The organism is Ancylobacter amanitiformis (assembly GCF_030814815.1).
GTDB classification, from domain to species: Bacteria; Pseudomonadota; Alphaproteobacteria; order Rhizobiales; family Xanthobacteraceae; genus Ancylobacter; species Ancylobacter amanitiformis.
Window position 1 is genome coordinate 1 of the sequence record NZ_JAUSVR010000018.1, and the last position, 57,383, is coordinate 57,383.

Annotated in this window: 50 protein-coding genes and 3 pseudogenes (1 of these 53 running past the window's edge); 16 read left to right on the forward strand and 37 right to left on the reverse strand. The window is 65.9% G+C overall.

What is annotated here, in order from left to right:
• Window positions 1–232: 232 nt before the first annotated feature.
• Window positions 233–409: a hypothetical protein gene (locus QOZ99_RS18840; protein WP_306891540.1), complete on the reverse strand. Its 177-nt coding sequence runs from the start codon at window positions 407–409 to the stop codon at window positions 233–235.
• Window positions 410–1,001: 592 nt separating this feature from the next.
• Between QOZ99_RS18840 and QOZ99_RS18845 the strand changes: the two are divergent.
• Window positions 1,002–2,088: pseudogene (locus tag QOZ99_RS18845) on the forward strand (DDE-type integrase/transposase/recombinase).
• On the opposite strand, the gene QOZ99_RS18850 reads toward QOZ99_RS18845, so the two are convergent.
• From QOZ99_RS18850 to QOZ99_RS18860, 3 genes are all read right to left on the reverse strand, one after another.
• Window positions 2,085–3,149: a threonine aldolase family protein gene (locus tag QOZ99_RS18850; RefSeq protein WP_306891541.1), complete on the reverse strand. Its 1,065-nt coding sequence runs from the start codon at window positions 3,147–3,149 to the stop codon at window positions 2,085–2,087. The pseudogene QOZ99_RS18845 and the gene QOZ99_RS18850 sit on opposite strands and share 4 nt — an antisense overlap.
• Window positions 3,150–3,204: 55 nt before the next feature.
• Entirely contained in the window at window positions 3,205–3,726 is a 522-nt protein-coding gene (locus QOZ99_RS18855; protein WP_183191728.1) for a GNAT family N-acetyltransferase, read from the reverse strand.
• Between the two features lie 143 nt (window positions 3,727–3,869).
• Window positions 3,870–5,471, reverse strand: a complete 1,602-nt coding sequence (locus tag QOZ99_RS18860; protein ID WP_306891542.1) for an ABC transporter substrate-binding protein — start codon at window positions 5,469–5,471, stop codon at window positions 3,870–3,872.
• A gap of 166 nt (window positions 5,472–5,637) precedes the next feature.
• On the opposite strand from QOZ99_RS18860, the gene QOZ99_RS18865 reads away from it, so the two are divergent.
• The 4 genes from QOZ99_RS18865 to QOZ99_RS18880 are packed head-to-tail and all read left to right on the forward strand — an operon-like array spanning window position 5,638 to window position 9,206.
• Entirely contained in the window at window positions 5,638–6,720 is a 1,083-nt protein-coding gene (locus QOZ99_RS18865; protein ID WP_370876892.1) for an ABC transporter permease, read from the forward strand.
• A gap of 10 nt (window positions 6,721–6,730) precedes the next feature.
• Window positions 6,731–7,636 (forward strand): ABC transporter permease, encoded by a 906-nt coding sequence (locus QOZ99_RS18870; RefSeq protein ID WP_306891543.1) that lies wholly within the window; start codon window positions 6,731–6,733, stop codon window positions 7,634–7,636.
• Window positions 7,633–8,469, forward strand: coding sequence for an ABC transporter ATP-binding protein (locus QOZ99_RS18875; RefSeq protein WP_306891544.1), 837 nt, complete (start codon window positions 7,633–7,635; stop codon window positions 8,467–8,469). Before QOZ99_RS18870 ends, QOZ99_RS18875 begins: the two co-directional genes overlap by 4 nt.
• A complete protein-coding gene (locus QOZ99_RS18880) occupies window positions 8,466–9,206 on the forward strand; it encodes an ABC transporter ATP-binding protein (RefSeq protein ID WP_306891545.1) in 741 nt (246 codons plus the stop codon). The genes QOZ99_RS18875 and QOZ99_RS18880 overlap by 4 nt, the downstream gene beginning before the upstream one ends.
• A 23-nt stretch (window positions 9,207–9,229) precedes the next feature.
• Here QOZ99_RS18880 and QOZ99_RS18885 read toward each other — a convergent pair whose 3' ends face one another.
• The 3 genes from QOZ99_RS18885 to QOZ99_RS18895 all read right to left on the reverse strand — a co-directional run bounded on the left by QOZ99_RS18885 (window position 9,230) and on the right by QOZ99_RS18895 (window position 11,587).
• Window positions 9,230–9,799 carry a helix-turn-helix domain-containing protein gene (locus QOZ99_RS18885; protein WP_306891546.1) on the reverse strand — a complete coding sequence of 190 codons (570 nt, stop codon included), beginning with the start codon at window positions 9,797–9,799 and terminating at the stop codon, window positions 9,230–9,232.
• A 161-nt stretch (window positions 9,800–9,960) separates the two neighbouring features.
• Window positions 9,961–11,367, reverse strand: coding sequence for an amidase (locus QOZ99_RS18890; protein ID WP_306891547.1), 1,407 nt, complete (start codon window positions 11,365–11,367; stop codon window positions 9,961–9,963).
• Window positions 11,357–11,587, reverse strand: coding sequence for a hypothetical protein (locus QOZ99_RS18895; protein ID WP_183191715.1), 231 nt, complete (start codon window positions 11,585–11,587; stop codon window positions 11,357–11,359). Before QOZ99_RS18895 ends, QOZ99_RS18890 begins: the two co-directional genes overlap by 11 nt.
• Window positions 11,588–11,859: 272 nt before the next feature.
• Here QOZ99_RS18895 and QOZ99_RS18900 point away from each other — a divergent pair, with 272 nt between their 5' ends.
• From QOZ99_RS18900 to QOZ99_RS18915, 4 genes are all read left to right on the forward strand, one after another.
• Entirely contained in the window at window positions 11,860–13,383 is a 1,524-nt protein-coding gene (locus tag QOZ99_RS18900) for a M81 family metallopeptidase (protein ID WP_306891548.1), read from the forward strand.
• Entirely contained in the window at window positions 13,380–14,729 is a 1,350-nt protein-coding gene (locus QOZ99_RS18905; protein ID WP_306891549.1) for an aspartate aminotransferase family protein, read from the forward strand. The genes QOZ99_RS18900 and QOZ99_RS18905 overlap by 4 nt, the downstream gene beginning before the upstream one ends.
• 16 nt (window positions 14,730–14,745) lie before the next feature.
• On the forward strand, window positions 14,746–15,546 hold the full coding sequence (locus QOZ99_RS18910; protein ID WP_306891550.1) for an SDR family NAD(P)-dependent oxidoreductase: 801 nt from the start codon (window positions 14,746–14,748) through the stop codon (window positions 15,544–15,546).
• Window positions 15,547–15,670: 124 nt separating this feature from the next.
• Window positions 15,671–17,029 (forward strand): hypothetical protein, encoded by a 1,359-nt coding sequence (locus QOZ99_RS18915; protein ID WP_306891551.1) that lies wholly within the window; start codon window positions 15,671–15,673, stop codon window positions 17,027–17,029.
• A 311-nt stretch (window positions 17,030–17,340) separates the two neighbouring features.
• Here QOZ99_RS18915 and QOZ99_RS18920 read toward each other — a convergent pair whose 3' ends face one another.
• From QOZ99_RS18920 to QOZ99_RS18990, 15 genes are all read right to left on the reverse strand, one after another.
• Window positions 17,341–18,708: an amidase gene (locus tag QOZ99_RS18920; RefSeq protein WP_306891552.1), complete on the reverse strand. Its 1,368-nt coding sequence runs from the start codon at window positions 18,706–18,708 to the stop codon at window positions 17,341–17,343.
• A gap of 33 nt (window positions 18,709–18,741) precedes the next feature.
• Window positions 18,742–19,239, reverse strand: a complete 498-nt coding sequence (locus QOZ99_RS18925; RefSeq protein WP_306891553.1) for a RidA family protein — start codon at window positions 19,237–19,239, stop codon at window positions 18,742–18,744.
• A gap of 46 nt (window positions 19,240–19,285) precedes the next feature.
• Window positions 19,286–20,896, reverse strand: a complete 1,611-nt coding sequence (locus QOZ99_RS18930; RefSeq protein ID WP_503128560.1) for a gamma-glutamyltransferase family protein — start codon at window positions 20,894–20,896, stop codon at window positions 19,286–19,288.
• Between the two features lie 121 nt (window positions 20,897–21,017).
• Window positions 21,018–21,749 carry an ABC transporter ATP-binding protein gene (locus tag QOZ99_RS18935; RefSeq protein WP_183191816.1) on the reverse strand — a complete coding sequence of 244 codons (732 nt, stop codon included), beginning with the start codon at window positions 21,747–21,749 and terminating at the stop codon, window positions 21,018–21,020.
• A gap of 31 nt (window positions 21,750–21,780) precedes the next feature.
• Entirely contained in the window at window positions 21,781–22,608 is an 828-nt protein-coding gene (locus tag QOZ99_RS18940; protein WP_183191704.1) for an ABC transporter ATP-binding protein, read from the reverse strand.
• 11 nt (window positions 22,609–22,619) lie between these two features.
• Window positions 22,620–23,525, reverse strand: coding sequence for a nickel transporter permease (gene nikC / locus QOZ99_RS18945; protein ID WP_183191703.1), 906 nt, complete (start codon window positions 23,523–23,525; stop codon window positions 22,620–22,622).
• Entirely contained in the window at window positions 23,522–24,547 is a 1,026-nt protein-coding gene (locus tag QOZ99_RS18950) for an ABC transporter permease (protein ID WP_183191701.1), read from the reverse strand. The genes nikC and QOZ99_RS18950 overlap by 4 nt, the downstream gene beginning before the upstream one ends.
• Window positions 24,548–24,558: 11 nt before the next feature.
• Window positions 24,559–26,166, reverse strand: coding sequence for an ABC transporter substrate-binding protein (locus QOZ99_RS18955; protein WP_306891554.1), 1,608 nt, complete (start codon window positions 26,164–26,166; stop codon window positions 24,559–24,561).
• Window positions 26,167–26,449: 283 nt separating this feature from the next.
• Entirely contained in the window at window positions 26,450–27,811 is a 1,362-nt protein-coding gene (locus QOZ99_RS18960) for an aminotransferase family protein (protein ID WP_306891555.1), read from the reverse strand.
• Between the two features lie 42 nt (window positions 27,812–27,853).
• Entirely contained in the window at window positions 27,854–28,393 is a 540-nt protein-coding gene (locus QOZ99_RS18965; RefSeq protein ID WP_306891556.1) for an aminomethyltransferase family protein, read from the reverse strand.
• Window positions 28,386–31,310, reverse strand: coding sequence for a sarcosine oxidase subunit alpha family protein (locus QOZ99_RS18970; protein ID WP_306891557.1), 2,925 nt, complete (start codon window positions 31,308–31,310; stop codon window positions 28,386–28,388). The genes QOZ99_RS18965 and QOZ99_RS18970 overlap by 8 nt, the downstream gene beginning before the upstream one ends.
• Complete coding sequence (locus QOZ99_RS18975; protein ID WP_306891558.1) at window positions 31,307–31,570, reverse strand: sarcosine oxidase subunit delta; 264 nt, start codon at window positions 31,568–31,570, stop codon at window positions 31,307–31,309. Before QOZ99_RS18975 ends, QOZ99_RS18970 begins: the two co-directional genes overlap by 4 nt.
• Before the next feature lie 3 nt (window positions 31,571–31,573).
• The gene (locus tag QOZ99_RS18980) at window positions 31,574–32,830 is read right to left on the reverse strand and encodes a sarcosine oxidase subunit beta family protein (protein WP_306891559.1); all 1,257 of its coding nucleotides are present in this window, start codon (window positions 32,828–32,830) and stop codon (window positions 31,574–31,576) included.
• Window positions 32,827–33,861: a D-cysteine desulfhydrase family protein gene (locus QOZ99_RS18985; RefSeq protein ID WP_306891560.1), complete on the reverse strand. Its 1,035-nt coding sequence runs from the start codon at window positions 33,859–33,861 to the stop codon at window positions 32,827–32,829. The genes QOZ99_RS18980 and QOZ99_RS18985 overlap by 4 nt, the downstream gene beginning before the upstream one ends.
• A 2-nt stretch (window positions 33,862–33,863) precedes the next feature.
• Window positions 33,864–35,267 (reverse strand): aldehyde dehydrogenase family protein, encoded by a 1,404-nt coding sequence (locus QOZ99_RS18990; RefSeq protein WP_306891561.1) that lies wholly within the window; start codon window positions 35,265–35,267, stop codon window positions 33,864–33,866.
• Between the two features lie 508 nt (window positions 35,268–35,775).
• Here QOZ99_RS18990 and QOZ99_RS18995 point away from each other — a divergent pair.
• The 3 genes from QOZ99_RS18995 to QOZ99_RS19005 all read left to right on the forward strand — a co-directional run bounded on the left by QOZ99_RS18995 (window position 35,776) and on the right by QOZ99_RS19005 (window position 39,622).
• Window positions 35,776–37,137 carry an aromatic ring-hydroxylating dioxygenase subunit alpha gene (locus QOZ99_RS18995; protein WP_306891562.1) on the forward strand — a complete coding sequence of 454 codons (1,362 nt, stop codon included), beginning with the start codon at window positions 35,776–35,778 and terminating at the stop codon, window positions 37,135–37,137.
• A 31-nt stretch (window positions 37,138–37,168) separates the two neighbouring features.
• Window positions 37,169–38,605, forward strand: coding sequence for a glutamine synthetase family protein (locus QOZ99_RS19000; RefSeq protein ID WP_306891563.1), 1,437 nt, complete (start codon window positions 37,169–37,171; stop codon window positions 38,603–38,605).
• Window positions 38,606–38,815: 210 nt separating this feature from the next.
• On the forward strand, window positions 38,816–39,622 hold the full coding sequence (locus QOZ99_RS19005) for an IclR family transcriptional regulator domain-containing protein (protein WP_183191691.1): 807 nt from the start codon (window positions 38,816–38,818) through the stop codon (window positions 39,620–39,622).
• A 222-nt stretch (window positions 39,623–39,844) separates the two neighbouring features.
• Here the strand turns inward: QOZ99_RS19005 and QOZ99_RS19010 are convergent.
• A protein-coding gene (locus QOZ99_RS19010) for an IS3-like element ISMex37 family transposase (RefSeq protein WP_306891564.1) occupies window positions 39,845–41,195 on the reverse strand; the annotation gives its coding sequence in 2 pieces (ribosomal slippage) (window positions 39,845–40,859 and window positions 40,858–41,195; 1,353 coding nt in all).
• Window positions 41,196–41,430: 235 nt separating this feature from the next.
• On the opposite strand from QOZ99_RS19010, the gene QOZ99_RS19015 reads away from it, so the two are divergent.
• Window positions 41,431–41,784 (forward strand): cupin domain-containing protein, encoded by a 354-nt coding sequence (locus tag QOZ99_RS19015; protein WP_306891566.1) that lies wholly within the window; start codon window positions 41,431–41,433, stop codon window positions 41,782–41,784.
• A gap of 456 nt (window positions 41,785–42,240) precedes the next feature.
• Here QOZ99_RS19015 and QOZ99_RS19020 read toward each other — a convergent pair.
• Together QOZ99_RS19020 and QOZ99_RS19025 are read right to left on the reverse strand one after the other, a co-directional pair.
• A pseudogene (locus tag QOZ99_RS19020) lies at window positions 42,241–42,821 on the reverse strand (IS5 family transposase); the annotation flags it as partial.
• A 62-nt stretch (window positions 42,822–42,883) separates the two neighbouring features.
• A pseudogene (locus QOZ99_RS19025) lies at window positions 42,884–44,021 on the reverse strand (IS3 family transposase).
• Between the two features lie 185 nt (window positions 44,022–44,206).
• Here QOZ99_RS19025 and QOZ99_RS19030 point away from each other — a divergent pair.
• A protein-coding gene (locus QOZ99_RS19030; RefSeq protein ID WP_306891567.1) for an IS5 family transposase occupies window positions 44,207–44,964 on the forward strand; the annotation gives its coding sequence in 2 pieces (ribosomal slippage) (window positions 44,207–44,540 and window positions 44,540–44,964; 759 coding nt in all).
• 297 nt (window positions 44,965–45,261) lie between these two features.
• Here the strand turns inward: QOZ99_RS19030 and QOZ99_RS19035 are convergent.
• The 6 genes from QOZ99_RS19035 to QOZ99_RS19060 all read right to left on the reverse strand — a co-directional run bounded on the left by QOZ99_RS19035 (window position 45,262) and on the right by QOZ99_RS19060 (window position 50,474).
• The gene (locus tag QOZ99_RS19035) at window positions 45,262–45,687 is read right to left on the reverse strand and encodes a DUF930 domain-containing protein (protein ID WP_306891568.1); all 426 of its coding nucleotides are present in this window, start codon (window positions 45,685–45,687) and stop codon (window positions 45,262–45,264) included.
• 88 nt (window positions 45,688–45,775) lie between these two features.
• Window positions 45,776–46,207, reverse strand: coding sequence for a cupin domain-containing protein (locus QOZ99_RS19040; RefSeq protein ID WP_306891569.1), 432 nt, complete (start codon window positions 46,205–46,207; stop codon window positions 45,776–45,778).
• A 16-nt stretch (window positions 46,208–46,223) separates the two neighbouring features.
• A complete protein-coding gene (locus QOZ99_RS19045; protein WP_306891570.1) occupies window positions 46,224–47,621 on the reverse strand; it encodes an NAD-dependent succinate-semialdehyde dehydrogenase in 1,398 nt (465 codons plus the stop codon).
• A 107-nt stretch (window positions 47,622–47,728) separates the two neighbouring features.
• Entirely contained in the window at window positions 47,729–48,505 is a 777-nt protein-coding gene (locus QOZ99_RS19050; protein ID WP_306891572.1) for an MBL fold metallo-hydrolase, read from the reverse strand.
• Complete coding sequence (locus QOZ99_RS19055; RefSeq protein WP_306891573.1) at window positions 48,498–49,394, reverse strand: amidohydrolase family protein; 897 nt, start codon at window positions 49,392–49,394, stop codon at window positions 48,498–48,500. Before QOZ99_RS19055 ends, QOZ99_RS19050 begins: the two co-directional genes overlap by 8 nt.
• Before the next feature lie 87 nt (window positions 49,395–49,481).
• A complete protein-coding gene (locus QOZ99_RS19060) occupies window positions 49,482–50,474 on the reverse strand; it encodes a Bug family tripartite tricarboxylate transporter substrate binding protein (RefSeq protein ID WP_306891575.1) in 993 nt (330 codons plus the stop codon).
• A 535-nt stretch (window positions 50,475–51,009) separates the two neighbouring features.
• On the opposite strand from QOZ99_RS19060, the gene QOZ99_RS19065 reads away from it, so the two are divergent.
• Both QOZ99_RS19065 and QOZ99_RS19070 read left to right on the forward strand, forming a co-directional pair.
• On the forward strand, window positions 51,010–51,495 hold the full coding sequence (locus QOZ99_RS19065) for a tripartite tricarboxylate transporter TctB family protein (RefSeq protein WP_306891576.1): 486 nt from the start codon (window positions 51,010–51,012) through the stop codon (window positions 51,493–51,495).
• A 9-nt stretch (window positions 51,496–51,504) separates the two neighbouring features.
• A complete protein-coding gene (locus QOZ99_RS19070) occupies window positions 51,505–53,004 on the forward strand; it encodes a tripartite tricarboxylate transporter permease (RefSeq protein WP_306891577.1) in 1,500 nt (499 codons plus the stop codon).
• A 24-nt stretch (window positions 53,005–53,028) separates the two neighbouring features.
• Here the strand turns inward: QOZ99_RS19070 and QOZ99_RS19075 are convergent, their stop codons facing one another.
• The 6 genes from QOZ99_RS19075 to QOZ99_RS19100 form a co-directional block, all read right to left on the reverse strand.
• Complete coding sequence (locus QOZ99_RS19075; protein ID WP_306891578.1) at window positions 53,029–53,763, reverse strand: transporter substrate-binding domain-containing protein; 735 nt, start codon at window positions 53,761–53,763, stop codon at window positions 53,029–53,031.
• A gap of 45 nt (window positions 53,764–53,808) precedes the next feature.
• A complete protein-coding gene (locus QOZ99_RS19080; protein ID WP_306891579.1) occupies window positions 53,809–54,114 on the reverse strand; it encodes an antibiotic biosynthesis monooxygenase family protein in 306 nt (101 codons plus the stop codon).
• 139 nt (window positions 54,115–54,253) lie between these two features.
• Entirely contained in the window at window positions 54,254–55,030 is a 777-nt protein-coding gene (tam, locus tag QOZ99_RS19085) for a trans-aconitate 2-methyltransferase (RefSeq protein WP_306891592.1), read from the reverse strand.
• 62 nt (window positions 55,031–55,092) lie between these two features.
• Window positions 55,093–55,728, reverse strand: a complete 636-nt coding sequence (gene otnC, locus QOZ99_RS19090) for a 3-oxo-tetronate 4-phosphate decarboxylase (RefSeq protein WP_306891580.1) — start codon at window positions 55,726–55,728, stop codon at window positions 55,093–55,095.
• Window positions 55,725–56,999 carry a 3-oxo-tetronate kinase gene (gene otnK / locus QOZ99_RS19095; RefSeq protein WP_306891581.1) on the reverse strand — a complete coding sequence of 425 codons (1,275 nt, stop codon included), beginning with the start codon at window positions 56,997–56,999 and terminating at the stop codon, window positions 55,725–55,727. Before otnK ends, otnC begins: the two co-directional genes overlap by 4 nt.
• 11 nt (window positions 57,000–57,010) lie before the next feature.
• Window positions 57,011–57,383: the 3' portion of an aspartate/glutamate racemase family protein gene (locus QOZ99_RS19100; protein WP_306891582.1), read on the reverse strand. The gene runs 290 nt beyond the window's last position; only the last 373 of its 663 coding nucleotides appear in the window; the start codon falls outside the window, past its right edge — the gene reads right to left on this strand; its stop codon occupies window positions 57,011–57,013.

The window sequence follows — 57,383 nt, forward strand, 5'->3', positions numbered from 1 at the left end:
AAGCGCCAGATGTACGGTCGCGGCAAACTCGACCTGCTGGAGGCTCGCCTCGTCGCGCCGGCATAGCACCACACCACCAAATCTGCGTCAGAGCCAAACTTGCACGCCGAAACACACACCGGCCGCATACGAGCCTTGGCGGCCTCACCCCAAACGAGTTTGCAACCCGGTCCAAAACGGACCACAGCGAGAACAGAGTCCAGTTATGAACGAGGGCAAATAGGGGGCAACGTCACCGCCCACCCGAGAACGGATCGTACTCAAAAAGCACGGTTACATCGTCGCCGTCGAGCTCGTCGGCCGGCAGGACGCCGTAGGCGCCGTCGACCTCGAACAGGGAGACCGGGACCATCAGGGTGCGGGAGAGCTGCAAGGCGGCGTTCTGGGCGAGGGAAAGGTCGTTCGACATGATGAAGGCTCCATCGGGGAGCGGGGCAATTCCCGCTCGATGGCTCCCCCAAATGGGCCGGGGCCGGTCGCGATCACCGCGTAGGCGAAGCCGCAGCGGCGGCACGCTTTGCGTAGCCGACCCCGCCAGCGGGTTGATCGACGGAGATCCGGAACCGGACCAGGAGACATCGCAGAAGAACGGGATTGGGCTGCTTCCCGTTGGTCGCTGCCGTCTCCAGAACGAGACGTCTCGCCGGGGGCGCCGCTGCCGCGCCTTCCCTGATGGTCCCTGTCGCGCCGTCTTCCGGCGCGACGCCGCCTACGTCCTGCCGCTTCGCAGCAGCCTTCGTCAACGATCACCTGTACGGTTACGAAATTCATCTCCGCGCGCGGCGATATCCGCGCCACCTCCGCCGCGACCTTGGACCAGTGCACGAACTCGCCGCCGAGGCCCTCAGCCCGCGCCCGTGCCGCCAGACGCTGTGCCTGATAGTAGGCGCCGCGCTCATTCTCCCGTACCAGACGCCGAGCGTCGGCCTGCCAACGCTGGCGAATTGTTTGATCCCGGCATTTGATGGTGCAGTCTTTTTGTTGAGTTGGAAGGATGCGCTATGGGCCAGGTTCACCACGGGAGCGCCACGACGACAGCGGCGGTCCGTCGGGCGATACAACATAGTCAAGAGAGCCTGAGGGCTCTGGCGAAGCGCTACGGGAGTGAGGCGGGCAAGAAAACGATCCGGTGAATCGTTTTCCCGCCGAACCAGAAGACGGTCGCGAAGTGGAAGGGGCGGGCCTCTGTCGCCGATCTGCCGACCGGCCCAAGAGAGCCAAAGTCGACGGTCCTTTTGGCGGAGGAGGAGGCCATCATCGTCGTCTTCCGGCGCCATACGCTGCTGCCGCTCGATGACTGCCTCTATGCCCTGCAGGCGACAATCCGGCATCTGACGCGCTCGTCGCTGCACCGATGCCTGCAACGGCATGGCATCAGCCGGCTGCCCGAGATCGAGGGCGACAAGGAGCCGAAGAAAAGGTTCAAGTCCTACCCGATCCCCTGCCCGACAGGCGATGCGCAGCATCGCCGATAGCGGGCTTCTTCCACATCGACATCGCTGAGGTCCAGACGGCTGAAGGCAAGCTCTATCTGTTTGTCGCCATTGATCGGACAAAAAAATTCGCCTTCGTGCAGTTGGTGGAGAGTGCAAACAGGGAGACGGCCTCGGCCTTCCTGGTCGCCCTGATCGCGGCTGTTCCCTACAGGGCTCACACGATCCTGACCGATAGCGGCATCCAGTTCCGCTTTGCCCCGCGCTACGCCAACGGCCCGACCGCCCGTTACATCACCCACATGTTCGCGATGCGCTGCCGTGAGAATGGCATCGAGCACCGGTTCACCAAGATCAATCATCCCTGCAGTGAGGAGGATCAGGAAATGGTCCGGTGGACCATTTCCCCGACGAACGGGCAGGTGGAGCGGATGAACCGGACCATCAAGGACGCCACCGTCAAACGCTACCACTACGATAACCACGCACAGCTCGGCAGGCACCTCCATGACTTCGTAAATGCCTATAATTTCGGCCGCCGTCTAAAGACCATAAAAGGCCTGACGCCCTACGAGTTCATCTGCAAATGCTGGACTTCAGATCCTCACCATTCATCCTCGATCCAATCCATCAAATGCCGGGACTGAACACCTAGGCGACGAGGACATCCTGGAAGGCGGCGATGGCCCGCTCGATCGCGTCGGTGTCGACATGAAGGTGAGTGACGGCGCGCCCCAGATAGCGGTCCATGGCTGTTATGGACACACCATGCATCGCCAGACGATCGCGCAGTTCAAAGGACGTGATGCCTGTTGCGAGGGTATCGAACAGCACGATGTTGGTCTGCGGCGGGGTGATGCGCAATCCCGGCAGCGACGAGAGCCCCTCGGCCAGCCGGGTCGCGTGGCGATGATCCTCGGCGAGGCGATCGACATTGTGGTCGAGGGCGAAGAGGCAGGCGGCGGCATACATGCCCACCTGTCGCATGGCGCCGCCCAGCCGCTGCTTCCAGCGCCAGGCGCGATCGATGAAATCGGGCGATCCGGCCAGCACGGCGCCGAAAGGGGCGCCAAGCCCCTTGGAAAAACACAGCGACACGCTGTCGACCTGTGATGCCATATCCCGCGCGCCGACGCCGCTGGCCACCACGGCGTTCATCAGCCGGGCGCCGTCCATGTAGGTGGCCATGCCATGGCCGCGCGCCTCGTCGGCCGCCGCGCGCAGGCGGTCGAGCGCCCAGACCGATCCCCCGCCCAGATGCGCGGTCTGCTCGACGACGAGCAGGCGCGGTTCCGGCGCGTAGCGGCTGGCCGCCCGCAGCGCGGCCCGGATGTCGTCCGGGCCGAATTGCCCGGCCTCACCGGCCAGGCCGGTCACCAAGCCACCCCCCAGCGCCGCGGCGGCTCCCGCTTCATGGGCGATGATGTGGGAGTCCTTGTGGGCGAGGATGGCGTCGCCGGGCCGGGCGTGCACCAGCATGGCGATCTGGTTGCACATCGTGCCGCTCGGCAGGAACATGGCGCTCGGCTTTCCCAGCAGGGCCGCGACACGGGCACACAGCGCGTTCACCGTCGGGTCGAGGCCGGCCTGCTCGTCACCGAGTTCCGCCTCGAACATGGCACGCTTCATCGCCGGGGAGGGCAGGGTGAGCGTGTCGGAATAGAGCTTCACCGTGGCGGTTGCGTGCCCGGCCGCCGGCTGAGGCGTGTACATCATCTAGGCTCGTTCCCGTTTCCGTTCGCTTGGCACGGCGCGGCGCGTGGGCGCATGGCTAGGCGAGCTGCAGCATTTGCGCCCCGGCCGGATGGAAGCGGGCCATGTGGGTGGTGCTGGCGAAGCGGCCTCGGGTGAACAGGTCGAAGCGGGATTCGCGCTCCCGGGTGAAGCCGAAGCGCTCATAGAGGGCGATGGCGCGCGCGTTGTCGGAAGCGACGCCCAGTTCCAGCCGCAACAGGTTCAGCCAGTTGTCGGCCATGTTGAGCATCTCCGTCATCAGGGCGCTGCCGATCCCACGACCGTGGACGTCGGGGTGCACGCACAGGCCGAACGTGCCGACATGCTTGCGGCGGGGCGCGCGGTTCAGCAGCATGCCGAGATGGCCGACGACGCGGCCCTCGAGCACGGCAACCAGCTCCACATTCTCCGGATCACGGGTCTTGTAGAAATCCTGCCAGAAGCGCGTGTCGCGATGCGGCAGCTGGGTCGTGTAGGCGACCACGTCCTCGAACGCATAGATCGCGGCGAGGTCGGCGGCGTCCTCGGGGCGCGCGGTGCGGATAGTTGGCCCGCTCATGGCAATGTCTCCGAAAAAGGGGGGGATCGGATGGGGCGCGCGCGCACGGAGCCGAACCACAGGGCGACCCTCGGCCCGCCGCGACGTCCGTTGCGGCGCGCCTGCTGCCCGGAGAATGTTGCCGGGCAGCAGGACGGCTCGGCTTACTTCTTGTCGACCAGCCGGTAGAAGACGAAGTCCGACAGGGCACCGTTCACGTAGCCGGTGACTTTCGGGTTCATGGCGATCTGGCTCTCCGCCTGGAACATGACCACGATGGGCGAGCGCGCCTGAACCTTGGCCTGGAGATCGACATACAGAGCGTTGCGCCGGGCCGGGTCGGGCTCGGCCAGCGCGGCCTTGGTTTCCGCGTTCAGCTCCGGCGGCACCTTCCAGGCGTTCCGCCACGTCGTGGTCGACTGGTAGTGGTCGTCGGCGTTGTTGTCGTTGAAGGCGAAGGCCTGGGCGTTGGAGTGCGGGTCCATGAAGTCGGGACCCCAGTAGAGCAGCATCGCCTGATGCGCGCGGGCGCGGTACTTGGTGATCACCTGGCTGCCGGTGCCGGGAAGGATGTCGAACTCGATACCCGCCTTGGCGAAGGAAGCCTGAAGCGACTGCGCGATGTCGGTGAAGGGCGAGGAGTTGATCACGTCGAGTGTGACCTTGATCGGCGTCTTGATGCCGGCCTCCGCGAGGATCTTCTTGGCCTTCTCCACATCGTAATGGTACGGCGTCGCCTCCAGCGCTCCGGGAAAGCCCTTCGGGTTGAAGCTCTGATAGACCTGCATCTGACCCTTCAGAAAGGTCGACGTCATGCCCTCGTAGTCGACGAGATAGCGTGCGGCCTCCCATACGGCCGGCGGGGTCAGCGCCGCGGTCTTCTGGTTGAAGGACAGGAAGTGTACCGATGCCTGCGGATAGGCGACAACCTTGGCGCTGGCGCCGAGCCCGGCGATCTGATCGGGGGTCAGGTTCTTCGCCATGTCCACATCACCCGACTTCAGCAGCAATTGCTGGGTCGCGGCTTCGGCGACATGACGGATGAGCACCTGCTTCATGATCGGCGCGCCGCGGAAATAGGCCGGGTTGGCGTCGAGCACGAGGATGTCGCCGGGGCGATAGGTCCTCAGCTTGAAGGCCCCGGTACCGGCCGAGTTGGCATTGAGCCAGCCATTGCCGAAATCTCCATTCACCTCATGCTGCTGCACGGTCTTGGCGTCGATGATGGAACCCGGGCGGGCCGCCAGCGCATTCAGGGCGAAGCCGGAGGAGAAGTCGCCGGTGTAGCGCACGACCACCTTGTCGGGGCCGTCGGCTGTCACCATCGCGTCGATGGTCTCAGGGGTCCAGCCGAGCTGGGTGAGGATGAAGGATGGCACCTTGTTGAGCGCGACGACGCGCTTGAACGAATAAAGGACATCCTCGGGACGCAGCGGATTGCCGGAATGGAAGGTGACGCCCTTGCGCAGCGTGAAGGTGATCGTCTTCGCCGCCTCGTCGATCGTCCAATCGGAGGCCAGGGCGCCGACCAGCTTGCTGGTGTCTTCCGCATCATACTGGATGAGACGGTCATAGACCTGCGCCACATACTCGCCCGAGGAGTACTCGAACGACTGTGCCGGGTCGATGGCGACGATGTCGTCGATGTTCTGGGCGACAACCAGCACACTTGGCGGCGTCGCTGCCAGCGCCACTGACAGACCGGTCGGCAAGCTGGCCGGAAGGGCCATCGCCCCGGCAATGAGAAGGGCTCGTAAGAGGCTCATATTGTTCCCTTTTTTACTGGAAGTTATGTCGTGTGACAGCGGAGCCATACCGCTCGGGTCACTAAAATTTTTTAAATCCTACAAAAAAATATGTATGATACAAGATGTTTTTTCAGTAACAGAACGTCGTCCCATGCGCCGCGTCCTGAGAGAGGAATCTGTCCGCTTGAGCCAGGATCCACAGACCGAACCTCCCCACGCCCCGCGTCGGTCCCCGGCGGCGCTCCGGCGCGGCGCCCGCGCCGCCGCGATCGATCTCGGCAGCGTTCTCGTTGCTCTCGCGCTGACATTTCTGGGGCTTCTGGCCATTACCTTCGTGATCGGCCGCGTGGTGCCGATCGATCCGGTCGTGGCCGTCGTCGGCGATCGCGCGCCCCTGGCCGTCTATGAGAAGGCACGTGCCGAGATGGGGCTGGACCGCCCGCTGCTCGTCCAGTTCGCCGCTTATGTCGGCCATGTCGCGCGCGGCGACCTCGGCCTGTCGGTATCGACCGGCAATACCGTGGCAGCCGACCTGCGGCGGGTGTTCCCGGCAACTCTCGAGGTGGCGACGCTGGGAATCCTCATCGGTGTCCTGCTCGGCGTGCCGATGGGCGTTCTGGCTGCCAGCCGGCAAGGGTCACTGACGGACCAGCTCATCCGCGTGGTCGGCCTGCTCGGCTATGCCGTGCCGGCCTTCTGGCTGGGCCTGGTGGGCCTCGCCGTCTTCTATGCCCATTACCGCTGGGTCAGCGGGCCCGGGCGCATCGATGTCTATTTCGACGGCGCGGTGGAGCCGAGGACCGGCCTGCTGCTGATCGACAGCCTGCTTGCCGGCGACATCGAGGTATTTGGCAACGCGCTTTCCCACATCCTGCTTCCCGCGGCGGTGCTCGGTTTCTTCAGCCTCGCCTATATCGGCCGCATGACGCGCTCCTTCATGCTGGATCAGCTCAGCCAGGAGTTCATCACCACCGCCCGCGTGAAGGGGGTGCCGGAATGGCGGGTGATCTGGCGCCACGCGTTCAAGCCGATCCGGGTGCCGCTGATCACCGTGGTCGGCCTCTCCTATGCCGGCCTGCTGGAAGGCTCGGTGATGATCGAAACCATCTTCGCGTGGCCGGGCATCGGCAACTACCTCACCACCGCTCTTCTCAACGCTGACATGAACGCCGTCCTCGGGTCGACGCTGGTGGTCGGAGCGATCTTCATCGGCATCAACAAGATGTCCGACCTGCTCTACCGCCTCCTCGATCCCCGCGCACGCTAGGAGAACCGTCTTGGCCACCCTGCTTCACTGGCTCCTCGACGAAACGCCGACGTCCCGGCTGCAGGCGCGGCTGGGCCGCCATGCCCGCGTCGCGCTCGCCCTCACGCGCAATCCGCTCGCCGTCATCGGTCTCATCATCGTCGCGCTGCTGCTGGTCTCGGCCTTGGCCGCGCCGCTGATCGCGACCTATGATCCGGTCGCGCAGGATCTCGCGCGGCGGCTGCTGCCGCCGAGTGCCGCGCACTGGATGGGCACGGACGAGCTCGGCCGGGACATCTGGTCGCGTACCGTGTTCGGTTCGCGGATCACACTGACGATCGTGCTGCTGGTGGCGATCATCGCCGCGCCGCTCGGCCTCGTGGTCGGCGCGGTCGCCGGCTATTTCGGCGGCTGGTGCGACCGCATCCTGATGGGCGTCACCGACATCTTCCTGTCCATGCCCAAGCTGATCCTGGCGCTGGCCTTCGTGGCCGCGCTCGGTCCAGGCATCCAGAACGCCATCATCGCGATCGCCATCGCCACATGGCCGAGCTATGCCCGGATCGCCCGCGCGGAGACACTGACCATCCGCCATAGCGAGTTCATTTCGGCGATCCGATTGCAGGGAGCCTCCGCGACGCGCGTGATCCTGCGCCACATCCTGCCGCTCTGCGCGTCGTCGATGATCATCCGCGTCACGCTCGACATGGCCGGCATCATCCTCACTGCCGCCGGCCTCGGCTTCATCGGCCTCGGCGCCCAGCCGCCCCTGCCGGAATGGGGCGCCATGATCTCGCGCGGCCGCAACTTCATCCTCGACCAGTGGTGGGTCTCGACCATGCCCGGCCTCGCGATCGTCACCGTCGGGCTCGGCTTCTGCTTTCTCGGCGACGGCCTGCGTGACGTGCTGGATCCCAAACAGGCAGGCAAGCCATGACCGCCCCGCTCCTCGATATCGAGAACCTGCGCGTCACCTTTCCCACCTCGACGGGGCCCGTCGATGTGGTGCGCGGCCTGTCCTTCGCGCTCGGGCGCGAGCGGCTGGGCATTGTCGGCGAAAGCGGCTCGGGCAAGTCGATGACAGGCCGTGCCATCCTCAGGCTGGTGCGCCCGCCGGGGCGGGTGACGGCCGACCGGCTGCACTTCGATGGCATCGACCTGCTGGCCCAGAGCCCACGCCGCATGCGGCTGATCCGGGGTGCCCGCATCTCCATGGTGATGCAGGACCCGAAATTCTCCCTCAATCCTGTGATGACCATCGGCGCTCAGATCGCGGAGGCGGTGCTCACCCATGAGCGCGTGTCGCGCGTCGATCTGCATTCCCGCGTGGTCGCCATGCTCGAGGCGGTGCGCATCGACGACCCCGACCGCGTCGCCGCGCTCTATCCCCACGAGGTATCGGGAGGCATGGGCCAGCGGGTGATGATCGCGATGATGCTGATCCCGCAGCCCGATGTCCTCATCGCCGACGAGCCGACCTCGGCGCTGGACGGCTCGGTGCAGGCCCAGGTGCTCGACATCATCAACGAGCAGATCACCAGCAAGGGCATGGGGCTGATCCTCATCAGCCATGACCTCAACATGGTCGCGAGCTACTGTGAGCGTATTCTCGTCATGTACCGGGGCGAGGTGGTGGAAGAATGCCGGGCCGACGCGCTCGCCGACGCGCGCCACCCCTACACGCGCGGCCTTCTGGCCGCCATGCCGCACATCGATGAAACCCGCGACGAGTTGCCCGTGCTCGATCGCCGCGCATGGACCACGCCATGACCGCCATCTCCCTGCGCAATCTCGATATCTTCTACGGCGCGACGAAGGTCGTGCACGACCTCACGCTTGATATCGCCGAGGGCGAGAGCGTCGCGCTGGTGGGCGAGAGCGGCTCCGGCAAGTCCACGGTGCTGAAGGCGATCACCGGGCTGGCGACGAACTGGACTGGCGCCATCGCCGTCGAGGGGGTGCCGCGCAGCCACCGGATCGACCGCCGCTGTGCGCGGCAATGCCAGCTGGTGTTCCAGGATCCCTACGCTTCGCTGCATCCGCGCAAGACCGTGGACGACGCGCTCTCGGAACCCCTGGCGATCCACGGCATCCCCGATGACGGGCGGCGCGTCGAGACGACGATGGCGGCGGTCGGGCTCGACGCGCGCCTGCGCTTCCGCTTTCCCCATCAGCTCTCCGGCGGCCAGCGCCAGCGCGTGGCGATCGCCCGCGCGCTCATGCCGGAGCCGCGCATCCTGCTTCTGGACGAGCCGACCTCGGCGCTCGATGTTTCGGTGCAGGCGGAAATTCTCAACCTGCTGAAACGGCTGCGCCGCGAACAGGGCCTCACCTATCTGATGGTGACGCACAACCTGCCCGTGGTGTCCTTCCTCTGCGACCGGCTCGCGGTGATGCAGAAAGGCCGGATCGTCGAGATCGCCGAGGTCACGCGCTTCAAGACGGGCGAGCTCGCCAGTCCCTACGCCCGCGAGCTTTACGCTGCCGGGGCCTCACGCGGCTGCTGAGGGACGTCCGGCAGGCCACTCGCTCAATCGGCGGCGGCGGGAAGGTCGCCGAACAGCGAGACCGTGCCGACCCAGATGATCCTGGCGGGGACGCGTCCCTTGTTCATATAGGAATGGGGGCTGTCGCCGCGGAAATGGCAGGTGTCGCCCGGCCGCAGCAGCACGGATGTATCGTCAACGACCTGCAGCAATTCGCCCTTGAGGATGTAGATCCACTCCTCGCCGATATTGGTGATGGTCTTGGATCTGTAACCGGCGGGGATGTGCATGATCACCGCGTTGAGCATCTGCCCCGAGAACACGGTGGACATGCGCTCATAGCGGACCGGCGAATCGTGGATCGCGAATTCGGGACGGCTCCCCTCCCGCGTCACCGAATCGGGCGGTAGGCCGATCTGCAGGAACGAGGAGGTCGACAGGCCGAGCGCCTTGGCAATGCCGCCCAGCGTGCCCAGTGATGGCGTGGACTTGCCGCGCTCCACCAGCGAGAGGAACGCCGGCGAGATGGCGGCGACCTGGCACAGTTCCACCATGGTCATGTCGCGCTTCTGGCGTTCGCGGCGGATGAGCGCGCCGAGATTGGACACCAGCATCCCGCTGGTCGGCGAGGGGGCGGGCCCTCCTTCCGGCGCTACCGGTTGCCCCGCCTTTGCCTGTCTTGCCACGATTGCCCCTTGCCGAGATGTCCTGTTCGGTCCGGACCATACCGGTCGCCGTCGGTTGGCTCAAATAATTTGAGAAACGTGACGGAATTTCACACCGCGGTGAGCGCGGGGAGCGGGATTTCCTTCCAGCCGCTCGCCGCCTCCAGGACCGCGGCAATCCGCAGCAGCGTCGCCTCGGAGAAACGCGGGCCAATGAGCTGGACGCCGATCGGCAGCCCGCGCCCATCCCTGCCGGTCGGCACATGAAGGGCGGGATGGCCGGTGAGATTGAAGGGAAGAGCGGGAATCTGGAACGGTACCGCCAGCATGTTGTCGCCGCCGTCGAGCGGCGGGGCGCCATGGATGGCGCTCGCGGTCAGGATCGCGTCGACGCCGTCGAAGATGGTGTCGAGAGCCTCGGTCAGGCGGCGCCGCACCCGGAAGGCCTGGACGAGGTCGGCGCCCGTGACGGCCGCGCCCAGCAGCAGACGCTCGGCGGTCTTTGCCGCATAGAGCGGAAGATGCGCCTGAAGGTCCGACTGATGCACGCAATAGGCCTCGGCCAGCATGATGGCCATGCCGCTCGCATAGAATGCGTCATAGTCCGGCAGCGCGACGCGGCTCACCACGGCGCCGCCGCGCGCCAGCGCATTGGTCGCCTGGGCGAGACTGGCGGCGACGGCCGGATCGAACCGCGGCTCAAGCCCCATATGCCCCGGTGGCACGCCGATGCGCAGCCCCGCGACTCCCGCCCGCAGCGGTGCGGCGTAGTCGGCGGCCGGCACATCGGCGCTGGCCGGGTCGTGCGGGTCGAAGCCGGCGAGAACCTGCAGCGCCAGCGCCGCGTCCTCGACACTGCGGGTGATCGGCCCGCAATGGTCCATCGAATGGGACAGCGGGAAGACGCCCCGCCGGCTCACCCGGCCATAGGTGGGCTTCAGCCCGACGGCGCCGCAATAGGCCGCCGGCTGGCGGATCGAGCCGCCGGTGTCCGTCGCGAGGGCGATCCGGACGAAACCCGCGCTCACCGCGACGCCGGCGCCCGAGGAGGAGCCGCCGGTGGCATGGCCGGGGTGCCACGGGTTGCGGCTTGGCGGGTTCGGGGAATCCGGCCCCATGCCGCCGGTGGCGAATTCCTGCAGTTGCAGCTTGCCGAGCAGGACCGCGCCGCCATCGCTCATGCGCGCCACGGCGGCGCTGTCCTCCCGGGCGATATGGTTTGAGCGCAACCTGGAATTGCAGCCAGTCGGCATGCCGGCGCTGTCGAACAGATCCTTCACCGCATATGGAATTCCCTGCAACGGGCCGCGATCCACGCCGCCGGCGAAGTCCCGGTCGGCCGCGCGCGCCTCGCGCAGCGCCCGTTCGCCGCAGACCCGCACGAAGGCCGCCAACGTGCCGTCATGGGCTGCGATGCGCGCGAGCTGGTGGCGCGCCAGTTGCTCCGCCGTGAAGCGCCGCGCGCGCAGGCCGCTGCCCAGTTCGGCGATGGACAGTGCGTGCAGCTCAGAGGTCACGGCGCACCGGGCGCAGGGGAGAACCGAGATAGAGCGGCGGCAGCTCCGGCGGACAGGGGGCATGAAGCAATGCGAGCTGCCGCCGCAAGGCGGCGAAGCTCGCTTGGAGATCCGCCATCATCAGGTCCGGCACGGTGAGGCCGGCCCGGAGGAACAGCTGCGCCAGCTCGTCGCCAGGGACGGCCGGCTCGCCGATGGGGACCGGGTGCGCGGTGGGCATGGCGGACAGTTCTCCTGTGCTCTATCGGCATGCGGCGCCGCCCCGGTGGTCCCGGCGGATGCGGCCGCCCGGCGCGGGGGTGTCTGAGCGCCCACGCGTGAGATCTGGCGAAGGGTTGCGGCACCCGTCCGGCGTGTCATAGCGGGAGAGACGTTACGCAAACAACTGAAAAAAATTTAGTTTGATGAAAAATATTCATTGACTTCAGGCAGAGCGATCGCGATGACTGGGCGGCGTCGATGGCGCTTTTCCACGTCCCGGGCACACCAGATATGCACGCTCCCCGCATCCTTGTCGGCGGCCTGTTCCTCGAGGCGCACAGCTTCACGCCTCGCCACACGGCGCTTGCCGATTTCGTCGTCACGCGCGGTCCCGCCCTCATCGAGAGACTGGAAACCTCCGATACCGCCCTTGCCGGCGGCTCGCGGCGGCTGCGGGCCGGCGGCGCCCATATCCTGCCCGGCCTTTCGGCCGTCGCGCCACCGGGCGGGCTTGCCGTGCATGAGGACTATCTCGCGCTCCGGACCCAGTTGCTCGATGCGGTGGCTGCGACCCGGCCGGACGCCATCTTCCTCGACCTGCACGGCGCGATGGCCACGACCGAGATCGAGGATGCGGAGGGAGATCTGGTGCAGGCCCTGCGACGGCTCGTCGGACCTCGCGTCCCCATCGCCGTCGCGCTCGACATGCACGCCTCGATGACTCGGGCCATGCTGGACGCCACGCCGCTCTGGGTGGGCTATAAGAAAAACCCGCATGTCGACTGTTCGGAAACCGGCGAACGGGCGGCCCAGTTGCTGCTCGACACGCTGTCCGGCGCCCTGAAACCGGTGGCATGCGCGATCTGGCTGCCCGCTCTTCTGCTGGGTCAGCTCGCCACCGAACGCGGCCCGCTGGCGGAATTGCACGCGATGCGCCGTGCGCTGGAGCGGTCCGAGCACCTTGCGGACATGTCCTTTTACAACACCTACGCCTTTCTCGATGCCGCCGAAGCCGGGCAGTGCATCACCGCCGTCGCGTGCGACGACAGGGCTCCGGCGGCGCAGGCGGCCGTCGAGGCCCTGGCGCGCGCGGTGTGGGCGCGTCGCGACCGTTTCGGGGTGGACCGTCCCGCGCTGGAACCGGTGATCGCCGGGCTGGTGCCGCAGGCCGGCCGGCCGGTCATCCTCGGCGATCATGGAGATCGCGTCCTCGGCGGCGGCATCGGCGACGGCACCCATATCATCGCCACGGCGCGGGCGTGCCGGCCGGACCTTCGTATTCTGGCGCCCGTCACCGATCCCGACGCGGTCCATGCGGCGCGGAAGGCGGGTGTCGGCGCCGATCTGGACCTGATGCTGGGCGGTGCGCTGACGCCGGGGGAAATGCCGGTGGCCGGGCGCTGGCGGGTCAAGGCGCTGGGGGAGGGTCGTTTCGTGCAGGCCGGCCCGTTCCTGGCCGGCGAGCCGGCCGACATGGGGCCGACCGCGGTGCTGCAGTGCGGCCGGCTGACCGTTCTGGCGACCAGCCGGCCGGGTCTCAGCCAGGATCCGCAGGCCTTTCTAAGTCACGGCGAGGACCCGGCGGCCTATGACGTGGTTGTCTGCAAGTCCGGCTTTCATTTCGAACCGGCCTTCCGCTCCTTTGGTCCGTGCGTGTCGGTCGACACGCCGGGCATGACCAATTACGTGCCCGGATATTTCCCGTTCCGCAAGCGGCCCCGCTATTGGCCGGAAGATCCGGCCGCCGTTCCCGATTTCGCGGCACGCCTCTTCCCCAGCCGAATTGCGTCCGCAGAGACAAGGAGCCTGTCGTGAGCCGTCACGATACCGCGCAGTCGCTTCGTGCCTTCCAGCGCGGCCAGCGCGTGTTTCCGGATGGGACCGCGCGCGTGACCATCGAGAAGGATCCCTGCCCCGTCTATATCGAACGTGGAGAGGGCGCTTGGGTCGAGGATCTCGATGGACGGCGCTTCCTCGATCTGCACGGCAATTTCACCTCGCTGATCAACGGCCACGCCTTCCCGCCCGTCGTCGAGGCGGTGACGCGACAACTCCGCAAGGGGAGTTGCTTCGCTAATCCGACGGAGAGCGAACTCGCTCTGGCGGAGCTGCTATGCGCTCGCATTGCGGGCATGGATCGGCTGCGCTTTGTGAATACCGGCACCGAAGCCGTCATGTTCGCCGTGAAGGCGGCCCGGGCCATCACCGGCCGCAGCGGTATCGCCAAGATCGAAGGGGCCTATCACGGCGCGTATGACTGGATCGAGGTGAGCCAGACCAGCGGACCAGCGAACTGGGGGAGCGATGCACAACCCGCCAGCGTGCCCTATTATCGCGGCATGCCCGACAGCGTCGTGAACGAGGTGGTTACCTTGCGAATAAACGATGCGCCGGCGGCGAAGCGGCTGATCGAGCGTCACGCCGCGCACCTTGCCGCCATTGTCATCGATCCGATGCCGAGCCGACTGGGTCTCATCGGGGCCACGCCGGATTTCCTCACCGTCATGCAGGCCGCCGCGCGGCGCAACGGCATCCTGATCATCGCCGACGAGGTATTGAACTTTCGCCAGGGCTATAGCGGGTTATCGGCGCAGCTGGGCCTGAAGCCCGATCTCTGGGCGCTCGGCAAGATCATCGGCGGCGGCTTCCCGATCGGCGCCATCGGCGGACGGGCCGACGTCATGGAAGTGTTCGCGCGGCGCGGCGGTCCCGCGCTCGTGCCGCAGGGCGGCACCTTCTCGGCAAATCCGATATCGATGACGGCCGGCCACGCCAACATGCAGGCCCTGACGCCGTCCGCCTTCGCGCGCCTGGAGGCAATGGGCGACCGGCTGAGGGACGCGTTGCGGATCGCGATCGCGGCGAGCGGCCTGCCCTTCTCCATCACCGGCGCCGCCTCGCTGCTGCGGGTACACGCCAAGGGCGCGGCACCCACCGACTATCGCCAGTCGGTCGAGACGCCGGCACAGCGCGGCGCCATCCAACGCCTCGTCGCGCACTTCGCCGCGGGGGGGCTTCTGATGCAAACGAGCGGCATGATGTGCCTGTCCACACCGATGCAAGACGCGGATATCGAGCTGATTTCCGGGACCTTTGAAACCTATCTGCACGAGGAACTCCGGCACGGCGGCGCGTGCGCCCGTGCCGCAGTCGGCGAATGAGGCGCCAAGACCCGCCATGGATTTGCTGCTGAAAGACAAGGTGGTCGTCGTGACCGGTTCGAGCGCCGGCATCGGCCTGGCGACGGCCTGCGAATTCGCCCGCGAAGGGGCGCATGTGGTGCTGGTCGGCCGCACGCAGGAGAGACTGCGCGCCGCCGCGCACCGTCTTCCGGAGACGGCAGCCTCGGTTCTGTCGGTGGCCTGCGACGTGACGGATCCGGACGATGCGGCGCGGCTGATCGGCACGGTGGTCGAACGCCATGACGCGATCGACGTGCTCGTCAACAATGTTGGCGGTGCGGTCGGTGGTCGCCTGATCGAAAACAGCACCGACGACCACTGGCGCCGCACCTTCGAGATGAACGTGGTCCAGACCGTCCGCCTGATGCGCCTCGCCGTGCCGCATATGCGGCACCGCGCGGCCGCCATCGTCAACATCGCGTCGATTTCCGGCTGGGTACCGCAACTTGCCAGCAGCGGCCAGTACGGCGGATCAAAGGCCGCACTGATCTTCGACACCGAACGCTGGGCTCTCGAATTCCAGAAACATGGCGTTCGGGTGAACACGGTCGCGCCCGGCGCCATTCTTGAGGAAGGAAGCGGATGGGCGACCTATCGCGATGCCCATCGCGAGGCATTCGACGCTTATGTCGAAGAGGCGTTCCCCATGGGGCGTCTCGGCGCGCCGCAGGAGGTGGCCGATGTCGTGGTGTTTCTGGCCTCGGCGCGCGCCAACTGGGTGAACGGGCGCATGGTGGCGGTGGACGGACTTGAACAGCCGGTGCGGGCGGCTCGCCACTGGGGCGGAGAGCATTAGCGCAAGCCTCGATCCGTAGGAGACCGGCCCATGCGAGCACCACGCCGCCGAGCCTGAGCGCCTGGGTGGGTCCTTTTTCCAGCGAGAAGTGCGTGCCCTTATGAATATGAGAGTGCTGTCGGGCATGTGTCTGCTCGTGGCCGCCGTAGCCGCGTGCGTGGCGACCGCCGCGCCTTCGCGTCTCTGGCCCTTGGCCTCCATCGGCTTGATCGGCGCCTACATCCTGTTGACCTTCGGGGGAACGGCGGTCTCGGCCCGGGGCATGCTGGCCGCAGCCATGCTCGTAACAGGGCTGTACATCCTGTCCGGCGGCTCGATGGACGCTTTCGTGCTGATGGCACGACAGGCCGTCTATCTGCCGGCGCTCATCACCGTTCTCGTGCCGCTGCGCATCGTCGCGAGGGACAGCGAGATGGTGAGGGAGGCGGGGCGTTTCATCGTCGACCAGCCGCCGAACCGGCGCTATGGGCTCCTTGCCATCGGCGGGCAGGTTTTCGGCGTTCTTCTGAACATCGGCGGCTTGATGCTCCTTCTCGATGTCGCGCTGCGCGGCCCGATCTCCCGGCGCGGCGAAGGCCCCGCGGCCGAGACGCAGGTCCGCGGCATCACCACCGCCGTTCTGCGAGGCTTCTGCGCCAATCTCTTCTGGTCGCCTGTCGGGCTGGGCCTCAATCTCATGCTGACATTGACCCCGGGCCTGACATGGTTCGACTTTGCGCCCTACGGCCTGGCGGCGACGCTCATTTTCCTAGCCATCGGCTGGCTGTTCGATCGTGCCGCGGACCGGCCGCCGCCGCGCCCTTCTCGCACGTTCGGGGGCGGCGGCGCCGGGGATCTGGCGGGGTTGCTGTGCATTCTGGCGGGTATCATCGGGGCGGCGGCCTTGCTGCAGTGCGTGACCGGCATGCCTCTCCGGGGCACAATTCTGGTGGTCATTCCCCTGGTCGCCGCCGGCTGGCATCTCACGGCCCACGGGCCAGTGGGCGAGAGATCGGCGCGCCGCTCCCTGCAGGGCTTGGGCGGGCTGACATTCCAGGCCTTGCCCTCTGCGGTAAACGAGATCGCGATCATCGCTTCGGCGGGCTATCTCGGCCTCATGATCGGCGCGATGGTGCCGGAGCAGGCGGTTCGCGGGTTCGTGCTCCTCCTTGGCTTGGAGGGCGCGTTGCTTGCCTGCAGCATTTCGCTGTTGATCTTGCTGACTTCGTTGCTGGGGCTGAATCCGATCATAAGCTCCACGATCATCGTCAAAGCGACGGTTTCTGCGGGTCTGGTGATCCCGGAGCCGATGCTTATCCTCTCTGCTCTCATCGGTTGGGGGCTCGGTCTGTTGGTCTCGCCCGCCACGTCGACGCTCTCCATCGCTTGCTCGGCAACCGGCCAGCCCCCTTTCACGGTGGGGCTGCGCTGGAACGGTTTCTTCTGCCTGAGCGTATTGATGGTCGCCGCGATCGGCTTTCTGACACTGTCGCGGTGGCAATGATGCATCGTGCCTTGAAGAGCGAGCAAACGGCATCGAAGGTCCAGGCAGCAAGCCGTGGTGCACCCTCGATTACGGCCCAGGGATCCGCTCTCGGTTACGCACGCATCATGATTTTCCCGCGCACTATGGCGCGAGCTTGATTCCTTCCGCCATCGCATTTGTCGGGCGATTGGGTGTCCGCTCGATTGAAACCATAAGACCGACAGCCTCCACACTCATCTCGTCATCGGCTGTTGGCTCACTTCGATGGTGAGTTGCTCGAGACGGCGAAGGGCCGATGAGTCGATCCAGCTCATCTATGTGCGCTCTCACTATTTCTGGCGGTCGCTCAGGGTGTCTTCCATGAATGCGGCGGCGCGCAGCAACTGGCGGTCGGAAAGGCGCCGGCCCGCGATCTGCAGACCTACCGGCAAATCGTTCCGGCCGCGACCCGCGGGTAGGGAAAGTGCCGGGCAGAAGGCGTGATTGAAGAACGGCGTGAAAACCGCATGCCCGCGATCGCCAACTCTTACTCTGTCAATCTCGCGGGGAGCGAAGTGCTCATGCGGCCAGGCAACGCACGGCGTTGTCGGGCCGATCAGCAAATCATACCCGCGTGCAAAGAAGCGTGCCGCCGCGCCGGCGATTGCCTGGCTCAGCCCATAGGCGCGGGCGAGAGCGAGACCATCGAGAGCCAGACCGCGCTCGATCTGGGCGGCAATGGCGGGCGAGAAGCGGGTCGGATCGACACGCCAGGCATCGCCCCATCCGGCCGCAAGGCCTGCCTGCTGGATCGGCGCGATGCCGGCTTCGCTCGCGCCCTCCGGCCACAGCGGATCGGATTGCTCGATCGACAGGCCGGCGGCGCGCAGCTTTTCCACGGCGGCCTCGATGGCGGTGGCGACATCGGGATCGACCGGCACGTCGAGCCCGAAGCGCGGGCTGTAGGCAATGCGCAAGGCGCGCACTGGGCGCCCATCGTCCGCGGGCAGATCTACCGAGCCGGGATCCTCCGGGTGCGAACCGGCAAGCACGTTGAAGAACAGAGTGACGTCGTCGACACGCGCCGCCATCGGCGCCAGCACCTCGGTCGGCGAGAGGATGCGAGGCGTCGCGATGGCGCCGGTCGACGGCTTGAAGCCCACGACACCGCAATGGGCCGCGGGGCGCCGCCCGGAACCGGCCCCGTCGCTGCCCAGCGCCAGAGGTACGAAGCCCGCCCCCAGCGCCGCGGCGGCGCCCCCCGAGGAGCCGCCCGGGGTCAGGCGGGGGTCCTGCGGATGCCGGGTGGTGCCGTAGACGAGGTTCGAGGTATGCCCCGTGCAGCCGAACTCGGACATGTTGGTCGAGCCGACGAAGATCGCGCCGGCGGCGCGCAAGCGCTCGATGGCGACATCGTCGTGCTCCGGCACGAAGTCGCGGAACATCAACGAGCCCAGTGTGACCCGCTTGCCGGCGATGCGGATATGATCCTTGGTCGCCACCGGCACTCCGGCAAGCGGTGGACGTTCGCCGGCGGCAAGCCGCCGCGCGAGCTCGGCAAGCTGGGGCTCGACCTCCGCCGGATCGAAATCGACGATGGCGTTGAGCGCTTCATTGCCGGCGGCGATGGCCGTGAGCGCATGCTCGACGGCCTCGCGCGGATCGCGGGTTCCATCGTTGACGGAGCGGACGATCTCGATGGCACTCCAGGGAAACATATCCATCTCCGGCCAAGAGCAACTGGCAAACCGCTAGGACGCCGGGCTGTCGATCTCGACGATCAGCGACGTCTCGAAACAGTAATTGTCCGACAGCGAGGGAGCACCATAGGTCGCCCGCGCGCCGAGGCCGATCTCCGAGCCGAACACCTCGTCGAAAAGGTCGCTCAGGCCGTTGGTGATCTTGTAGTGCTCGTAGAAATCCGGCGTGCAGGCAACGAAATTGATCGAGCTGACAATGGCGGTGACGCGGTCGAGGTCGCCGATCGCGCGCTTGATGGTGGAGAGGCAGTTGATGCCGGTCTGCCGGGCGGCGCGATAGCCTTCCTCGATGGTCACGTCATGGCCGAGCCGGCCGGGATAGCGCACCTCGCCATTCTCCATGCCGGCGGAATGGCCTCCCAGATGCAGCACCCGCCCCGTGATGATGAAGGGCTTCATCTTGCCGTAACGCTTGCCGTACTGCCCGGGTCCGGCCATCGGAACCGTGAGGGTGATGCCGAGTTCGTCGAGACGCTGTTCGATCTTCATGGCTGGAACCTGCTGGTTGAACGTGTCGAAGGACGATGGGCCGGGCCTACAGGCCGAGTGCGCAACCGTCCTTGCGCGGATCGGAGGCGGCGGCGAGGATCCCGCTCGCGGGATCGCGCCAGATGAGCTGGCCGCCACCGATCATCGCCGGTGACCACTGGGCATCGTGGCCGCGCGACCGCAGGGCGTCGATCAAGCCGGGGTCGGTCCGCCGCTCGACATTGAGCACGCCGCGATAGGCGAAGCTGCGGGGTCTATCGAGCGCCTGCTGCGGATCGAGGCCCAGATCGAGGATGTTCGACAGCAATTCGGCATGGCCGGCGGCCTGGTATGGGCCGCCCATGACGCCGAAGGGCGCGACGCACGCGCCGTCCTTCATCACCATGCCGGGAATGAGCGTATGGAGCGGCCGCTTGCCGCCGGCGATCGCATTCGGGTGGCCGGGCTCAAGGCGAAACTGGGCGCCCCGGTTGTGGAACAGAACCCCCGAACGTGGCGCCATGATCCGGCTGCCGAACGAGTGGAACAGCGAGTTGATGAAGGAAATCGCGTTGCCGTCCTCGTCGATCACGCAGGCATAGACAGTGTCGCGCTGCATGACCTCCGGCCACACGACAGGCTCCGCCGCGTGACTCATGTCGATCCGTGTCCGGGCGAAGTCGGCCCATTGCGGCGACAGCAGCTCCCGGACGGGAGTGGAGGCGAAATCAGGATCGCCGAACAGGTGATCGCGGTGGTGATAGGCAAGCTTGGCAAGTTCGGCCAGAACGTGAATCCGGTCGGCCTCGCTCAGGCCGGGGTCGGCGAGATCCATCCGGTCCAGCACGTTCAGCATCATGAGCGCCGCGAGACCCTGGCCGCTCGGCGGCAGCTCGAGCACGTCGTAGCCCCGGTAGCGTGTCGAAATCGGCGCGACGTAGTCGGCCCGGGCCTCCGCGAAATCCTGCAGCGTGTGCAGCCCGCCATGGTCCCGCAGGCAGGCGACCATGTCGGCGGCGACCTCCCCCGTGTAGAAACCGTCATGGCCTTCGCGGGCGATGGTCTCCAGCGTCGCGGCCAGCCGAGGCTGGCGGTGGAGGCTGCCGGCCGGGATGGGGCGGCCCTCGGGCAGGAACACCGACGCCGCTACCGGGTGATCGGCCAGCAGCGGGGCCTCCGTCGACCAGTCGAGGCCCACGATGGGCTGCACCACATAGCCGTCGCGGGCGCAGCGGATCGCCGGCTCCAGCACGGTTTCCAGCGACAGGCGACCATGGTCCGCAAGGAGCTTGCACCAGCCGGCCACGGCCCCCGGAACGGTCACCGAATGCGGCGAGTCGAGCGCCAGTTCCGCGACGCCATGCTGGGCGAACCAGCCCGTGCTGGCCGCCGCCGGGGCACGGCCGGCGCCGCTGAGACCGATTGGCGCGCGCGCGTTGCGCGGCATGCAGAGGGCGAAGCAGTCGCCGCCGATGCCGGTCTGGTGGGGCTCCACCACGCACTGCACCGCGATGGCCGCGATGGCCGCGTCCACGGCGTTGCCGCCCCGGCGGAGCATGTCGATGGCGGTCAGGCTCGCCAGCGGATGCGATGTCGCCGCCGCGGCCCTTGCCGAATACACGATCGAGCGCGTGCGCCCGGCGCCGTCGAGCGGCTTCCGATCCCGATTGTCACTCACGCCAAATCCATCCTCAACCTGCTGCACGCCACCATCCTGCGTCTGGTGGGCAATGCCGAATGTCCCGTGTCGTCCGGCGTGCCCGCCGTCCCGCGCCGGCGGCCGGGACGATGGCTGCCGCTCAGCCCAGTTCCGCGCTCAGTTCGCGCAGGCGCGTCGTCTGCGGATTACGGGTGCGGCCGGCCCGCAAGTCCTCGGCGGAGAGGATTTCCACCATCTCGCCATTGCTCATCACGCCGACCCATGGGCACAGATGCGCCACCACCGCGAGATTGTGGCTGACCATCAGATAGGTGAGCTTTCGCTCCTCGCGCAGATCCGCCAGCAGGTTGAGGATCTCCGCCTGGACAGACACGTCCAGCGCGCTGGTAGGTTCGTCGAGCAGCAGCACCGAGGGTTCGGAAATCAGCGCGCGGGCGATCGCCACACGCTGGCGCTGGCCGCCGGAAAGCTGGTGCGGGTAGCGAAAGCGCGCCGCCGCCGGCAGCGCGACATCGGCAAGCACCTGCCGGATCCGCCGGTCGATATCGCCAATCCCCTGCACGAGCAGCGGCTCGCTCAATGCGCGATCCACGGTCTGGCGCGGATGCAGCGACCCGTAGGGGTCCTGGAACACCATCTGCACGCGGCGGAAGAAATCCGGCGGCTTGCCCCGCCCCAGCGGCATGCCGGCGATTTCGAGATACCCGTCCCAGAGATCGTTGAGGCCGGCCAGCGCGCGCATCACCGTCGACTTGCCCGAACCGCTCTCGCCGACAATGCCGAAGCTGCTGCCCTCCGGCACGCGAAAGCTGACGCCGCGCACCGCGTCGTGCGAGCCGAAGCGGACCCGCAGGTCATCGACGATGATCATGTCGCGGCGGGTATGGCTCATGTCGGCCACCTCATGTCAGCCACGCGGGATCGCGCGCCATCACGGGCAGGCGCGGCCGCGGGTGGGTCAGGCTGGGCATGCAGTCCAGCAGCGCCCTTGTATAGGGATGGCGCGCCTGGCCGAGTTCGCCCGCCGCCAGTTCCTCCACCACGCGGCCGGCATACATGACCGCGACGCGATCGCAGAAATGCCCGACCAGCGGCAGATCGTGGCTGATCAGCATCAGCCCCATATTGCGCCGGGAGACGAGGTCTTCCATCAGCTTGAGGATTTCCGCCTGCACGGAGGCATCCAGCGCGGAGGTCGGCTCGTCGGCGATCAGCAGTTCCGGGTCCGGCGCCAGCATCATGGCGATCATCACGCGCTGGCCCATGCCGCCGGAGAGCTCGTGCGGGTAGGAATCGGCGACGCGCCGGGGATCGCGGATCTGCACCTGCGCCAGCAGGTCGATCGCCGCTTCCTTCGCCTGCCGCCGCGAGCCCTTTCGCCGGTTGCGCCAGGCCTCGGCGATCTGGTCGCCGGCGGTCATGATCGGATTGAGCGAGTATTTGGGGTCCTGCAGGATGAGGCCGGCGCGACGGCCGCGGATCATCCCCATCTGCTTCTCGCTCGCCGAGAGCACGTCGATGCCATCGAAGCGCAGCGTGTCCGCCCGCGTGACCGCCGCCGGTGGCAGCAGGCGCAGCAGCGCCCGCGCGGTGAGGGACTTGCCGCTGCCGCTTTCGCCGACAATGCCCAGCTTCTCCGTGCCGAGCGTCATCGATACGTCGCGGACCGCCGCGTGCATGCCATGCGGCGTCGGGAAGGAAATGTTGAGACCGGAAATTTCCACCAGCATCCGGGTCTCCCTCACCCCTGCCTGGGGTCGAGCACGTCGCGCAGCCCGTCGCCCAAGAGGTTGAAGGCCAGCGAGGCGACGAGAATGGCGATTCCGGGGATCAGCGGAACCCACCACTGGTCGAGGAGGAACCGCCGGGCGGTGGCGATCATGGTTCCCCATTCCGGCGAGGGTGGCTGCGCGCCCATGCCCAGGAAGCCGAGGCTCGCGGCGAAGATGATGATGGCGCTCATGTCCAGCGTGACGCGCACGATGAGCGAACCAAGGCACAGCGGCATGATATGGCGCAGGATGATCCGCCCCGAAGACGCTCCGGTCATGCGCACGGCGGCGATGTAATCCGCATCGCGGATCGTCATGGTCTCGGCGCGCGCCAGCCGGGCATAGGGTGGCCAGGTGGTCAGGGCGATGGCGATCACGGCGCTGGTCATGCCGGGCTGGATCGCGGCCACGAAGGCCAGGGCGAGGATCAGCCGGGGAAAGGCCAGGAATACATCCGTCACACGCATCAGGATGACGTCGGCAGCGCCGCGATAATAGCCGGCGACGCAGCCGACCGCGAGGCCGATCGGCGCCACCAGGACGACCACCGCCAGCACCATGCCGAGCGTGACGCGCGCGCCATAGAGCAGCCGGGAATAGACGTCGCGCCCCAGTTCGTCGGTTCCGAGCCAGTGCTGTGTCGAGGGGGGCAACAGCCTCTGGCCGAGATTCTGCGTCACGGGATCATGCGTGGCGAGCAGCGGGGCGAGGATCGCACACGCCAGCAGCGCGATCACCGTGGCGAGGCCGTAGAGGGCCGGCTTGTTCGCGCGAAAATCACACCAGAGGCGATAGCGGCGCCCCCACGCCGCCTGCGCGCGCGATTGCGGACTGTCGCTCAGCAGCCATGCCCTGTCGAAGAGTCTACCGATCATACGCGTGGGTCCAGCACTCGATAGGCGACGTCGGCGAGCAGGTTCAGCACCATGTAGACGAAGCCGACCAGCAGCGTTGCGCCAATCACCGCATTCATGTCCGCGTTGAGCAGGGACACCGTCAGGTACTGGCCAATTCCCGGCCAGCTGAAGATCATCTCGGTGACCACGGCGCCTTCCAGCAATCCGGCATAGGTCAGCGCGAGCACGGTCGCGAGGCGCACCGCAATGTTGCCGAAGGCGTGACGCCAGATGACCCGCGCCGGAGACAGTCCCTTTGCCCGCGCCGTGATGACATATTCCCCGGCGAGCGCGTCGATCATGAAGGCGCGGGTCATGCGCGAGATATAGGCCATCGAGAAATAGGCCAGCACCGCCGCCGGGAGCATCAGATGGGAGAGGGCATCCCAGAACACATCCGCATCGCCGGCGATCAGTGCATCGACCGTCAGGAAGCCGGTGACGGTGGGGGTCATTCCCACATAGGCAACACCGACGCGGCCCGTTCCGGGCGCCCAGCCCAGCCATGCATAGAAAACCAGCAACGAGATCAGCCCCAGCACCGGGATCGGGATGGAATGGCCGACGATGGAGAAAACCCGGACAAACTGGTCGAGCCGAGAATTGCGGCGCACCGCCGAGAGCACACCGAGCGGAATGCCGATGAGGGTAGCGAAGATCATCGCGGTGGTGCCGAGCTCCACCGTCGCCGGAAAATACAGCTTGATGTCGTCGACGACGAGGTTGGACGTCATCACCGAACGTCCCAGATCGCCACGGAAAAGGTGAGTCAGGTAGATCCAGAACTGGACGGGAAGCGGCTTGTCCAGCCCGAGCTCGATCCGCATGCGCTCCACCAGTTCCGGGCGGGCATGATCGCCGAGAATGGTCAGCACCGGATCGATCGGGATCACGCGGCCGATGAAGAACGTCACCAGCACAAGGCCGAACAGGGTGATCGCCAGGCTGGAGACGGTTGCCCCCAGCCTGGCCAGTGTCCGCGCGGGCGAATGCCGCTGCATGGCGCTCCGCCTCACGCTTTGCGGATATCGGCGTACTGGGTGAAGCCGGTCTGCGGGCCGATCACGAAACCGGAAACGCCCTTGCCCATCACCGCCGACGCGATCTTCTGCAGCAGCATGGCGAAGGGCGCGCGCTCGGCGAATTTCAGCTGCATCTCGCGATACATCGCCATGCGCTTGGTATTGTCGCGTTCCTTGCTGGCCGCGAGCGACATGTCGTTCAGCTCCTTGTCGACATAGTGGCTGCGCCACGCCATGAGCCTGAGCTTGCCGTCGTCGCTGTCGTCCGGATTTTCGCAGAATGCCTGGCTATTGGAATAGGGGTCGAAATAGTCGGTGCCCCAGGGCAGCAGCGCCAGCTGGTGGCCGCGCTTGCGGGACTTCGTCATGACCTGGCGCATCTCGCCGGACACCAACGTCACCTTGATCCCGATATCGGCGAGGTCGGCCTGCACCGCCTGTCCGATATCGGCATAGGGCGCGGAGGAGGGCACGTCCATGGTGACTTCGAAGCCGTTGGCGAAGCCGGCTTCCGCCAGCAGTTGCTTGGCCTTCGCGACATCTTTCTTGAACAGGCGGTCGGTCATTCCCCCCGGCAGACCCGGTGGCAGGAACCCCTGCGCGACCGAATACATGTTCGGCGTGATGTTCATGGCGATGCCGTCATAGTCGATCGCCCATTTGATCGCCTGATGAACCTGGGTCTTCTGCAGTTCCGGCATGGACTGGTTCATCGTCACATAGACGGAAACCGCCTGCCCGGAGGAGACGACCGTGAGGTCCTTGTCCGCGCGCGCCTTCTTCAGCAGGTCCGGCGTCAGGTTGCGGGCGATGTCGGCATCGCCCTTCTGCAGCATCAGCAGCTGGGCCGACGGATCGGGCACATGGCGGATGAAGATCCGGCGCGGCTGGTCCGGCTTGCCGGAATGCGGATTGGCGTCGAGCGTGACATGGTCGCTCGCCACCCATTCCACCATCTGGTAGCCGCCCGCGCCGGCGGAGTGCACCTTGAGCCAGCCATTGCCCATGTCGCCATCGACCTCGTGGGCGAGCGCCGTCGCCTTCTCCACCACGCCGCCGATCGGCGCGGTGAGGCAGAACAGCAGGAAGCTCGGCGCGACGGCGGTCGGCAGCTTCATCACCAGCGTCGTGTCGTCCGTCGCCTTGATGAGGTCGTCGACATTGCCCTTGGTATAGCCGAACTGCGCGAGAATGAACGCCGGCTGCTTGTCGAGCTTGATGGCGCGCTGGAAGGAGAAGGCGGCGTCTTCCGCGGTCACGGCCTTGCCGGACGCAAACCTGGCATCCGTCTTCAGCTTGAAGACGAAAATGGTGCCGTCCTCGCTGACGGTCCAGGATTCCGCGAGATCGCCGACGACCTTGGTGTTGTCCGCAAGGTCCGGCGAGACCAGACCGCGATAAAGGTTGGGCACCACTTCGAGATTGGTGATCTCGTAGGCTTCGGCCGGGTCGAAGCCGCTGACCAGATCGTCGATCTGCTTGGCCATGACGACGACGCCCTTGGGCGTGCCGGCCATGACCGCGCTGGTCCTGAAGACTTCCGAGGCGAGAATTGGACTGGCAGCGGTGAGAGTCAGCAAGGTACGGCGCGTCAACATGTTAGTGTTCCCGTCTCTGTTTGAAGGGATTCAACCACGTCGGAATGCCGGCGTGAAGGTCCGGAATGATCATAATTTATGAAATACGAACTTTTGTTTGCTTATACGATGGGCATGGCGCCCCCCTGAGGGCACCCGGAAAACCATGCGCCAATTGGCTTCTGGCCTGCCTTCCCACGCGCACTCACTGGCGCGTCTCCGGTAGGCCAGCCCTGTCGAAGCGCTGGATATTCTGCGAGAAAAGGCAGACGCTTAGAGAGCCCGCCGCCGCCAGATCGATCCGTCAGGCGAGGCCGACATCGGCGGCGAAACGCAGGATCGCCCGCTCCAACCCCTCGACGATCATGTTCACTTCCGCCCGACCGGCGGTGAGCGGAGGGCCGAACTCGACGACCTGATAGGTGCGCACCAGAACACCTTCGTCGCGCATGTAGTTCGTCATGCGAACCGTCATCTGGTCTTGCGGACGGAAAGGCTCGCGCGTCTGCTTGTCGCGTACCAGTTCCACGCAGGCCAGCAGGCCGCGTCCGCGCACATCGCCGACCAGCGGCAGCTTGCGCAGCGATTCCAGCCCGTCCAGCAGGTACCGGCCCATGTCGCGCGAATTCTCGACTAGCTTCTCGCGCTGCACGATCTCGATGTTCTTCAGTGCGGCCGCCGCCGCCACCGCATGGCCGCCGAAGCTCAGGACATGGTTCAGCCCGGCCTCGCGCCCGCTCGCCTGCTCGAAACGGGCGGAGACGCGCGTGCTGGCAATGGCGGCGCCCATCGGCACATAGCCGCTGGTCAACCCCTTCGCCACGGTCATGATGTCCGGCACCACGCCCCACTGCTCGCAGGCGAACATGCTGCCGGTGCGGCCGAAGCCGTTGATGACCTCGTCGATGATCAGCAGCACGCCATATTTGTCGGCGATCGCGCGCAGCATCGGCAGGTAGTCGTCCGGCGCCGGATAGATGCTGGCGGCGGCAGGCACGGGTTCAGCGATGATGGCGGCGACCGTCTCCGGGCCCTCGTGCAGGATGGCCTTCTCGATCATGCTGGCGCAGAGCGTGTTGCAGCCCGGGCGCGACAGGCCATACTCGCAGCGATAACAATTATTGTGCGGGACATGCACGCAGCCCGGCACCAGCGGGCCGAAGATCTTGTTATTGAAGTCGTGGCTCGCGCCGCTGATGCTCATCGCATACTGGGTTGAGCCATGATAGGAGCCGCGCCGGCTGATGATCTTGGTGCGCTTCTGGTCGCCGCCGAGCCAGTGATACTGCTTGGCGATCTTCACCGCCGTCTCGACCGCTTCGGATCCGCCGGAGGTGAAGAACACCCGGTCCAGGTCCCCGGGCGCCAGATCCGCGACCACGCCGGCCAGCTTCACCGTCGCCGGCGCCACGAAATTATAGGGCGAGACATAGGCGAGTTCGCGAGCCTGCTCGGCCATGGCATCGGCGATCTCCCCGCGCCCGTGACCGACATTGGTGACAAACGCCCCGCCGGAAAGACCGTCCAGGTAGCGCCGCCCGTCTTCGTCGATGAGATAGCAGCCTTCGCCCTTGCTGAAGACCGTCAGGCCCCCTTCCGCGCGAAGGGATTGCGGGCTCGTGGCATGGAACCAGACATGTTTGAGGGCTTCGGCGGCTACGGTCATGGATGCGCTCCCTTATGACCCGTTTGTTCAGAAGATCAGTCGTTATCGCGAGGTCTCGGGAACGGCGCCGATCCCGGCCGCCGTCGTTCCCGCGCCGGATGACAGCCCCGCGTTATGCCGGGTGGTCTCCAGCCAGGCCATCAGCCAATCCGTATAGCTGGTGGCCACGAACAGCATGTAGCCGCCCCCCTTGAGGGCGAGCAGCAGGACGGGAACGCGGGCGCACAGCGTCGCCGCGACCCGGCCGGTGGGGAACCGGCGTGGGTCGAGGTCAAGCTCGACGCCCCGCTCCAGCACGGCCCGCGCGCCTGCTCCCCCAAGGGAAATGGGCTGCCAGGCGTGGCTGACGTCGACCAACCGCCCCCCTGCCATGGCGAGGGCGGCGAGGGCGCTAGGCTCCCGCCAGCGCGACATGTCGGCGGCCCGGACCAGCCGGCGTTCGGGCGATAGCACGAGGATGTCGGCGCCGTCGGCGAGGCCGCGCAGCATGTCGGACAGGCCGGCGCTCCACGCGTCCTCGCGGCCCGCCACCTCGATGAGCGCGGTCGGCGGTCGGCGGGCGATATGACAGCCATCAGCCACGGAGCCTCTCCCCGTCCGGATCGATGAATACGGGATTGCAGATCGTCACCGGCACCATCTCGTTGGTCAGCGGCGAGGCCGCTATGCGCGTTTCGCCCATGGCCGCCCGCCCGCCCGCGACCAGCGCCAGCGCGATCCAGCGATCGAGCGCGGGGCTGAAGGTGACCGAGGTCACATGCCCGTCCAGCGGCACGGGGACGGGCATGGCGGGATCGCGCACGATCTGCGCGCCGCGCGGAATGGCCTGGGCGCGATCGACCGCCATGAGGCCGACGAGCTGCTTGCGGTCGCTCGCCGTGAAGGCCGGGCGCCCGAGCGAACGCCGGCCGATGAACTCCTTCTTGCGGCTGATCATCCGCCCCAGGCCGAGATCGTCGGGAAGCGTGCGGCCGTCGGCCTCGAAGCCCGGCACGAACAGCCCTTTCTCGATGCGCAGCGTCATCATGGCTTCCGTGCCATAGGGCATCAGCCCGAAGGCGTCGCCGGCGGCGGCGATCGTCGTCCACATGGCGTGCGCGTCGCCGGAAGCGGTGTAGATCTCGTAGGCCCGTTCGCCCGAGAAGCTGACCCTCAGGACACGGGCCTCGATCCCGGCGAGCCGGCCTTCCGCCACGCTCATGAAGGGCAGGGCGGCGTTGTCCACCGCGAAGTCGGGATCGAGAGCCGCCAGCAGTTCGCGCGCGCGCGGACCGGCGATCGCCATGGCCCCCCATTGTTCCGTCACCGGCGTGATCGTGACATCGAGATCGGGCAGGTCGACCTGCCGGGCGCGCTCGAGATGCGCCAGGATCCGCTCGGCATTGCCGGTAGTGGTGGTCATGAACCAGCGGTCGGCGCTCAGCCGGGTGGTGGTGCCGTCATCCATCACCGCGCCGTCCTCGCGCAGCATCACGCCGTAGCGACAGCGACCGGGCTGGAGGGTCGACCAGCCATTGATGTAGACGTGATCGAGCAGCCGCGACACGTCCGGCCCCTGCAGATCGATCTTTCCAAGCGTCGAGACATCGGTGATGCCGACATGGCGGCGGACATTGCCCGCCTCGCGGATGACCGCCTCCATCTCGCTTTCACCGGGGCGCCGGTAGAGTTGGGGCCGGCGCCAGCTGCCGACATTGGCGAGGACAGCGCCCTGCTCTTCGTGCCATCCGTGCATCGGCGTCGTGCGCGCCGGGCTGAAGAGGGCGCCGACGAAGGGCCCGGCCATGGCTCCGAAGGTGACGGGCGAGAAGGGCGGACGCGGCCGGCTGTTGCCGATCGCCGCCGCAGGCTTTCCTTGGGCGGCGGCGATGAGGTCGACGCCGTTCAGGCCGACCAGCTTGCCCTGGTCGGTCCCCATGCCCAGTGTCGTGTAGCGCTTGACATGCTCGATGGAACGATAGCCTTCCCGCACCGCGAGGCCGAGATCGGCCGCCGTCACGTCGTTCTGAAGATCGACGAACTGCTTCGCGGCCGTGTTCACGGGAGCGAGCGGCGCCGGCGCTGCGCCTGACGGCAGAGTGTATGTGTTGCCCGCCGCGACGGCACGCGCGGAGGCGAGGCAATCGGCCATCTCGAACAGGCCTGCGCAAGCGCCCGCCGCCGCCATGCCGGTGGAAACGCGCCCATCCCAGGATTGCGCATCCGGCACGAGGGCGCCGATGCGCTCCTCATGGCGCAACCGGCCGCCGGCATGGGTGAACAGATGTGCCGCCGGGCTCCAGCCGCCCGCGGTGAGGATGAGATCGCAGGGCAACGACATCGCAGCCGCAGGTTGGCCGACCGGATGCACGACGCAGCCGGTCACGCGACGGCGTCCCGTGCTGTGCGCAATCATGTGGCCCGGCAGATGCCGGATTCCCGCCGCCCGGCACCGGGCGGTCCGTTCATCGTCGACCGCCGCGCGCGCATCGACGATCGCCTCTATGGCGACCCCGGCGCTGTGCAGATCGAACGCGGCCTCATAGCCGCCGTCATTGTTGACGTAGAGCACGCAACGGCGCCCCGGCACGGCGGCGTGCCGATGGAGATAGGCCTGCGCGGCGCTGGCCAGCATGACCCCCGGCCGGTCATTGGCGCCGAACAGCAAGGGTCGCTCGAACGCGCCCGTGGCGAGGATGATGCGGTCGGCATCGACCATCCAGCGGCGGAGCCGTACCGGGCCCGAGACTTCCTCGATGAGACAGACCCGATTGCCGTCGTAATGGCCATAGGCAGTGCTGCGCGGAAGAAGCGTGACCTTTCCGCTCGTCCTCAGGAGCGCCACGACGCCCGCCACCCAGTCGCCATAGGGCTGGCCCTCGACACGGGCGGTCTCCACGGTGCCGAGGCCACCGAACGCCTCCTGCTCGTCGACGATGAGAATGCTCTCGACATGGACCAGCGCCGCCGCCGCCGCTGCGAGGCCCGTGACGCCGGCGCCGATCACCAGGAGGTGGGTGTGACGATGCACGGTCTCGTAGGCGTCGGGATCCGGCTCCGCCGGTGCCCGGCCCATGCCCGCGGCGCCCCGGATAAGCTTTTCGTAGAGCGGCCAGGCGGAGACCGGCCATTTGAAGGTCTTGTAGTAGAAGCCGGATGGGATCAGTGGTGCGATGAGGTCGTTGACCGCCATCAGGTCGAAGCCGACCGACGGCCAGCAGTTCTGGCTTCGCGCCACCAGCCCCGGCACCAGCCGAACCTGCGTCGCCTTCACGTTCGGCTCGCGCCGGGCGCCTTCCCCCACCTCGACGAGTGCGTTGGGCTCATCCGCGCCATAGGCGACAAGGCCGCGCGGGCGGTGATACTTGAAGCTGCGGGCCAGAATATCGACGCCGTTGGCGATGAGGGCGGAGGCTAGCGTGTCGCCCTCATAGCCGACAAAACGGCGCCCGTTGAAGCTGAATTCGATCGGCTGGGCACGGTCGATCCGTCCGCCCGTCGCTGCGCGCCAGCCACTCATGCCCCGGCCTCGCTCAGGAAATCGTTGGTGCGGGTGTCCCGGCGGGCGACGAACCAGCGCCGGCAACCGGCCGCGTGGAACCACAATTCGCGGTGCGCGCCTGCCGGATTGTCGCGACGATAGACATAATCGTTCCATTCCGCGTCCGGTGCGGAAGGTGCATCGAGAGGAAGCGAGGCGACTGGCCGCGAGAGGTCGGCGCCTCCATAACTGAATTCGGCCATCGCGCGCGGGCCGCAACAGGGGCAGGGAATGCGCATGGATCAATGCATCCAGGGGCTGGAGCCGGAGCCGCGTTCGTCGAGCAGGTCGCCCGCGTCGAAGCGTTCCAGCGTGAAGCGGGTGGCAACCGGGTGAGGCTGGTCGGTCGCCACGAGATGCGCCAGCGCCGTGCCGGCGGCTGGCGTGCCCTTGAAGCCGCCATAGCACCAGCCACCGTTGAGATAGAGACCCGCCACGGGAAGCCGCGTGATGATCGGGCTGCCATCCATGGACATGTCGACCGTGCCGCCCCAGCTGCGCATCATTCGCAGGCGACGGATCGCGGGAAAAAGCGCCACTGCGGACTCGACGACATGGTCCAGCGTATGCGGGTCGCCGCGCTGGGCATAGGAGTTGCTGCCGTCAATGTCGCCTCCCATCACCAGTTCGCCCTTGTCGGACTGGTTGATATAAACGTGCAAGGCCCCGGAGACGGCCACCACGTCCAGCATCGGCTTTACCGGCTCGGAAACCAGTGCCTGCAGGACATGGCTTTCCATCGGCAGCCTCAAACCCGCCATGGCGGCGAGCCGGCCAGAATCGCCGGCGACGCAGATCGCCACCTTGTCGGCGGAAATCAGCCCGCGCGTCGTCTCCACGCCGGTGACACGGTCACCCTCACGGCGCAGCGCCGTCACCTCGCAGTTCTGGATGATGTCGACGCCGCGTGCATCGGCGGCACGGGCATAGCCCCAGGCCACCGCATCGTGCCGGGCGGTGCCGCCGCGCTTCTGGATCAGCCCGCCAAGGATGGGAAAGCGCGCCTGCGGCGACAGGTCGAGCCCCGGCATCAGCCGGCCGAGATCGTCGCGCGACAGCAACTCGGCATCGACGCCATTCAGCCGCATCGCATTGCCGCGCCGGTGCAGGGCCGAGACTTCGGCGTTGCTGTGCGCGATGTTCACCATGCCGCGCTGGCTGAACATCACGTTGAAGTTCAGATCGGCGCTGAGCCCCTCCCACAGCTTCAGGGAGTGCTCGTAGAAGTGCGAATTGGCCGTGAGAAGGTAGTTGGAGCGTACGATGGCGGTGTTGCGCCCGGTGTTTCCGCCGCCGATCCACCCCTTTTCCAGCACCGCGACATCGGTGATGCCGTAGGTTTTGGCGAGATAATAGGCCGTTGCAAGCCCATGTCCGCCACCACCGATGATGACCACCTGATAGCGCGCGCGTGGCTCCGGCGCGCGCCAGGCGGCCGGCCAGGAACGGTGGCCCGTGAGCGCCTGACGGGCCAGCGAGAGGGCGGAATAGCCGGTCACGCCGCGATGTCCGGCAGCAGGACGGCGGGGTCGTAGGCGAAGAGGGCGGGCGAGCCTCCGGTGTGAAGGAAAATCACCGTCTCCTGCCTGCCGATGCAACCGCTGCGGATCTGGTCGATCAACCCGGCCAGGCACTTGGCCGAATAGACCGGGTCAACGAACACGCCCTCCAGTCGCGCGAGAAGGTGGATCGCCTCGCGTGCCGCTTCCGTCGGCGCGCCGTAATCGGCGCCGATCTGGTCGTCGATCAAGGTCAACGCCTGCGCCGCCGGCACATGCGGCAGACCCAGCACCTCGCGCGCCTCCATCGTCTCCGCCGTCACCTTGTCGAGGAGATAGTCGGTCCTGCGGCTGACGCTGACGCCGGTGACGTGGTATCCGGGGTTCAGGTTGCACTCGCCGAGCGCGAGGCCGGAATAGGTGCCGCCCGAGCCGACGGCGACGAAGAGGTGCTCCGGCGCGATGTCGTTCTCGGCGAACTGCGTCATCATCTCGGCGGTCGCCATGATGTAGCCGGCCATGCCCTGCGGGTTGGAGCCGCCCAGCGGCATGATCATCGCCCGGCGCCCCTCGCGCGCGAGCCGCGCGGCAAGATCCTCGATCACCGTTCCGAAATCCCAGCGCGGTTCGGTCTCGACCAGATGGACCTGCGCGCCGAGCAGGTAATCGAGCAACAGGTTGCCGCAGATCGGATGCGGCTCTCCCGGCACGCCGCCCAGCACCAGCTCGATGCGCAGGCCCGCCCGCGCGCCCATGGCGGCGGCGATCCGGGCGAGATTCGACTGGTAGCCGCCGCACACGATGACGGTATCGTAGCCCTCGGCGACGGCCCGTCCCAGGATGAATTCCAGCTTGCGGACCTTGTTACCACCAAGGCCGGCGGCGGTGAGATCGTCCCGCTTGATGAAAATGCGCGGACCGCCCAGATGGCGGGAGAGGGCATGCGCCTCTTCCAGCGGGGTGGGGCCATACATGGCGCGCAGGCGAGGCAGGGTTTCGAGGCGAGAGACGATGTCGGCGGCAGTGGACATTTTCAGGCTTTCGCGACCGAGATCGTCTGGATATCGGTATAGCTGACGAGCCCCCAGCTTCCGTTCTCGACACCGATACCGGACCATTTGTGCCCGCCTACCGGTGCGATCGGCAGGAGGGTGAGGTGCTGGTTGACCCACACGGTGCCGCAGTCCATTTCACCGGCCAGTTCGGTGGCACGCGCGACATTGCCGCTCCACACCGACCCCGACAGGCCGAAATGCGTCGCATTGGCGCGCTCGAGCACCTCGGCTTCGTCGCGGAACGTCAGGATGGGAAGCAGCGGGCCGAACTGCTCTTCCGCCACCAGCCGCGCATCGTCATCGAGACCGGTGACAAGCTGGGGCGCCAGGAAGTAGCCGTTGGCGTTGGGCAGGGCGGCTTCGCCGAGCAGCACCCCGCCAGCGGCGCGCGCCTCCTGCGCCAGTTCCTGCACGCGGGCGAATTGCGGGGCGGTGGTCAGCGGCCCAAGATCGACACCCTCGCCCAGTCCATTGCCGATGCGGGTTGCCGCGATGCGGGCGAGCAGCGCCTGCTGGATCGGCTGACAGACGCTCTCATGTACGTAGAGCCGCTTGATGGCGCAACAGACCTGCCCGGTGTTCTGGAACGCACCCCAGAACAGCTTGTCGGCGATCGCTTCCGGGTCGACATCCTCCAGCACGATGGCGGCATCGTTGCCGCCGAGTTCGAGCGTCACGCGCTTCAGATCGTCGGCCGCGGCGCGGGCCACGCTCTTGCCGGCCTCCACCGAGCCGGTGAGCGAAATCTTGCGGATGGCTGGATGCACCGCCAGCGCGCGCCCGAGCGCATCGCCGCCGGAGACGATGGCGAGCACGCCGGCCGGGATCACATCCTGAAGAAGGGCGCCCAGCCGCAGCGTCGAGAGGGGGGTGAAGGGCGAGGGCTTCAGGACGATGGCATTGCCGGCCAGCAGCGCCGGCGCGATCTTCCACACCGCCGAGATGACCGGATAGTTCCACGGCGCGATGCCGGCGACCACCCCGAGGGGGCGGCGATGGACCGAGATGTGCTGGGCGTCGTCGTCGCGGATCACTTCGACGGGCAGCTCGATGCCGGCGGTGTGTTCGAACCAGCGCGCCGCGCCCATCACTTCGCCTATCGCCTTGGGCAGTGGACGCCCCTGCTCGCGGCAGATGAGCCGACCGATCTCTTCCGCGTGCGCCCGCAGCTTTTGCGCGCAGGCGAGCAGCACCTGGCGGCGACGGGAAATGTCCCGCGACCACGGGACGAAGGCGCGCGCCGCCGCGTCGATCGCCTCGTCCAGCTGGGTCGGGCTGCAATCGGGCGCCGAGGCGAAGGCCTCGCCGGTGGCCGGATCGATGACATCGAATGAATCGCTCGCACCGGCCAGGCGCCCGGCGATCAGCATTGCCTCACTCATTCCGCTCGTTCATCCCGTGACAGATAGGGGCCGTTCATAGGAAAACATAGTCATGATGAACATATGTTCGCAATAGCTAATTTATCGGCGATGCGCTCTCTCGGGCCGCCAGCCAGCGGCGGCTGGCTGGCGGTGCGCGATCCGCCACCCGCCGGGTCGCGGCGCCGCCGCCCGGCGTTCAGAGGCGCGCCATGCCGACCGTCTGGCCTCTCACGCGTCGGCCGGCGGGGCCGGCGCCGCGAAAATCCCGCTCCGTCGCAGTGAGGCGCAATGTATCTATTGCGAACTTTTATTCATTATGCGAACTTAATGGCCCTTGGGACCGCGCCTGTGAGCGCTTTCCGCTGCCCTGTGGTGCCTCCCGCGCCGCGGGTGAGGGGATCTCCACAGGGGCAGCCGGAGCGGCCACTGGCCGCCGCCCCTCGCGCATGTTCGAACATTCGTTCGGCATTTGCACGTTTCATTGAAGCGATCCTGGATCGCGGACGGATGTGAGGAATCCAGCGCTATGATGAGCCGAGAGCAGAATGACCTGATCACCCGGACAGGGCCCCAGGATCCCGCCGGCAAGCTGATGCGCATGTACTGGCAGCCTGCCGCGCTGATCGAGGAGCTGCAGGGCGAGCGGCCGATCCGCCCGGTCAGGCTGCTCGGCGAGAACTTCGTGCTGTTCCGCGACGAGGCGGGGCGCTACGGCCTGATCGACCGCGACTGCCCGCATCGCGGCGCCGACCTCGCCTTCGGGCGGCTGGAGAATGGCGGCCTGCGCTGCGCCTTCCATGGCTGGCTGTTCGACGTCGAGGGCAGCTGCCTGGAAACACCGGCCGAGCCCGCCAATTCCAGGCTCTGCGCCGGCATCCGGCAGCGCGCCTATCCCGTTGTCGAGAAGAGCGGGGTACTCTGGGCCTATCTCGGCGAAGGCACGCCCCCGGCCTTTCCCGAGATCGACTGCTTCACCGCCCCCGGCACCCACACCTTCGCCTTCAAGGGCATGATGAACTGCAACTGGCTGCAGGCGCTGGAAGTCGGCATCGACCCGGCGCACGCCTCCTTCCTGCATCGCTTTTTTCACGACGAGGATCCTTCGGTGTCCTATGGCAAGCAGTTCCGTGCCTCTTCCGCCGATAGCGACCTGCCGATGACCAGGATCCTGCGCGAATACGACCGGCCGATCATCAATGTCGAGAAGACCGAATATGGCCTGCGTCTGATCGCGCTGCGCCAGATCGATGAGGAACGCACCCATGTGCGGGTGACCAATCAGCTGTTTCCGCACGGCTTCGTCATTCCGATGAGCGCGGAAATGACGATCACCCAGTGGCACGTGCCGATCGACGACGAAAATTGCTACTGGTACGCGATCTTCACCAGCTTCTCGGCGCCGGTCGACAAGCAGAAGATGCGCGACCAGCGCCTCGAACTCTACGCGCTGCCGGACTACGTCTCGCGCCGCAACAAGGCGAATGACTACGGCTTCGATCCGCACGAGCAGGCGAACGAGACCTATACGGGGATGGGCCTCGACATCAACGTGCATGACCAGTGGGCGGTGGAATCGATGGGCGCCATCCAGGACCGCACGCGCGAGCATCTCGGCCAGTCGGACAAGGCCATCATCCAGTATCGCCGCCTGCTGCGGCAGGAGATCGAGAAAGCGGTGTCGGGTTCCGCCCCGCCGCTGCTGGTCCTCGACGGGGCGCACGCGCGCAGCATTCAGGGCCCGGCGACGATGGACGGCATCGGCCCCACCGCCGGCTGGGAAATTTACTGGATGGAGGTCGACGTGAAGCGTCGCCGGGGCGCGCCATGGGCCGCGCCGGTGCCGGCGGAAATCGCCGCCAGGGTTCCCCACCTCTCCGCGGCCCAGTGACGGCCGGCATGCCTACCAGGGAAACGATATCGTGACCTTTGTTGAACGCCACGGGCTTCAGAGCGTGGAGCGTCGGGACGCCGCCCGGCGTGTCGCCGACATCGTCCGGAGCCAGAAGCTTGAACTGGTCCGTCTGTCCTTTCCGGACCAGCACGGCATCCTGCGGGGCAAGACGCTCGTTGCCGCGGAGGCCCTGAAAGCGCTCGACGACGGGTGCACCCTGACGACATCGATGTTCGCCAAGGACACCTCGCACCGCTCGGTGTTCCCGGTCTTCTCGGCGAATGGCGGCTTCGGCATGCCGGAGATGCAGGGCGCGGCGGACGCGCTGATGATTCCCGATCCCGGCAGCTTCCGGGTTCTCCCCTGGGCCGAGAAAACTGGCTGGCTGCTGTGCGACGCCTATTTCCAGAACGGCCAGCCAGTGCCCTTCGCCACCCGCCATCTCTATCGCAAGGTCCTGCAGGACCTTGCCGCGCGCGGTTACGACTTCGTGGCCGGGCTGGAAGTGGAATTCCATGTCTTCAAGCTCGACGACACCCGCATGCGGCCGGCCGACGCCGGACAGCCGGGCGAGCCGCCATCGGTCAGCCTGCTCTCGCACGGCTACCAGTATCTGACCGAGCAGCGCTTCGACCAGATCGCCCCGGTGCTGGACATCATCCGCCGCGATGTACAGGCGATGGATCTGCCGCTGCGGTCGGTGGAAATCGAGTTCGGTCCCAGCCAGTGCGAATTCACCTTCCAGCCGACGGTGGGCCTGCTGCCGGCCGATCTCATGGTGCTGTTCCGCAGCGCGGTGAAGCAGATCTGTCACCGCCATGGCTATCACGCCACCTTCATGTGCCGTCCGAAGATCGCGAACGTAGTGTCCTCGGGCTGGCATCTACACCAGTCGCTGGTGGAGCGCGCCACCGGAGAGAACGCGTTCATGCCGCGTGAGGGCGGGACGTTGCTCTCGCCGGAGGGACAAGGCTATCTCGCCGGCCTGCTGGATCACGCGGAAGCGGCCGCGGTGTTCAGCACGCCGACCATCAATGGCTACAAGCGCTACCGCTCCTTCTCGCTGGCGCCGGACCGCGCGGTATGGGCGCGCGACAATCGCGGGGCGATGATCCGCGTGCTGGGCGGGCCCGGCGACCCCGGCACGCGGCTGGAGAACCGCGTCGGCGAGCCGGCCGCCAATCCCTATCTCTACATGGCATCGCAGATACTGGCCGGCATGGACGGCGTGACGCGCCGGCTCGACCCCGGCCCGTCGGCGGACGTGCCCTATGAAGCCTCGCGCCCACCCCTCCCGCGGACGCTGGCGCAGGCCGTCGCCGCGCTCGACGCGAACGCCTTCTTCCGCGAGGCCATGGGCGACACCTTCGTCGACTACTACGTGCACATCAAGAACGCGGAGATCGCCCGCTTCGATGCCGAGGTGTCGGATTGGGAACACCGGGAGTATTTCGAGATATTCTGACGAGATATGCGGCGAGCGGCGCCTTGCGCCGATGACATGCGTCGCCTCCCGTCGCAATGCCTCGCCTGGGCCTGGGCCGATCGGATGCTCACGAAAGACAAAGGTTTGTCCGCGATCCTCGATCGTGACATTGACGGATGGCTGGAAAGGCCGGAATCGACCCGGCGTCCGGTGCAGGCTCACGATGGAACGCTGAGGGGGGCACGAGGCATGCTTGACGACACTGCGACCGCTGACGACAGGCCCCGCGACTTCGTGGCGTCGCTGGAGCATGGGCTCAGCGTGCTCATGAGCTTCGACGCCGCCAATGCGAACATGAGCCTGTCCCAGGTTGCCGACCGTACCGGCATGTCCCGCGCCGGTGCCCGGCGCTACCTGCTGACCCTTGCCCATCTGGGCTTCATCGCGCGGACCGGGCGCTCCTTCCGGCTGACGCCGAAGGTCCTCAGCCTCGGCTATTCCTATCTCTCGGCCTTGCCGTTCTCGGCGTTCGCGATGCCGCTTCTGGAGGAAGCGAGCGCCGCCTCTGAGCAGACGGTGGCGCTGGCGGTGCGGGACGGCGCGGAATCGGTCTACACGGCTCGCGCCATTGCCCAGCGCGCGCTGGCCGTCACGGTGCCGGTGGGACGCCGCCTTCCGCTCATTTCCACATCGACCGGCCGGGCGATGCTCGCCTTCGATACGGCGGAGGCGATCGATCGATTGATCGAGAACGACCATCCCGTGCTGCTGACCGACAAGACGACGGTGGATCCGCAGCTTCTCCGGCGCGAGCTCGAACTGGTGCGTAGCCGCGGCTACGCGCTGGTCGAGCAGGAGGTCGAGGTGGGCGTGCGCTCGCTGGCGGTGCCGTTCTTCGACAGTCAGCAGAAGGTGGCGGGAGCGGTGACGGCGCTCACCAGCATGAGCGCGGTATCGACCCGCCAGCTGCTGTCGGACATCTTCCCGATCGTGCGCCATGTGGCGACGGAACTGGAATCGGCTCTCAAGGCCGGTCGCGGCGACATTCTCACCTGACGGTGACCGCGTTGCCGGCGCGGACCGAACTCCGGCTGGCTGCCGTCTGGATCTTCCATTGTCACGAAGACAGGAAAGCCACGCCTTCCGCATGGAACTGAACCGCTCCGGATTCACCGGAGGCCATTTAGTTTACGTCATGCCGCCATTGTCCGTCGTCAGATGATTTGAGATTGTTTCGGAATCTCGGGGACGGAGGTTCTGGCTCATCTGGGTTAGAGGTTATGCGGCCTGCAGGTGATGCTGCAAGCGCCTTTGCTGGATGGTCTGGCGCTTGATCCTTTCGCGTTCGGTGAGGATGGCCTGCCCGCGTTTGAAGTAGACATCGGCGGGCGTGAGATTGCCGAGGCTTTCGTGAGATCGGGCATGGTTGTAATGCTCGACGAAGGCGGCGACCTGCCGTTCGAGATCGCCGGGCAGATAGTAATTTTCGAGCAGGATGCGGTTCTTCAGGGTCTGGTGCCAGCGCTCGATCTTACCCTGCGTCTGAGGGTGACATGGCGCGCCGCGAACATGTTTCATGCCCTTGCCGTCGAGCCAGGTGGCAAGGTCGGCTGAGATGTATGAGGCGCCGTTATCGCTCAACAGTCTCGGCCGATGTGCGACCGTGATCTGGTCGAGCCCCGATGCCGCCAACGCCAGATCGAGCGTGGCGGTGACGTCGTCAGTGCGCATCGTGGCGCAGAGCTTCCAGGCGACGATGAAGCGGGAGAAGTCGTCGAGCACGGTCGAGAGATAATACCAGCCCCAGCCCGTGATCTTCAGGTAGGTGAAGTCGGTCTGCCAGAGCTGGTTGGGCGCCGTCGTCTTGTCCTTGAACTCGGACGCCGCCTTGATGACGATGTAAGCCGGGCTGGTGATCAGATCATGCGCTTTCAGCAGCCGATACACCGATGCTTCCGAGACGAAGTAGCGCTTTTCGTCGGTGAAGCGCACCGCCAGCTCGCGTGGGCTCAGCTCCGTCTCGCGCAGCGCCAGCTCGATGATCTCGGCCCGGATCGGGTCGGGAATCCGGTTCCAGACACGATCCGGCCGCGAGCGATGATCGGCGAGCGCCTCAACCCCGCCGGTGAGATAGCGGTCGTACCAGCGATAGAACGTGGCGCGCGGGATGCCGAGCTTGTCCAAGGTGCGCCGCGCCGGCAGATGCGATCCCTCGACCAGCCGAATGATCTCGGCCTTTTCGGAGGCAGGATACCTCATGTGTCGTCCTCCCCATCCGCGAGCATGCTTTTTTAAGCAGGCGGTTTTCCAGGGTGAGATCGGCCACGGCCTCCTTCAGCGCCTGCGCCTCGCGGCGCAGTTCCTTCACCTCGTCCGACGTCGCGGCGCGGGCCGTGTCACCGGCGAGCCGGCGCTTGCCGGCGTCGAGGAACTCCTTCGACCAGCCGTAATACATCGACGAGGCGATCCCCTCGCGCCGGCACAGCTCGGCGATGCTCTCCTCGCCGCGCACGCCTTCCAGAACGATGCGGATCTTTTCTTCAGCCGAGAACTGCCGCCGCGTCGCTCGGCGGATATCCTTCACGACCTGCTCTGCCGGCGCTTTCTCCGGCCCGGATTTCTGTCTCATCTGCCCTCCATAATGGCTGCGATGATCCAGAAATCCTCCCTTCCCGAAAACCCCTAAACTGTCTCAAGAGCGCTGACGCCGGACAGTTGTCGTGCTGGGACCGGTGGTCTATCTCGTCATCAACTTTTACCTTCTCGGCTCGTCCGGCTGCTGAAACGCCGGCTCAGGATTCCGGCCATGCGTTCACTTGCGGGCGCTGACCGATGATCGCCTCTTACCAAAACAGGAACATCCGATGTCTGGCATCACCTATTTCGACCTCGACAATTTGCCCGCTCCACGTGAAGGCAGCCCTCTGCCGGAGCGGCGCGTCGAGGGCGATCCGAGCTTTCGCACCTGGGACCTCGCATGCACGGCTGATGGCCGTGTCACGGCGGGCATCTGGGAGGTCACGCCCGGCGCCTTCCGCTCCATCAAGGGCGCGACCTGGGAGTTCTGTTCGATAATCTCGGGCGTCTCCGAACTGATCGAGGACGGCAAGCCACCGCGCCGGATTGCGGCCGGCGACAGCTTCGTCATGCATCCCGGCTTCGAAGGCACCTGGCGCGTCCTCGAGACCACGACCAAGCTGTGGGTCACGAAGGACTGAACCATGGCCGCGCTCTATCTCTCCGAACCGGTCGTCGCCGCCGTTTCTGAACTGATAGTGTGGATGCCCGCTCCAGCGGGCACGTATTGTGTCGGGGCAGCGCGGTGTTGTCGCTTTAAGGGGAGGAGCACATGCCAGATGTTCATGTCCTTGCGATCGACCTGGCCAAGCGGAGTTTCCAGGTTTGCGGCACGTATCGGGGCAGGGCGGGGCGGTTCTGTTCAACCGAACGGTGTCCCGCGCGAGGCTGTTTCAGCTGTTGAGCGCGCGGCCGCCCTGCGTCGTGGCGATCGAAGCCTGCGCAACGAGCCACTATTGGGACCGGACTGTTCAATGCCTCGGACACGACGTGCGGCTGTTTCTGCCGATCTACGTGAAGCGCTTTGTAAAGCGGCAGAACAACGATGCCGCTGACGCGATCGCCGAAGCTGACCCCCTCAACTCTAGGCTCAGGACTCATTGATTACCGAGCCAGAAGATGACGGTAGCGGCGATGCAGATGGCTGAGAAGAAGGTGTGGGCGCATCGGTCGTAGCGTGTGGCGATGCGCCTCCAGTCCTTGAGCTTGGCGAACAGGTTCTCGACCTTGTGCCGCTGCCGGTAGAGGATTTTGTCGTAGGGATAAGGCCGCTTGCGGCTGCGGGATGAGGGAATGCAGGGTGTGATGCCCTTGGCGGCCAGTGCCTCGCGGAACCAGGCGCTGTCGTAGCCCCGGTCGGCGATCAGGCATCTCGCCGGCGGCAAGGCATCGAGGACGAGGCGTGCACCGTTGTGGTCGCTCATCTGGCCCTCCGATAGCACCATGATGATCGGCCGGCCTTCGCCGTCGCAGACGGTGTGGAGCTTTGAGTTCAGGCCACCTTTGGTGCGCCCGATACGTCGGGGAACATCCCCTTTTTTAAGAGGCTCGCCGCCGTGCGATGAGCCTTGAGGTGGGTGGCATCGATCATGACCCGTTCGGGTCGGGGCCCTTCGCCCGCGAGGCTGGCGAAGATGCGGTTGAACACGCCCAGCCGGCTCCAGCGGATGAAGCGGCTGAGAGCTGGCTCGGTTTGTCTGAACAGTTCATGGTCAGTCGTTAGGTGGATTTCGGCCCTGGTTATGCCGCAACCGGGATTGGCTGCAGCGCGTTGAAGTAGGCCTGATCGGGCGTCTGCCGTTCCAGGCTCTGGTGAGGCCTTGTGCCGTTGTAGAAGGCCAGGTATCGGCCGATCGAGGCGCGGGCCTCGGACACGCTGGCATAGGCGCGCAGGTAGACCTCCTCGTATTTGACCGATTTCCAGATGCGCTCGACGAAGACGTTGTCGCGCCAGGCGCCCTTGCCATCCATGCTGATCCTGATGCCCGCGCCGATCAGCAGGGCGGTGAACTCGCGGCTGGTGAACTGCGAGCCCTGATCCGTATTGAAGATGTCGGGCTTGCCGAAGCGCGCCATCGCCTCCTCGACGGCCTCGACGCAGAAGGCGACGCCCCTCGTGATCGAGAGCCGCCAGGCCAGAACCTTGCGGCTGAACCAGTCGACGACGGCCGTCAGATAGACGAAGCCCCGCGCCATCGGGATGTAGGTGATGTCGATCGCCCTGACCGGATTGGGTCGCGTCACCGGCAGCTTGCGCAAGAGATAGGGGAAGATCTTGTGCCCCGGCGCCGGCTTTGACGTGTTCGGTCGGCGATAGAGCGCCTCGATCCCCATGCGCTTCATCAGCGTGGCGACGTGGAGACGCCCAGCGACATGCCCCTCGGCCAGCAGCAGACCTTGCAGCATGCGGCTGCCGGCGAAGGGGTATTCCAGATGCAGCACGTCGATCGCGCGCATCAAGGCCAGATCGGCGGCAGGAACCGCGCGGGGCAGATAATAGACGCTGCCCCGGCTGATCCCGAGCACTTTCGCCTGCCGGCTCAGTGGCAGATCGTGTGCGCGGTCGATCATCGCTTTGCGCTCGGAAGGCCGGCCTTGCCGAGCGCGTCGGACAAAAATCGTTCTCCGGCGTCAGCTCCCCAATCTTCGCATGAAGCGTCTTCACGTCGATCACGGGCGCGGTGGCTTCCGACTTCGCCTCGGACCCAAAGACGCCGGCAACCCCGTCAAGAAGCTGGCTGCGCCATTACGTGATCTGGTTGGGGTGGACGTCGAACTGCTGCGCCAGGTCAGCCAGCGTCTTCTCGCCCTTGATCGCCGCCAGCGCGACCTTCGCCTTGAAAGCCGGGCTGTGGTTCCGGCGCACACCTCTCGTCATATCCGCTCCTGTTCACGGCAATCATGCCGCGTTCAGGCCGAAAAGCCACCTACGCCCGGTGTCCAGATTTCCCGAGCCAGATCTCGATCAATCAAATGCCGGGAATGAACACTTAGGGCTCGGACCCATAAAATGGTTGGCTTCGTTTGCCCGGTGTGATTCACGGCTTCCGGGAGGAAGCGCGGATGAATCGGGATCGTTTCTGGCTCACGGATGCGCAGTTCACTCGGATCGCGCCGCATCTGCCGACGGATACGCGCGGCAAGCCGCGTGTTGACGACCGCCGCGTGATCAGCGGCATCGTCCACGTCCTGAAATCCGGCGGACGTTGGATCGACGCGCCGCCGGACTACGGGCCACGCAAGACGCTCTACAATCGTTATGTCCGCTGGGCCGCCAAGGGCGTCTGGGTCGATCTCTTCCATGCTCTGGCAAGCGCTGGAGGTCCCCCGGTCCAGGTGCTCATCGACTCCTCTGCCGTGAAGGCGCACCGCTCGGCCTCGGGCGGAAAAGGGGGGAGCGCAACCAAGCCATCGGCCGCTCACGCGGCGGGCGCACGACCAAGATCCACGCGCTGACTGATCGCAAGTGCAGGCCCATCGCCTTCCTGCTCACCGGAGGCCAAGTCGCCGATTGCACGGCGGGGTCGGTCCTGCTCAAGCAGATGCCCGCCGCCCGCATCCTCCACGGCGACAAGGGCTACGACAGCAACGCCATCCGTCGTCAGGTCGAGGAGAACGGCACGATGCCCAACATCCCGCCCAAGGCCAACAGGCGCTGGAAAAACTGCTTCTCCCCTGCGCTCTATCGCAACCGAAACGCCATCGAGCGCATGTTCTGCCGCCTCAAGGACTTCCGTCGCATCGCCACCCGATACGACCGCAACGCCGTCAACTTCCTCGCTGCCGTCTGCATCGCGGCAACCGTCAGCTACTGGTTATGAGTCTCGACCCTAGATAGGCGCCACGCCGCTTGACGGTGCCCGTCGTCGTGTGACCGTTGCTTGTCATAGCCGTCGGAAGAAAGAACGTCGCCGTTTCCGAAGGATCAATGACCTTCCCGCCGGCGCGCTTCCAAGCGGTCGCGATCGTGCTGGCGTGACGACGTAAAGGTAGGTCCTGCCAATGCGGATGCAACGCACGCCGTCAAGCTCGATGGCGCCGTCAAAGACCTATGGGGCTGAAGCTGAGAGCTCACGCGAGCGTCGTTAGAGGACTGCAGCGTATCGAGCGCAGACATATCAAGGCGCGACCAGGCTGTGCGGCTCCCATTCGCTGCGCGGGATTTTCTCACCGAGGACGTGATCCAGGGACACGATATCGAGCCCGTCCGGCGTGGTCTGGCATATGTAGGACAAATGATACCAGGAGCCCTTGCTTCTCACGGCGGCACCTGGCGCACGGACGGCGACACCGGCCACTTTCACCTCGGCGAAGGCGTAGGCAACGAGTTCGTCTGGGCTCATGTCAGGATGTTGGCGCCGCACGTCCCCCATGGCCCGCGCATCGCATCTCTGTTCCCCGCGAAAGCTCGGATCGATGTGCGCCATCTCCCGGGCGATCTCCTGCCTATGGGGATGGGGATCGGCGCCCGTAGCGGTCTTGGCATGCGCCGCCGGCACCAGCGCCGCCGTGCAGTAAAGGACAATGGCGGTCGTCAGTCTCATATCGCCTCGCGAATTATGCGATCGGCCGCTCGCTAATCCGGGATTGAGGCGGAAGCGCGTCTGCCGGCCACCATCCGTCGACGGGGGATCATGCGATCCCGGCCCTGTGCTCCTCGTCGATGGAGCGCGTATCGCCGGTGGCGATGATGGTTCGGGTTGCGTCGATCGAGGCGTAGATCCAGAGGATCTTCATGGTCTCGGTCGCCGACATGTTGATGAATCGATGGGGCAGCCCGGCGGGAATCCAGGTGATATCCCCGGCTTTCAGTCCGTGACGGACGCCATCTATCTCGGCAACCGCGTTGCCCTCCAGCAGCATCACGCTCTCCTCGCAATTATGGCTATGCAAGGGAATCGCTGCGCCCGGCTCGAAGAGGGTGATGCCGTTGATGAAGCCGGTCGCTCCGACCTTGCGGGTCACAAGCGGGATTGTCCGCGCGCCACCCCCACGCGCTCGCGCGGGGATCTCGTCGGGGCGCAGGATCGCCGGGCGCGGCCTTTCAGGTTGGGCATCGCTCATTGCTGGGTTCCTCGGTTCACTCGGCATTCTCGACTTTGGCAGGCCCCGTCGCAGGGCCGATCCACAGCGTCTTCACGTTGACGAATTCCTTTATCCCGTAAATGCCGAGTTCGCGGCCATATCCAGACTTCTTGATGCCGCCGAAGGGCAGGCGCGGATCGGATGCCACCATGCCGTTGATAAAGACTGCGCCGGCATCGATCCGGCGGGCAAGCGAGCGGGCCCGGGCAAGGTCCTTCGTCCATAGGGCCGCGCCGAGGCCGAATTCGGTGGCATTGGCCAGCCGGACAGCCTCGGTCGCATCCTTGACGCGGATGACAGCCGCGACCGGACCGAAGGTCTCCTCGTCGAAGGCCGCCATGCCCGGCATCACATGGTCCAGAACAGTGGGCGGATAGAAGAATCCGGGACCGTCGATGGGTGCACCGCCGGCCTTTAAGGTGGCGCCGGCGGCGATCGTGCGCATCACCTGGTCATGCAGGCCGGCACGCAAATTGGCGCGTGCCATCGGGCCGATATGGGTGTCGCGCTCCCTGGGGTCGCCGATCTTCAGCTTTCCGACGCCGGCGACGAAAGCGGAGACGAAACGGTCGGCGACGGTCTCTTCCACGATGAAGCGCTTGGCGTTGACGCAGCTCTGTCCCACATTGACGAAGCGGGCCTTCACGGCCACCTCGGCCGCGGCCTCGACATCGGCATCGCCGAGCACAATGAAGGGGTCCGAACCGCCGAGTTCCAATACCTGCTTCTTCAGAGCCCTGCCGGCCTGAGCGGCGACGATCGCGCCGACCTCGGTGGATCCCGTGAGGGTGACCGCCGCGATGCGATCATCGGCGATGATGCCGGCAACCCGTTCGGGCTCGATGAGCAAGGTGCGGAACAAGCCTTCGGGACAGCCGGCGGCGCGCATGATCTCCTCGATGGCGAGAGCGCAGGCCGGGACGTTGTTGGCATGCTTGAGAATGGCGCCATTGCCTGCAGCAAAGGCCGGGGCGGCGAAACGGAAGAACTGCCAGAAGGGATAGTTCCACGGCATGATGGCCAGCACGACGCCGAGAGGATCGAACACGATCGCGCTTTCGGTGGCATTGGTGGCGATCGATTCGTCGGCGAGATAGCGCGGCGCCATGACGGCGTAGAAATCGCAGTTCCACGCGCACTTCTCGATCTCGGCTTCCGATTCCGGGAGAGGCTTGCCCATCTCCTCGGTCACCAGCGCCGCATAGCGATCCTTGTCGACTCTCAGGATGCGCGCCATCGAGCGGAGCAGTACGACGCGCTCCCCGATGGGCGTGCGCCGCCAGCCCTCCTGCGCCACCGCGGCACCGGCGAGGGCGGCCTCGATGTCGGCAAGCGTGTGGAGATCGAACCGCGCGATCGGCGCGCCGGTCGTGGGGTTGAGGGAAACGATCATGACAACACGTGCCTTTCGGGCGGCGAGGAGCTGAATGTTTCAGGCGGTGTCATTGACGCGCTCATCCGCCCGCGGCCGGCCGGCCGGATCGCGCTCGGCGCCGGCCATCATTTCGAGAGGACGAACTCGGTCACGCTCGCCATGTCGTTGCCGAACCACGCGCGAATGCCGGCGCGACGAGAGCCCAGATACCGGGTCGTACCGTTCTCGAGGATCATGGGCAGATCGTGCCCCGGCACCAGCACGGTTCCCGGACGCCGACGCCATATCTCCCAGATCATCTCGATCGACCGGCGGCTCACCGCAGCGTCATAGGTCATGTCGGTATCGCCGGAGACCAGTTCGGCACGGTTCTTCGCGGCATCGCCGGTGAAGATGAAATCACGATGCTCGGTCCGCCAGTGGAAGATCAGGCATCCCGGTGTATGGCCCGGCGCGACATGCGCGGTCATGCCGGGAAACACCTCCGCACCGTCGGTGATCTTCTCGCAGCTCGGCCAGTCGTCGAGTGCGCGCACATAGAGCTCGGGCACCGGTGTCTCGCCCCATGGCTCGTTCAGCGCCCACGAGATCTCATCGGCACCGATGACGATCCGGGCGTGGCGGAACAGCGTCCAGTTGACCGAGTGGTCGTAATGGGAATGCGTGAGCAACAGGTCCGTCACATCCGCGGGAACCAGGTTGCGCTCGCGAAGCTGTTCCAGGATCAGCTTGCGCATGCCGAAATTGCCGGCATCGACGAGCGCCAGCCGGCCGCCGGACCGGATCATCGCCACCGTGCTCCAGCCCATCCCGCCATGGCACATCGACTTGCCGGGAAAGCCGCAGATCATAACGTCGAGAGGCCCACCGGCCAGCTCGGGGGCCTCGCTCAGCTCACTCATCGGATGCTCCTGCCGGAAAGCCGTAAAGACGGGCTGGGTTCGACACCAGGATCTGTTCGATCAGCGATGAATCCGGGATGGCGTCCCACAGGACCCTCAGCGCCAGGGCGTCGTCCATATCGGCGAAGGGTTCGATTTGCTTCGCGTTCTGGCGCGAGGAACGGCCACCCCCCGTATGCGGCCAATCCGAACCCCACAGCAGGGCCTGAGGATTGGCGGCCATCAGTTCCCGAATGAAGGGAATGATCGCCGGGACGTTGTGCGGCCCCGTCAGGCGCTCGATGGCGGACATCTTCACCACCACGTGCCCCTTTCGCACAAGCGCGAGCAGCGTTTGGAACGCCGTGACGGCAAGACCCGCCGTTGGATCAACGAGAGCGAAATGGTCGACCACGAGTGGAACCGGCAGGCGCTCGATGCGAGACGCAAGCGCCTCGATGACCGGTAGCCGCGTCAGCACCTGCACATGCCAGTTCGAACCGGCGAGCTGCCTGGCGTTCTCGTCGAGCACGGCCCAGACGTGGTCAGGGTCGTGAACGCCGTGGGTTGCCGCATTCACGCGAACACCGCGAACGCCAGCCCGATCCAGGTCCTCGAGTTCGGCATCGCTGATACGGCCGTCAAGGACCGCGATCGCCCGAGCGCGGGGCCCGAGCCGCGCCAGCCCGGCGAGCAGGCGCGCATTGTCGGTGCCATAGACGCTCGGCTGGATCAGCACGACGCGATCGATGCCGAGCCGCTTGTGCATTGCGTCCAGCTGATACTCGGTCGCGTCGCCGGGCGTGTAGACGCGCTGAGCCGCAAAAGGATAGCTCTGCGCCGGTCCGAAGAGATGCACGTGGCAGTCGCACGCCCCCCGTGGAATCGTGTGACGAAACTGTTCTGTCATGCCACACATGTCCCCGGCAGGTGGCCGCCCGCGGCGGGGCGGCGATAAAGCAGGTTTTCTGAGGAAGCGACGTTCTGAGGCGCCCGATCAAGGCTTCTTCGTTTCCTTGCCGAGGATCACGATCCAGCGGTCGACGTCTGCATTGACGATCGCCTGCATGGCGGCGGCGCCCTGCTCCTTGGCGGTCGGCGTCCGGGCACCAATGTCGACGAGACGCTTCTGAACGGCGGGATCGGCGAGCGACGTGGCGATTGCGCCTTCCAGCTTGCTCAGGATTTCCGGGGGCGTTCCCTTTGGAGCATAGAGCCCGGTCCATGTCTCCGACTTGAATTCGGGCAGCCCCGCCTCCGTCGAGGTCGGCACGTCCGGTATCACCGGCGACCGTTGATCGGCGGCGACGACGAGCGCCCGGGTAAGGCCCCCGTTCACCTGCCCGCTGACAGAGGCCACCAGATCGCACGACCCGTCGAGATTGCCTGACATGATGTCGTTGATCGTCTGCCCGAACCCCTGATAGGCGACATAGGTCGGCTTTACCCCAATGAGCTGGAAGAATTGCACGCAGGTAATGTGCGAGGCCGCCCCGATCCCGGAATGTCCAAACTTGAGGCCAGGCCCCTTCTCCTTGGCGTATGCGATGAACTCCGCGAGATTCTTGGCCGGAAAATCGTTGCGCACGAAGATGATGTTGGGGGTCACCGATACCAGTCCCAGATAGGCGAAATCCGTCTTCGGGTTGTGCGGAAGCTTTGGGTTAATGGCGACCGCCGCCGCATGGGTTCCCAGATGCCCGAGCCCGATCGTATAGCCATCGGGTGCCGCGTTCTTGCCGCGTGTCGATCCCGTCGCTCCGCCAGCGCCCGGAATGTTCTCGACAATCACGTTCTGGCCGAGCTGCTTGCTGAGGGATTCGGCCATGATCCGGCCGGTCGTGTCGGCAGCCCCCCCCGCCGCGAAGGGGACGATCAGAGTGATCGGACGCTCAGGATAGCCTTGGGCCCACAAGGAGCCTGTCGCAATTACCGTCAGAACAGCGGCAATGGCTGTGGGCATGCCCATTCGGCAGAATCTATTTTTCATGACACCCTCCCGTAAGTGCGCTCGTTCTGTCTGGCGTGAGCGCCGGAAGCCGCGGGGCACCGGCCAGCCGCGACTTTCTCTCCCGGCAAAATAGTGAATAAAATTGTACTTAGCAATCTACAAAACCATTCTGATAGTTTTGACATGGCCAATTGGCACGTAGGGCGGGTGCCATGACGTCGACAGAATGCCAGACATTCGGAGACCAGAACGCGAATTGTAGGCACCGCAACCGGAGCAGAAGGCGCGATACTTGGTCGCTCGCGTGGCGTCCGCGATGAATCTGAAGCCGCTCGCCGAAACGGCCCTTGACTTTAATTTGGCTTTATATCAATCAATAGCCAATCGAGTTGGCCTTCTACGGTCAAGTCATTTCGTTTGTCCCGAACTACGCCATGTCGGGACGGCTGCTCCAGATGGAAGCGGCCGGAATACGCCAGAGTGCGGCATCCATTGGCAACGCCATGGATCGTCGGCGGCCTTCACCTGCCGACCTAGACTTTGCCTATCGTGCCATTCGGTCCAGGAGAGATCGATGAGAACAAATATGGGAACGGAAACGCCATCGGCCGTCAGATCCCCTTCTGACCTTGCAGGAAGCCTCTTCCTGTTCTTCGTGGCCGGAATTGCTCTTTGGCAAGCCGATGGACTGACCTTTGGCACATTGGAGGCGGTCGGACCCGGCTTCATGCCGATCTCGCTCGCCGTCCTCCTGGCCGGCCTCGCGGCTCTTCTTTTCGTCTCCTCGTTGCGACGAAATGGTGAAGCGCTTGCAGCTTGGTCCTTGCGCCCACTGGTTTTCGTATTGGGTGCATTCATTGTCTTCGGCTTGGCTCTGCGTCCCCTGGGCCTGTCGGTCGCGGGGCCTCTGGCGGTGATACTCGCCGGTTTCGCCAGCAACGAAACACGCTTCTTCGAGACGGCCGCGTTCGGCATTGCCATGACGGCAGCGTGTATCGGCCTGTTCAAATATGCGCTGAACCTGCCAATCCCGCTGGCACCCTGGCTCCTAGGTTATTGAGGCCGGCCGATGGATATCTTCTCGAATCTCAGCCTCGGCTTCACCGTCGCGCTGTCGATGCAGAACCTCATGCTCTGCTTCATCGGCTGCCTTGTCGGTACGTTGATCGGCGTCCTGCCGGGCGTGGGTCCCATCGCGACCATCGCCATGCTTTTGCCGCTGACCTTCAAGGTCGATCCTACGGGCGCCCTGATCATGCTCGCAGGCATCTATTACGGCGCGCAATATGGTGGCTCGACCACCGCCATCCTGATCAACATTCCCGGCGAGGCGACCTCCGTCGTCACGGCGCTCGACGGGCATGCGATGGCAAAGAAGGGGCGGGCAGGCGTTGCACTCGGCATCGCCGCCATCGGCTCCTTCATTGCCGGGACCATTGCCACGCTCGCGATCGCGCTCCTCGGCAAGCCATTGACGGGGCTCGCCCTGCTGTTCGGGCCGGCCGAGTATTTCGCGCTCATGATCCTTGGTCTTGCCCTTGCGGTTGCGCTTGCACGCGGGCCGGCACTCAAAGCGATCATCATGATCGTTCTCGGCGTGCTGCTCTCAACCGTCGGTACCGACCTCGACACCGGCGAGGAGCGCCTGACGCTGGGGCTGGTCGGCTTGAGCGACGGCATCGATTTCGCCACCATCGCGATGGGGATCTTCGGGCTTGCCGAGATCCTCAAGAACATCGAGGCGCCTGAAGCCCGGGATGTCGTCAAGGGCTCGATCGGTCGGCTTCTGCCTTCCTGGCTGGATTTCCGGCGGGCGCTGAAACCCGTGCTGCGCGGAACCTTGCTCGGCTCCGGGCTCGGCATTCTTCCCGGAAACGGCGCCGTCATCGCCCCCTTCGCCTCCTACACGCTGGAAAAGAAGCTCAGCAAGAACCCCTCCGAGTTCGGAAACGGCGCCATCGAGGGTGTGGCGGGGCCGGAGTCGGCGAACAATGCGGCGGCTCAGACCGCGTTCATCCCGCTGCTCACCCTGGGCATACCTCCGAATGCCGTCATGGCCCTCATGATCGGCGCCATGACGATCCATGGCATCATTCCAGGCCCGCTCGTCATGACGAAGAGCCCAGATCTGTTCTGGGGAATGATCGCGTCGATGTGGATCGGCAACCTGATGCTGGTCGTCATCAACCTGCCGCTGATCGGCATATGGGTACGGCTGCTCAAAGTCCCGTACCGCCTCATGTATCCGGCGATCCTGCTGTTCTGCGCGATCGGCATCTATTCGATCAACAACAACCCTGGTGATGTCTATGTAACGGCATTCTTCGGTCTGCTTGGCTATCTGTTCTACAAGCTGGGCTTTGAGCCGGCGCCGATGCTCCTGGGGTTTGTCCTCGGCAAGTTGCTGGAACAAAAGCTGCGACAGGCCCTCACCCTCGCCGACGGCGACATGCTGGCAGTGATCGGACGCCCGACGGCCGCGGTTTTCCTGGTCGCCGCCCTTATCGTAATCGCGGTCTCGCTCTCTCCGACGATAACGCGGAAGCGTGATGAGGTTCTCGCCGAGTAATCGATCGACCCGCGCGGCCCGGGATCAGGGAGCCAGGCCGTAGGCTGACAGCGCCGCGTCGATCGTGCCGTCTTCCTTGAGGGTCTTCATCAATCGCTCCGTCGCGGCAAGCGCGGCGGGGCGGCCCCGCGGGACGATCACCGCCGTTTCGGCCTTGTGGAAGTGGCCGGAGACCATGGCGGCACCTTCGACCGTCCCAAGCAATGACTGGATGGATTCGCGGCCGAGCGCGATGGCATCGACCTCCCTGGCTACGAACAAGGCGACGGCCTCGTCGAGCGCAACCACCGATCTGGGCACGATATTCGTCAGGCTTCGCACGGCGCTGCGAAGCGTCGCGGTTCCCTCCACGCCGACGACGCGCACCGAAGGGCTGTCCACATCCGCAACATTGGCCAGCCCCATGCCGGCTCGAACGAGATAGGTGCTCACGCCGGCATAGTAGGCCGGCCCGACGCCAACCCGCCGTCGGCGCTCGTCGTCAATCGGCACGAAGGACAGCGACCACGACCCGTCCGTCGCGTGGCTGATAATCTGGCCCGAGCTGTCGAATTCCACAAGGTTCAGGTCGAGGCCGCAGCGTTGCGCGATGGCCTCGGCCAGGATCACGGTCGGGCCCTCGGGACGGCCGCCATCGGTGCGGCGCCGGGTCCACACCGCCGAAACGGCTTGCCCCACGGCGATGCCGACATCCAGCCGGCCGCGTGGGGCGAGTTCGTGACGCTCCAGATCGGAAAGGCGGACGGATGAATATGGCATCTACAGTTCCTTGAGGATGAAAACCCGGCGCGCCGTCGGCGCGTCTCACGCCGGCGCGAAGACCGCCGCCTCGCTTTCGTGCGTCACCATGGGCGGAGCGGCGAAATAAGCTCCCACGAGCCCCCTCCATTCCTGGAAGTCGTCCGACGCGCGAAAATCGACCATGTGATTCTCGACTGTCTCCCACTTGACCCTCAGTCGATACAGGTTCGGCGTCTCGATCACCTTCTGAAGGGACAGCCCATGGCATCCCTTGGCGCGCAGGAACAGCGGCGCTGCCATTGCCACTCCCTTTTCGAAAGCATGTTCGTCGCCAGGCCTGATGGTGAGTTCGGCTACTTCCATGATCATGACGGGGCTCCCCAGGAAATGATGTCATCCGTGCGCAGACAGCCAGACCGGCACGGTCACTGCACTTGTGTTCTCACCAAGTGCAGTTGCCGGCAAATGTCCAGATAAATGGGTAGGCCGCCGGTCGAAGATAATCTCTCTACCCCAAGCACCGCGCGATGATGAAGAGGCGTGGAAAGCGGAGCAGTACGGTGCCATTTTCGTGCGCCGGGTAATGCCGTGCGATGGAAGCTCGGTATCGCTCAAGGTATTCGGCGCGCTCCTCCGGCGAGAGCGGGTCGATATAGGGCTTCAGACCCGTGCTCTTGAACCACTCCACGATCGCCGCCGCGCCGGCCATCTCATGCACATAGGTCGTCGACCAGATGTCGATCGAGCAGCCGCTAGCACGAAGCCAGCGATAATAGTCGTCGAAGCTGCCGATCTCGGCCTTGGCTGCATTGGCGGCGCGAAGGCGATCAGCCCAAGGCCCGCCTTCCGCGACCTCCCGCATGGCGACATGCGAGGGTTCCGCCAGATTGTCGGGCATCTGCACCGCAAGGCACCCGCCGGGCGTCAGTGCCCGCACCAGTCGCGCAAAAAGACGCTCATGCTCGGGAACCCATTGCAACACCGCGTTCGCGAACAGGAGGTCATAGGACCGCTTAGGTTGCCAGATCGCGATATCGGCCTGATCGAAGCTCATGTGCGGGAGGCGCTCACGCGCCTTGGCGAGCATGCTCGCCGAACTATCCATTCCCTCTACGACCGCCCTGGGATAGCGGTGGACGAGAAGCTCGGTGCTGTTGCCGGGGCCGCATCCGATGTCGAGGCAGGCGCGCGGTTCGTTCAGCGGCACGCGGGCGAGCAGATCGAACGCCGGCCGTGTCCGCTCATCCTCGAACTTGAGATACTGCCCGGGGTTCCAGTCCTGCACCCGCGTCGTCATCGCCCGCCACCTTCGAACTCGATCCCCAACCCGCGCCGGCACCCGTCGCGTCAAAAGGTGCCGAACACGCGCTTCAACTCGTCCACCTGGTCGGCATCGAGCAGGCGGGTCCGCTGGCCCCGGAGTGAGACCAGGAGCTTGGCTGTTTCCTCGAGTTCCTCGGCAGCATAGACCGCCGCGTGAAGATCTGTCGCGGATACGACCGGTCCGTGATTGGCGAGCAGCATGGCGGCATAGCGGCCGCCAAGCTCACGAATGAGATCTCCGGCCTTCGGCTCGCCCGGCCGCACATAGGGCACCAGCGGGACCTGCCCGACCCGCATCACGACATAAGGCGTCAGCGGTGGGATGCAGTCCTGGGGATCGACATCCGACAGGCAGGAAAGCGCGGTCGCGAATGTCGAGTGCAGGTGGACGACGGCACCGGTCGCCGGCCGGGTTTCGTAGAAGGCGCGATGAAGAAAGATCTCCTTCGACGGAGGATCACCGGCTATATGCCGGCCGTCCCGATCAAGCTTGGAGATGCGGGCGGGGTCGATAAAGCCGAGGCACGAATTGGTCGGCGTGATCAGAAGACCGTCCTCCACCGCCGCGCTGATATTGCCTGCCGAGCCGACGGAGAAGCCGCGCTCGAACAGTGAGCGGGACAGAAGCGCAATATCCTCGCGCAGCCTTGACTCGTTCATGCCGAACCTCCCAGCTTGGCAAGCGCCTTGGTGAAGAAATCGGGGGCGCCGAAATTGCCCGACTTGAGAGCAAGCCCCAGCGGATGCTTACCGTCGCACACCAGCACGGGCACGCCGGGATCGATCTCGGGCCCGATCTCGAGGGCGCCGAGGCCGAGGGCGGAGACCACCGCACCCGATGTCTCGCCGCCCGCCACCACCAGCCGCTTCGTACCGGAAGCAACGAGCGTGCGCGCCGTCTGCGCGAACAGGGCGTCGAGGGCCGCCGCCAGGCGCTCGCGTCCATGCTTCTCCTGCAGACGGGCGACCTGCTCCGGCGGGGCCGAGGAATAGACCAGAGGCGCCTGCCCCTCGCGTGCCTGGATGAACGTAGCGAGCGTGTCCGGCGTCACCGTACCGTCCAGCACATCCTCCACATCCACATTCAGGACCGGATGAGAGGTTGCATGCCATTCGATCTGCTGACGCGTCGCCCCCGAACAGCTTCCGGCGAGGATCGCCTCCGGGCCGTCGATCCCGGAGAAAGCCGACGGCGTCGGCGACATCAGCCCCTGATCGCGAAAATTCGCCGGTAACGCCAGCGCAATACCGGAGCCGCCGGTAATCAGCGGGGCGTCGCGGCATGCCCGGCCGATGATTTCGAGGTCGTCGTCGCTCAGCGCATCGACGATGACCAGCGTCTCGTCGCGCGCCACCGCCGCGTCCAGTGCCGCCCGCAGAACCGATGCACCGGCATGGACCTGCGGCCACGCGACCTGACCAACCTCGCCCGTGGTTTGACGGCGGAGCCAACGCCGGATGTCCGGGTCCGTCATCGGATTGAGCGGGTGATGCTGCAGGCCGGATTCGCTCAACAACCGATCGTGGACGAAGAGGTGGCCCTGATAGACGGTACGACCAACCGTCGGAAAGGCCGGGCACGCCACCACGCCCTTAACGCCGAGCGCTTGTGCCAGCGCCTCGGCAACGGGGCCGATATTGCCGGCCGGTGTCGAATCGAAGGTGGAACAGTATTTGAAGACGAATTGCCGGCATCCCTGCGCCTGAAGCCAGGCGAGGGCTTTCAGCGAGACGGCCACGGCCTCATTGGCTGGTATGGAGCGGCTCTTGAGCGAAATGACGCCGGCTTCGATCTGCTCGGAGGACGGCTCGTCGGGCACGCCCAGATACTGCGCGGTCCGCATCCCCCCCTGCCCGGGCAATCCCTTGGCTAGCGTATTGGCGATGTCGCTCGCACCGGTGAAGTCGTCTGCGATAACCCCGAGCAGCATGGTGCGTCTCCTTATGATCGAAACAGCCGGCGCAACTTCGCGACGGCGGCCTCCGGGCTGGTCAGGATGGGAACGCTGACGGCCGCGCGAACCGCGGCCGCGGCCGGGGCGGTTGAGAAATGCGCGAGCATGATGGCATCGAACCCGTTGATCGCCCGCGCCTGTTCGGCCACGAGCGCGTGGTGGGCGGGTGCATCTCCGGCGCGCAGCGCCGCCATCGCGCCCTCCGCGACAAAGCTGGTCAGACGGGCGGCCGATCCGAGGCGCTCGGCCTCTTCCGCGAACTCGGCCTCCATGCTGGCCTGGGCAGGTGCAAAGGTAACGATCATCGCCACCTTGCTGCCCTGGTCCATGGCGGCCTCGAACATGGCCTCGTTCGGTTTC

Coding starts and splice junctions, on each gene's coding strand:
- otnC (WP_306891580.1), bottom strand. CDS start 55,728: ATGAACGAGTCAAGGCTGCGCGAGGATATTGCGCTTCTGTCCCGCTCA.
- QOZ99_RS19075 (WP_306891578.1), bottom strand. CDS start 53,763: ATGCCATATTCATCCGTCCGCCTTTCCGATCTGGAGCGTCACGAACTC.
- QOZ99_RS19080 (WP_306891579.1), bottom strand. CDS start 54,114: ATGATCATGGAAGTAGCCGAACTCACCATCAGGCCTGGCGACGAACAT.
- QOZ99_RS18955 (WP_306891554.1), bottom strand. CDS start 26,166: ATGTTGACGCGCCGTACCTTGCTGACTCTCACCGCTGCCAGTCCAATT.
- QOZ99_RS18840 (WP_306891540.1), bottom strand. CDS start 409: ATGTCGAACGACCTTTCCCTCGCCCAGAACGCCGCCTTGCAGCTCTCC.
- QOZ99_RS19045 (WP_306891570.1), bottom strand. CDS start 47,621: ATGATCGTTTCCCTCAACCCCACGACCGGCGCGCCGATCGCGCGGTTC.
- QOZ99_RS18910 (WP_306891550.1), top strand. CDS start 14,746: ATGGATTTGCTGCTGAAAGACAAGGTGGTCGTCGTGACCGGTTCGAGC.
- QOZ99_RS19070 (WP_306891577.1), top strand. CDS start 51,505: ATGGATATCTTCTCGAATCTCAGCCTCGGCTTCACCGTCGCGCTGTCG.
- QOZ99_RS19040 (WP_306891569.1), bottom strand. CDS start 46,207: ATGAGCGATGCCCAACCTGAAAGGCCGCGCCCGGCGATCCTGCGCCCC.
- QOZ99_RS18990 (WP_306891561.1), bottom strand. CDS start 35,267: ATGAGTGAGGCAATGCTGATCGCCGGGCGCCTGGCCGGTGCGAGCGAT.
- QOZ99_RS19065 (WP_306891576.1), top strand. CDS start 51,010: ATGAGAACAAATATGGGAACGGAAACGCCATCGGCCGTCAGATCCCCT.
- QOZ99_RS18875 (WP_306891544.1), top strand. CDS start 7,633: ATGACCGCCCCGCTCCTCGATATCGAGAACCTGCGCGTCACCTTTCCC.
- QOZ99_RS19035 (WP_306891568.1), bottom strand. CDS start 45,687: ATGAGACTGACGACCGCCATTGTCCTTTACTGCACGGCGGCGCTGGTG.
- QOZ99_RS19015 (WP_306891566.1), top strand. CDS start 41,431: ATGTCTGGCATCACCTATTTCGACCTCGACAATTTGCCCGCTCCACGT.
- QOZ99_RS18920 (WP_306891552.1), bottom strand. CDS start 18,708: ATGTTTCCCTGGAGTGCCATCGAGATCGTCCGCTCCGTCAACGATGGA.
- QOZ99_RS18950 (WP_183191701.1), bottom strand. CDS start 24,547: ATGCAGCGGCATTCGCCCGCGCGGACACTGGCCAGGCTGGGGGCAACC.
- QOZ99_RS19060 (WP_306891575.1), bottom strand. CDS start 50,474: ATGAAAAATAGATTCTGCCGAATGGGCATGCCCACAGCCATTGCCGCT.
- QOZ99_RS18960 (WP_306891555.1), bottom strand. CDS start 27,811: ATGACCGTAGCCGCCGAAGCCCTCAAACATGTCTGGTTCCATGCCACG.
- QOZ99_RS18935 (WP_183191816.1), bottom strand. CDS start 21,749: ATGATCATCGTCGATGACCTGCGGGTCCGCTTCGGCTCGCACGACGCG.
- QOZ99_RS18985 (WP_306891560.1), bottom strand. CDS start 33,861: ATGTCCACTGCCGCCGACATCGTCTCTCGCCTCGAAACCCTGCCTCGC.
- nikC (WP_183191703.1), bottom strand. CDS start 23,525: ATGATCGGTAGACTCTTCGACAGGGCATGGCTGCTGAGCGACAGTCCG.
- QOZ99_RS18885 (WP_306891546.1), bottom strand. CDS start 9,799: ATGCTGGTGTCCAATCTCGGCGCGCTCATCCGCCGCGAACGCCAGAAG.
- QOZ99_RS18975 (WP_306891558.1), bottom strand. CDS start 31,570: ATGCGCATTCCCTGCCCCTGTTGCGGCCCGCGCGCGATGGCCGAATTC.
- QOZ99_RS18970 (WP_306891557.1), bottom strand. CDS start 31,310: ATGAGTGGCTGGCGCGCAGCGACGGGCGGACGGATCGACCGTGCCCAG.
- QOZ99_RS18925 (WP_306891553.1), bottom strand. CDS start 19,239: ATGAAGATCGAACAGCGTCTCGACGAACTCGGCATCACCCTCACGGTT.
- QOZ99_RS18880 (WP_306891545.1), top strand. CDS start 8,466: ATGACCGCCATCTCCCTGCGCAATCTCGATATCTTCTACGGCGCGACG.
- QOZ99_RS18860 (WP_306891542.1), bottom strand. CDS start 5,471: ATGAGCCTCTTACGAGCCCTTCTCATTGCCGGGGCGATGGCCCTTCCG.
- QOZ99_RS18855 (WP_183191728.1), bottom strand. CDS start 3,726: ATGAGCGGGCCAACTATCCGCACCGCGCGCCCCGAGGACGCCGCCGAC.
- QOZ99_RS18915 (WP_306891551.1), top strand. CDS start 15,671: ATGTGTCTGCTCGTGGCCGCCGTAGCCGCGTGCGTGGCGACCGCCGCG.
- QOZ99_RS18940 (WP_183191704.1), bottom strand. CDS start 22,608: ATGCTGGTGGAAATTTCCGGTCTCAACATTTCCTTCCCGACGCCGCAT.
- QOZ99_RS18895 (WP_183191715.1), bottom strand. CDS start 11,587: ATGCCCACCGCGCACCCGGTCCCCATCGGCGAGCCGGCCGTCCCTGGC.
- QOZ99_RS18850 (WP_306891541.1), bottom strand. CDS start 3,149: ATGATGTACACGCCTCAGCCGGCGGCCGGGCACGCAACCGCCACGGTG.
- otnK (WP_306891581.1), bottom strand. CDS start 56,999: ATGCTGCTCGGGGTTATCGCAGACGACTTCACCGGTGCGAGCGACATC.
- QOZ99_RS18900 (WP_306891548.1), top strand. CDS start 11,860: ATGCACGCTCCCCGCATCCTTGTCGGCGGCCTGTTCCTCGAGGCGCAC.
- QOZ99_RS19050 (WP_306891572.1), bottom strand. CDS start 48,505: ATGAGTGAGCTGAGCGAGGCCCCCGAGCTGGCCGGTGGGCCTCTCGAC.
- QOZ99_RS19055 (WP_306891573.1), bottom strand. CDS start 49,394: ATGACAGAACAGTTTCGTCACACGATTCCACGGGGGGCGTGCGACTGC.
- QOZ99_RS18995 (WP_306891562.1), top strand. CDS start 35,776: ATGATGAGCCGAGAGCAGAATGACCTGATCACCCGGACAGGGCCCCAG.
- QOZ99_RS19005 (WP_183191691.1), top strand. CDS start 38,816: ATGCTTGACGACACTGCGACCGCTGACGACAGGCCCCGCGACTTCGTG.